At 44.1% G+C, this 57,671-nt stretch carries 60 protein-coding genes and 1 pseudogene (1 of these 61 running past the window's edge); 13 read left to right on the top strand and 48 right to left on the bottom strand.

The window, feature by feature from the left end; all coding sequences use genetic code 11:
- A partial coding sequence (locus N667_RS0112995) for a helix-turn-helix domain-containing protein (RefSeq protein ID WP_027409976.1) occupies positions 1-224 on the bottom strand: 224 nt, incomplete at its 3' end.
- A gap of 52 nt (positions 225-276) precedes the next feature.
- Positions 277-549: a hypothetical protein gene (locus tag N667_RS0113000; protein ID WP_027409977.1), complete on the bottom strand. Its 273-nt coding sequence runs from the start codon at positions 547-549 to the stop codon at positions 277-279.
- A 397-nt stretch (positions 550-946) separates the two neighbouring features.
- On the opposite strand from N667_RS0113000, the gene N667_RS0113010 reads away from it, so the two are divergent.
- The gene (locus N667_RS0113010; RefSeq protein ID WP_035098954.1) at positions 947-1,240 is read left to right on the top strand and encodes a hypothetical protein; all 294 of its coding nucleotides are present in this window, start codon (positions 947-949) and stop codon (positions 1,238-1,240) included.
- A gap of 40 nt (positions 1,241-1,280) precedes the next feature.
- Here N667_RS0113010 and N667_RS0113015 read toward each other — a convergent pair whose 3' ends face one another.
- The 3 genes from N667_RS0113015 to N667_RS0113025 form a co-directional block, all read right to left on the bottom strand.
- Positions 1,281-1,763: a hypothetical protein gene (locus tag N667_RS0113015; RefSeq protein ID WP_027409980.1), complete on the bottom strand. Its 483-nt coding sequence runs from the start codon at positions 1,761-1,763 to the stop codon at positions 1,281-1,283.
- 17 nt (positions 1,764-1,780) lie between these two features.
- Entirely contained in the window at positions 1,781-2,812 is a 1,032-nt protein-coding gene (locus tag N667_RS0113020) for a DUF3231 family protein (RefSeq protein ID WP_051530054.1), read from the bottom strand.
- Between the two features lie 334 nt (positions 2,813-3,146).
- A complete protein-coding gene (locus N667_RS0113025) occupies positions 3,147-3,425 on the bottom strand; it encodes a hypothetical protein (RefSeq protein WP_027409982.1) in 279 nt (92 codons plus the stop codon).
- 254 nt (positions 3,426-3,679) lie between these two features.
- Here N667_RS0113025 and N667_RS0113030 point away from each other — a divergent pair, with 254 nt between their 5' ends.
- A complete protein-coding gene (locus tag N667_RS0113030) occupies positions 3,680-3,949 on the top strand; it encodes a hypothetical protein (protein WP_027409983.1) in 270 nt (89 codons plus the stop codon).
- Positions 3,950-4,127: 178 nt separating this feature from the next.
- Here N667_RS0113030 and N667_RS0113035 read toward each other — a convergent pair whose 3' ends face one another.
- From N667_RS0113035 to N667_RS0113080, 9 genes are all read right to left on the bottom strand, one after another.
- On the bottom strand, positions 4,128-4,583 hold the full coding sequence (locus N667_RS0113035; protein WP_027409984.1) for a GNAT family N-acetyltransferase: 456 nt from the start codon (positions 4,581-4,583) through the stop codon (positions 4,128-4,130).
- A 95-nt stretch (positions 4,584-4,678) separates the two neighbouring features.
- Positions 4,679-5,584, bottom strand: a complete 906-nt coding sequence (locus tag N667_RS0113040) for a pseudouridine-5'-phosphate glycosidase (protein ID WP_027409985.1) — start codon at positions 5,582-5,584, stop codon at positions 4,679-4,681.
- Positions 5,585-5,601: 17 nt separating this feature from the next.
- Entirely contained in the window at positions 5,602-6,690 is a 1,089-nt protein-coding gene (locus tag N667_RS0113045) for a carbohydrate kinase (protein WP_027409986.1), read from the bottom strand.
- Positions 6,691-7,073: 383 nt separating this feature from the next.
- Positions 7,074-9,455, bottom strand: a complete 2,382-nt coding sequence (locus N667_RS0113050) for an immune inhibitor A domain-containing protein (protein ID WP_027409987.1) — start codon at positions 9,453-9,455, stop codon at positions 7,074-7,076.
- A 544-nt stretch (positions 9,456-9,999) separates the two neighbouring features.
- A complete protein-coding gene (locus N667_RS0113055) occupies positions 10,000-10,380 on the bottom strand; it encodes a DMT family transporter (RefSeq protein WP_027409988.1) in 381 nt (126 codons plus the stop codon).
- A 201-nt stretch (positions 10,381-10,581) separates the two neighbouring features.
- The gene (locus tag N667_RS0113065; protein ID WP_027409989.1) at positions 10,582-11,514 is read right to left on the bottom strand and encodes a TauD/TfdA dioxygenase family protein; all 933 of its coding nucleotides are present in this window, start codon (positions 11,512-11,514) and stop codon (positions 10,582-10,584) included.
- Between the two features lie 48 nt (positions 11,515-11,562).
- Positions 11,563-12,393 (bottom strand): ABC transporter ATP-binding protein, encoded by an 831-nt coding sequence (locus N667_RS0113070; RefSeq protein WP_027409990.1) that lies wholly within the window; start codon positions 12,391-12,393, stop codon positions 11,563-11,565.
- Positions 12,394-12,415: 22 nt separating this feature from the next.
- Positions 12,416-13,471: an aliphatic sulfonate ABC transporter substrate-binding protein gene (locus N667_RS0113075; RefSeq protein WP_027409991.1), complete on the bottom strand. Its 1,056-nt coding sequence runs from the start codon at positions 13,469-13,471 to the stop codon at positions 12,416-12,418.
- Positions 13,472-13,732: 261 nt separating this feature from the next.
- Entirely contained in the window at positions 13,733-14,527 is a 795-nt protein-coding gene (locus N667_RS0113080; protein WP_027409992.1) for an ABC transporter permease, read from the bottom strand.
- 382 nt (positions 14,528-14,909) lie between these two features.
- Here N667_RS0113080 and N667_RS0113085 point away from each other — a divergent pair, with 382 nt between their 5' ends.
- Together N667_RS0113085 and N667_RS0113090 are read left to right on the top strand one after the other, a co-directional pair.
- Entirely contained in the window at positions 14,910-15,809 is a 900-nt protein-coding gene (locus N667_RS0113085) for an SDR family oxidoreductase (protein ID WP_027409993.1), read from the top strand.
- A 307-nt stretch (positions 15,810-16,116) separates the two neighbouring features.
- Complete coding sequence (locus N667_RS0113090; protein WP_027409994.1) at positions 16,117-16,944, top strand: aldo/keto reductase; 828 nt, start codon at positions 16,117-16,119, stop codon at positions 16,942-16,944.
- A 275-nt stretch (positions 16,945-17,219) separates the two neighbouring features.
- Here N667_RS0113090 and N667_RS0113095 read toward each other — a convergent pair whose 3' ends face one another.
- From N667_RS0113095 to N667_RS0113195, 20 genes are all read right to left on the bottom strand, one after another.
- Positions 17,220-17,663 carry a carboxymuconolactone decarboxylase family protein gene (locus tag N667_RS0113095; protein ID WP_027409995.1) on the bottom strand — a complete coding sequence of 148 codons (444 nt, stop codon included), beginning with the start codon at positions 17,661-17,663 and terminating at the stop codon, positions 17,220-17,222.
- 325 nt (positions 17,664-17,988) lie between these two features.
- On the bottom strand, positions 17,989-19,770 hold the full coding sequence (locus N667_RS0113100) for an adenine deaminase C-terminal domain-containing protein (protein ID WP_027409996.1): 1,782 nt from the start codon (positions 19,768-19,770) through the stop codon (positions 17,989-17,991).
- A 95-nt stretch (positions 19,771-19,865) separates the two neighbouring features.
- On the bottom strand, positions 19,866-20,315 hold the full coding sequence (locus N667_RS0113105) for an acyl-CoA thioesterase (protein ID WP_027409997.1): 450 nt from the start codon (positions 20,313-20,315) through the stop codon (positions 19,866-19,868).
- 33 nt (positions 20,316-20,348) lie between these two features.
- Positions 20,349-21,926 carry a benzoate-CoA ligase family protein gene (locus N667_RS0113110; RefSeq protein WP_027409998.1) on the bottom strand — a complete coding sequence of 526 codons (1,578 nt, stop codon included), beginning with the start codon at positions 21,924-21,926 and terminating at the stop codon, positions 20,349-20,351.
- A 129-nt stretch (positions 21,927-22,055) separates the two neighbouring features.
- Positions 22,056-22,850, bottom strand: a complete 795-nt coding sequence (locus tag N667_RS0113115; protein WP_027409999.1) for an enoyl-CoA hydratase/isomerase family protein — start codon at positions 22,848-22,850, stop codon at positions 22,056-22,058.
- Positions 22,851-23,010: 160 nt separating this feature from the next.
- Positions 23,011-23,655, bottom strand: a complete 645-nt coding sequence (locus tag N667_RS0113120) for a Phenylacetic acid catabolic protein (protein ID WP_027410000.1) — start codon at positions 23,653-23,655, stop codon at positions 23,011-23,013.
- A complete protein-coding gene (locus tag N667_RS0113125; protein ID WP_027410001.1) occupies positions 23,652-23,885 on the bottom strand; it encodes a hypothetical protein in 234 nt (77 codons plus the stop codon). Before N667_RS0113125 ends, N667_RS0113120 begins: the two co-directional genes overlap by 4 nt.
- Positions 23,885-24,208 (bottom strand): metal-sulfur cluster assembly factor, encoded by a 324-nt coding sequence (locus N667_RS0113130; protein ID WP_409978190.1) that lies wholly within the window; start codon positions 24,206-24,208, stop codon positions 23,885-23,887. The genes N667_RS0113125 and N667_RS0113130 overlap by 1 nt, the downstream gene beginning before the upstream one ends.
- Positions 24,208-25,143 carry a Phenylacetic acid catabolic protein gene (locus tag N667_RS0113135; RefSeq protein ID WP_027410003.1) on the bottom strand — a complete coding sequence of 312 codons (936 nt, stop codon included), beginning with the start codon at positions 25,141-25,143 and terminating at the stop codon, positions 24,208-24,210. The genes N667_RS0113130 and N667_RS0113135 overlap by 1 nt, the downstream gene beginning before the upstream one ends.
- Before the next feature lie 467 nt (positions 25,144-25,610).
- Positions 25,611-26,714 (bottom strand): IS200/IS605 family element RNA-guided endonuclease TnpB, encoded by a 1,104-nt coding sequence (gene tnpB, locus N667_RS0113140; RefSeq protein WP_027410004.1) that lies wholly within the window; start codon positions 26,712-26,714, stop codon positions 25,611-25,613.
- Positions 26,715-26,972: 258 nt separating this feature from the next.
- On the bottom strand, positions 26,973-27,995 hold the full coding sequence (locus tag N667_RS0113145) for an MBL fold metallo-hydrolase (protein WP_027410005.1): 1,023 nt from the start codon (positions 27,993-27,995) through the stop codon (positions 26,973-26,975).
- A 90-nt stretch (positions 27,996-28,085) separates the two neighbouring features.
- Complete coding sequence (locus N667_RS0113150) at positions 28,086-28,961, bottom strand: PaaX family transcriptional regulator C-terminal domain-containing protein (RefSeq protein WP_027410006.1); 876 nt, start codon at positions 28,959-28,961, stop codon at positions 28,086-28,088.
- A gap of 716 nt (positions 28,962-29,677) precedes the next feature.
- Positions 29,678-30,346, bottom strand: coding sequence for an SOS response-associated peptidase (locus N667_RS0113155; protein ID WP_027410007.1), 669 nt, complete (start codon positions 30,344-30,346; stop codon positions 29,678-29,680).
- 292 nt (positions 30,347-30,638) lie between these two features.
- Positions 30,639-31,427: an ABC transporter permease gene (locus N667_RS0113160; RefSeq protein ID WP_027410008.1), complete on the bottom strand. Its 789-nt coding sequence runs from the start codon at positions 31,425-31,427 to the stop codon at positions 30,639-30,641.
- A 2-nt stretch (positions 31,428-31,429) separates the two neighbouring features.
- Complete coding sequence (locus N667_RS0113165) at positions 31,430-32,203, bottom strand: ABC transporter permease (protein WP_027410009.1); 774 nt, start codon at positions 32,201-32,203, stop codon at positions 31,430-31,432.
- Complete coding sequence (locus N667_RS0113170; protein WP_027410010.1) at positions 32,193-33,173, bottom strand: ATP-binding cassette domain-containing protein; 981 nt, start codon at positions 33,171-33,173, stop codon at positions 32,193-32,195. Before N667_RS0113170 ends, N667_RS0113165 begins: the two co-directional genes overlap by 11 nt.
- Before the next feature lie 325 nt (positions 33,174-33,498).
- The gene (locus N667_RS0113180) at positions 33,499-34,641 is read right to left on the bottom strand and encodes a glycosyltransferase family 4 protein (RefSeq protein WP_027410011.1); all 1,143 of its coding nucleotides are present in this window, start codon (positions 34,639-34,641) and stop codon (positions 33,499-33,501) included.
- A gap of 20 nt (positions 34,642-34,661) precedes the next feature.
- Positions 34,662-35,183: a phosphatase PAP2 family protein gene (locus tag N667_RS0113185; RefSeq protein ID WP_027410012.1), complete on the bottom strand. Its 522-nt coding sequence runs from the start codon at positions 35,181-35,183 to the stop codon at positions 34,662-34,664.
- Between the two features lie 177 nt (positions 35,184-35,360).
- Positions 35,361-35,522, bottom strand: a complete 162-nt coding sequence (locus N667_RS19840; protein WP_156936130.1) for a hypothetical protein — start codon at positions 35,520-35,522, stop codon at positions 35,361-35,363.
- 211 nt (positions 35,523-35,733) lie between these two features.
- Positions 35,734-36,276: a hypothetical protein gene (locus N667_RS0113195; protein ID WP_232223975.1), complete on the bottom strand. Its 543-nt coding sequence runs from the start codon at positions 36,274-36,276 to the stop codon at positions 35,734-35,736.
- Between the two features lie 86 nt (positions 36,277-36,362).
- Between N667_RS0113195 and N667_RS0113200 the strand changes: the two genes are divergently transcribed.
- On the top strand, positions 36,363-36,953 hold the full coding sequence (locus tag N667_RS0113200; RefSeq protein ID WP_027410014.1) for a TetR/AcrR family transcriptional regulator: 591 nt from the start codon (positions 36,363-36,365) through the stop codon (positions 36,951-36,953).
- Positions 36,954-37,173: 220 nt separating this feature from the next.
- Here N667_RS0113200 and N667_RS18745 read toward each other — a convergent pair whose 3' ends face one another.
- From N667_RS18745 to N667_RS19845, 4 genes and pseudogenes are all read right to left on the bottom strand, one after another.
- Positions 37,174-37,632 carry a VanZ family protein gene (locus N667_RS18745; RefSeq protein WP_232223976.1) on the bottom strand — a complete coding sequence of 153 codons (459 nt, stop codon included), beginning with the start codon at positions 37,630-37,632 and terminating at the stop codon, positions 37,174-37,176.
- A gap of 315 nt (positions 37,633-37,947) precedes the next feature.
- Positions 37,948-38,334 (bottom strand): hypothetical protein, encoded by a 387-nt coding sequence (locus tag N667_RS0113215; protein ID WP_027410015.1) that lies wholly within the window; start codon positions 38,332-38,334, stop codon positions 37,948-37,950.
- A gap of 286 nt (positions 38,335-38,620) precedes the next feature.
- Complete coding sequence (locus N667_RS20415) at positions 38,621-38,929, bottom strand: hypothetical protein (RefSeq protein ID WP_409978191.1); 309 nt, start codon at positions 38,927-38,929, stop codon at positions 38,621-38,623.
- 38 nt (positions 38,930-38,967) lie between these two features.
- Positions 38,968-39,159, bottom strand: a pseudogene (locus tag N667_RS19845) (type II toxin-antitoxin system death-on-curing family toxin); the annotation flags it as partial.
- A 152-nt stretch (positions 39,160-39,311) separates the two neighbouring features.
- Between N667_RS19845 and mntA the strand changes: the two are divergent.
- The 3 genes from mntA to N667_RS18750 all read left to right on the top strand — a co-directional run bounded on the left by mntA (position 39,312) and on the right by N667_RS18750 (position 41,067).
- The gene (gene mntA, locus N667_RS0113220; RefSeq protein ID WP_027410016.1) at positions 39,312-39,719 is read left to right on the top strand and encodes a type VII toxin-antitoxin system MntA family adenylyltransferase antitoxin; all 408 of its coding nucleotides are present in this window, start codon (positions 39,312-39,314) and stop codon (positions 39,717-39,719) included.
- Positions 39,709-40,116 carry a type VII toxin-antitoxin system HepT family RNase toxin gene (gene hepT / locus N667_RS0113225; RefSeq protein WP_027410017.1) on the top strand — a complete coding sequence of 136 codons (408 nt, stop codon included), beginning with the start codon at positions 39,709-39,711 and terminating at the stop codon, positions 40,114-40,116. The genes mntA and hepT overlap by 11 nt, the downstream gene beginning before the upstream one ends.
- A gap of 246 nt (positions 40,117-40,362) precedes the next feature.
- Positions 40,363-41,067, top strand: coding sequence for a 2-phosphosulfolactate phosphatase (locus N667_RS18750; RefSeq protein ID WP_232223978.1), 705 nt, complete (start codon positions 40,363-40,365; stop codon positions 41,065-41,067).
- A gap of 108 nt (positions 41,068-41,175) precedes the next feature.
- Here the strand turns inward: N667_RS18750 and N667_RS0113235 are convergent, their stop codons facing one another.
- The 3 genes from N667_RS0113235 to N667_RS0113245 are packed head-to-tail and all read right to left on the bottom strand — an operon-like array spanning position 41,176 to position 42,439.
- Positions 41,176-41,469 carry a nucleotidyltransferase domain-containing protein gene (locus N667_RS0113235; RefSeq protein WP_027410018.1) on the bottom strand — a complete coding sequence of 98 codons (294 nt, stop codon included), beginning with the start codon at positions 41,467-41,469 and terminating at the stop codon, positions 41,176-41,178.
- Complete coding sequence (locus N667_RS0113240; protein WP_027410019.1) at positions 41,450-41,905, bottom strand: HI0074 family nucleotidyltransferase substrate-binding subunit; 456 nt, start codon at positions 41,903-41,905, stop codon at positions 41,450-41,452. Before N667_RS0113240 ends, N667_RS0113235 begins: the two co-directional genes overlap by 20 nt.
- Positions 41,906-41,926: 21 nt before the next feature.
- Complete coding sequence (locus N667_RS0113245) at positions 41,927-42,439, bottom strand: hypothetical protein (protein ID WP_027410020.1); 513 nt, start codon at positions 42,437-42,439, stop codon at positions 41,927-41,929.
- Positions 42,440-43,194: 755 nt separating this feature from the next.
- Between N667_RS0113245 and yhfH the strand changes: the two genes are divergently transcribed.
- Positions 43,195-43,323: a protein YhfH gene (gene yhfH, locus N667_RS19530; RefSeq protein ID WP_084279206.1), complete on the top strand. Its 129-nt coding sequence runs from the start codon at positions 43,195-43,197 to the stop codon at positions 43,321-43,323.
- A gap of 67 nt (positions 43,324-43,390) precedes the next feature.
- Positions 43,391-43,522 carry a hypothetical protein gene (locus N667_RS20350; RefSeq protein WP_269528358.1) on the top strand — a complete coding sequence of 44 codons (132 nt, stop codon included), beginning with the start codon at positions 43,391-43,393 and terminating at the stop codon, positions 43,520-43,522.
- Positions 43,523-43,746: 224 nt separating this feature from the next.
- On the opposite strand, the gene N667_RS20230 is transcribed toward N667_RS20350, so the two are convergent.
- Together N667_RS20230 and N667_RS0113265 are read right to left on the bottom strand one after the other, a co-directional pair.
- A complete protein-coding gene (locus tag N667_RS20230) occupies positions 43,747-43,896 on the bottom strand; it encodes a hypothetical protein (protein WP_156936131.1) in 150 nt (49 codons plus the stop codon).
- Between the two features lie 104 nt (positions 43,897-44,000).
- Positions 44,001-44,735 (bottom strand): YqcI/YcgG family protein, encoded by a 735-nt coding sequence (locus tag N667_RS0113265; protein WP_027410021.1) that lies wholly within the window; start codon positions 44,733-44,735, stop codon positions 44,001-44,003.
- Positions 44,736-45,167: 432 nt separating this feature from the next.
- Between N667_RS0113265 and N667_RS0113270 the strand changes: the two genes are divergently transcribed.
- Positions 45,168-46,814, top strand: coding sequence for an alkaline phosphatase (locus tag N667_RS0113270; RefSeq protein ID WP_027410022.1), 1,647 nt, complete (start codon positions 45,168-45,170; stop codon positions 46,812-46,814).
- A gap of 103 nt (positions 46,815-46,917) precedes the next feature.
- On the opposite strand, the gene N667_RS0113275 is transcribed toward N667_RS0113270, so the two are convergent.
- The 3 genes from N667_RS0113275 to N667_RS0113285 all read right to left on the bottom strand — a co-directional run bounded on the left by N667_RS0113275 (position 46,918) and on the right by N667_RS0113285 (position 51,567).
- On the bottom strand, positions 46,918-48,252 hold the full coding sequence (locus N667_RS0113275) for an APC family permease (protein WP_027410023.1): 1,335 nt from the start codon (positions 48,250-48,252) through the stop codon (positions 46,918-46,920).
- Positions 48,253-48,777: 525 nt separating this feature from the next.
- The gene (locus N667_RS0113280) at positions 48,778-50,193 is read right to left on the bottom strand and encodes a sodium:solute symporter (RefSeq protein ID WP_027410024.1); all 1,416 of its coding nucleotides are present in this window, start codon (positions 50,191-50,193) and stop codon (positions 48,778-48,780) included.
- 30 nt (positions 50,194-50,223) lie between these two features.
- Positions 50,224-51,567, bottom strand: a complete 1,344-nt coding sequence (locus N667_RS0113285) for an aspartate aminotransferase family protein (RefSeq protein WP_027410025.1) — start codon at positions 51,565-51,567, stop codon at positions 50,224-50,226.
- Between the two features lie 477 nt (positions 51,568-52,044).
- Here N667_RS0113285 and N667_RS0113290 point away from each other — a divergent pair, with 477 nt between their 5' ends.
- On the top strand, positions 52,045-53,433 hold the full coding sequence (locus N667_RS0113290) for a sigma-54 interaction domain-containing protein (protein WP_027410026.1): 1,389 nt from the start codon (positions 52,045-52,047) through the stop codon (positions 53,431-53,433).
- Positions 53,434-53,555: 122 nt separating this feature from the next.
- The gene (gene speB, locus N667_RS0113295; protein WP_027410027.1) at positions 53,556-54,527 is read left to right on the top strand and encodes an agmatinase; all 972 of its coding nucleotides are present in this window, start codon (positions 53,556-53,558) and stop codon (positions 54,525-54,527) included.
- A gap of 140 nt (positions 54,528-54,667) precedes the next feature.
- Here the strand turns inward: speB and N667_RS0113300 are convergent, their stop codons facing one another.
- Both N667_RS0113300 and N667_RS0113305 read right to left on the bottom strand, forming a co-directional pair.
- Positions 54,668-56,596 (bottom strand): 3'-5' exonuclease, encoded by a 1,929-nt coding sequence (locus tag N667_RS0113300; RefSeq protein ID WP_027410028.1) that lies wholly within the window; start codon positions 56,594-56,596, stop codon positions 54,668-54,670.
- A 433-nt stretch (positions 56,597-57,029) separates the two neighbouring features.
- Positions 57,030-57,671 carry the 3' end of an AAA domain-containing protein gene (locus tag N667_RS0113305; RefSeq protein WP_027410029.1) on the bottom strand. It continues 3,135 nt past the right edge of the window, so only the last 642 of its 3,777 coding nucleotides appear in the window; its start codon lies beyond the right edge, outside the window; it ends in the stop codon at positions 57,030-57,032.

Raw genomic sequence — 57,671 nt, forward strand, 5'->3', positions numbered from 1 at the left:
GTGCTGTCCACCTCTTTTAACCAGACCCATTCTTTTTTTAGTTGAGTGAGTTGGGAGGAACAAGTGTGGTACGACCATCCTTTGCCGGTTTCCTTGTACGTTTGATTCCACTGAGCTAAGAAATGATTGAATACCAATCGGCAGCAACCAAATGTTTTCGCCATGAGTATTTGTTGTTCTTTGTTCGGGTAGAGGCGGAATTTGTAGGATTTGTGAATCCTCATGAGGTTCACCTCCCTTTATGGTATACCTATTATACCATGACTGCATTGATCTTTATATCATTTTAGAGCCTTGTCCGAAGGCGATTCCTCTCCCACCTACTCCCGTTCGTTCCTTGAGGTGGGAGTCTTCTCGCCTAAAATGATAAAACACAAGCACCAATTCGCCGTCCTTTTGCACTGTGCCCATATAAAATGGCTTCCGCTCCGGTTTGAGCTGGAGAATAATTCCTAGCGGCAAATTGTTTTCGCCTTCCCACCTTTCAAGAAACGGCACAACATCGTGCTTAAAACGCGAAACGTTGTCATAACGCTTTAATTCAATCATTCCCCTCCCCCTCTTCCATTGAATTTTGTATAATTATACCATAAGAATAAAAGAATGGGATTGCTAATAAAAATTAATCTTCTAATCAAGCAAAGAAGCAAACTATGAGTCTCAATATTTCCGAAGCGATACCAAAACAGGTTGGCACGATCAAAAATACGTATCGGCCACTACAGCAAGGGCGTGCATCGGATGTCGCCGTCGTAAGCAATCATAAAAAAAAGATAATGATTTTGAAAAACTTCCAATTTCCTAATATTATTTATAACTCCGATTGTTACATGAACCTCCCACCTACACGCCGTTTAGAGGCGGGAGACTTCTCGGTGCATATGTTAAAAGAGAGAAACATATACAACGTCAGCCTTTTGCTTATTTTTTATAAGGAGGGAGTAGTTTGGCTGTATTTGTGATTGTGTTATTTTCAACCGTTGTTATATATTCGCTCATCGAATGGGCAGCGAACCGAAAATGGACGCTGCTATGTACCGTTTTTGGCTATGAACGTTATTTCATGATCATTTCGCGTTTAAAAGAAGAAGGCATCAAATACAAAACGAACACCCCTGTTGGAGCGGCCCGCAGCCGCGATGCACAGATCATGTTAAAAGATTATACACAATACGATATTTACGTTCGCAAAGGGCAAGAAGACAAAGCCGCACACGCGCTAGGAAGAAGCGCTATCTGACGAAAACACTGCACATTACCAATAAAAAAACGGTCGCTATCTAACACTCGTGCCGCCTATGCCTCCCGCATTTGTTAATCGAAGCTTTAATGATGCAACCGATCGCACCCCCTAGCGCAGCGCCAAGCATTGGCAGCCAAACGGGACCTAACAACACGCCAAATGGCTTAAATGTTGAAGAATAAATGATGCCGACCGTGCCAAAATAACCGGCGCACACAAATGGGAGAAAGGAAAGAGATTTTTCCTTCTCCCCCGCTTCTTTGTACGCGTCCCATGCCGCCAAAAAATACAAGCAAGGACAAAACATGAACCAATTATAGTCGATCACTTGAACCGCATTCGCTGTATCGCCTAGAAGACTTGATGCAATCGCTGCATTAAAATTTGCTTGTGCATTTAAAGCAAATTGCCCTAAAATAAACACGGCCCCTTTGAAATATTTTCCATCCAACCATTGTCCGGCTCCCGGCATGATGATACTCCATAAAACGATTTCAACTTTGCGAGCCCGATTCTCCATTCTGCGTCCCTTCCCAATTATCGTCTTGTTGCGAGCGCCTCTCTGTCCTCCGCAAGCGGCGGCTGTTCAAGCCACTCATTTTCAATCATCATTTTGAATCCGTCAGACATGTATTGTGTCATTTCCGCCATAAACCTTGCGTAATGCACGACTAAGTCCGCGCGCTGGCAGCTGCCGACCGCCGTCCCAAAAAGCGCTATTGTCGTCGAACCAAACAGCGCCTTATGGTACATCATTAAGCGGTCCGAAAAAGGCGGGATCGTTGAATTTGTAATTTCTGTTTCTTCTGATTTTGGTTGCGGCAGATGATTTTGCGACAAGATCGATTCGAGCACCTCGATTTGTTTGGCATAAATTTCTGCGCCGCGCCATAAAAATTTTCCTACTTCCTTCGACTTTGACACTTGAGCAAACGCCATCGTAAATGCTTTACTTAGTTGCATTTTTTTCAAATCCCAAAACACATGACTGATTTCGATGCAGCTTAACGGCCGTTCGCCGCCAAGAATCCCCTTCATAAAACGTTTCGTCTGAATGACTTCTGTTGTTTCTGAAGGATAAATGTATGGCGGTTTTGACACAATTCCTTTTTCCAACAGTAAAGGCACCGTCAAATTGAACAAGTCCATTGTTTCCGTTTGGCATCGCGTGAAATACTCCCTTACGTCTTGACGAATGCTTGTCGCCAACGCCCCAGCGTACGACGTCAAGCCATTGACCGCCATTAAATACGTATACGTTAAACAAATTTCATCGGAAAACAACCGCGGTGCGTTCACGTTCACATCATCGTCAGTAAAGCCTTGTGGTGTCGGGAATTTTTCCTCTTGAAAATATTTTTTCAAGATGACAATATGATTTTCCGCCAACCGCAACGCAAACTCCAAAACCGGACGAACTTCTTGTTTTTTAACAATATTAAGCATGTATTTATAAACGCAAACGGCCATTGTGTCGCTCTGGTACTGTGACCAAAGCGCTGCAATTTCAGGGGCTGTGAGCCTAATTTGATGCGGTTTAGGCTTATCGTTGACAATATGTTGCACCATGCATCGTACTCCTCCTTGTAGCTGATGTTCGCCGTATACTATATTATGCTCAAAACCATCTAGTCCATAAGAATGAACATATATGTATTTTTTTACATCTATTGGTTCTCGAACTGACTTTTGAAATGGAGCGATATGGATCGATTAGAAGCAAATAAGAAGAGATTGGCGAAGTATAGAACCAGCGGTAATCCATTCGAGGAAAACTACAGACGAAAAAGTAAGGAGAGAAGAAAACGGGAGATTGGCCCAACTACCTCTTCTCCCCCTTTTTACTACTTCCCTGTCCTTTGAAAAATTTATACCCAATTTTCACATAAAATTTTAGCTATGGCTAACGGTGATCGGCATACGACTCGATTGCTTGATCGAGCGCCCGGTACGCTTCGGCAAAAGCGTTTGTCGCTGATTCATCTCCAGCTTGCGCCAATTCGTCTTGAGCGTTTCGCGCGTGCATCACGGCACGAATCACGTCTTCAATCATTTGCCTCTTGTCCCCTGCGTCCTGCTTTGCTCGCTCCAGTTCGCGAAGACAGTGATCCAAGTCATGCTGGTTCGGATTATCAAATGATTGTTCTAATACGTCTTTGACATGCTGTAGCACTTGTTTCATTTATTTTCCCCCTTTCCTGTTTCCAGTCGATAGTGTGAACCGGCTGCGATTTTTTATACAAAAATAAATGGCATTGAAACTTCGTAGCGGACGATTCGTAATATGAAGGTGCCCTGCCTTTTAAGAAGTAAGATTACTTACGGACATGCTAACGTTACGATAGTGTGGGGAAAAACAGAACATTATAAGGCTTTTTCCTCAATGAAGCTAATTTTTGTTGAAAATCTGTGCACAACAAGGAGAGGAGAAACAAGATGGAATGGCTGCTGGAAGCATTGTTTGAGACGCTTGACATATGGATATGGTTGGCCTTCGATCTGAATGCCCCGAAGCGAAGATTCAAGCGGCTGCGAAACGAGCATTGGTTTGCCGGCTATTATCCTCAAAACAATGAAACGCTCAAAAATATATTGCGCAATCCAGACATTCGTACACATCTGATAGATCGAAGAGATTTTAAAAAATTGTTGAGCGATCAGGAAACTCAAGAACGATTTAAAAGTGCGATCGCCAAATACTTGTGACGCGTTTACGAGAAAAATCCCTATGGTTGCACTATTTTTCATAAAATAAAAACAGCAGGCATTGGAGAACATAACTCCCGTGCCTGCTTTCAATTTAAGACCCCTTCACCAAAAACCAAATAAGCGATTAAATTCATAGAAGCTCGAACGCCCCGAACTTTGCCGCTTTATAATCTCTTTATTCGTTTCGTTTTGTCCGTTCCCAATAAATCATTCCGTCTTTTGTATGTGTCCGCTTCATTCCTACCTTTTCGAGCACGTGAATAGACGCCGCATTGCTTTCTAAGCACTCCGCGACTACTTTTTCGACTTGCGGCGAACGAAACGCCCAATCAAGCAACGCCCGTACAGCTTCGGTCGCAAAACCATGGCCGCGGGCTGTCGGCGCAATGCCGTAGCCAATTTCGACCGTCTTCTCGACATTAGGCTTTCCTTTAAAACCCAAATCGCCGATAGCTTCGTTGCTCTCCTTTTCAATCGCCAGCCAAACGCCCCAGCCGTATACAGAAAAGTCTTGTTCTAGCTGCTGCAAATAGGCAATAATGTGCGGTCCCATCTCGTAACTCTCGAGATATGCGCGATATGTGTCCTGATCGCAAGGAATTAAGATCAGACGCTCCGTTTCGATTTGCAACGCCCTCTCCCCCTTAAGCGCCTGCCGCTGGATCAGACAAACCGATTTATGAACGCGTAACTCCGCACTGTTCAGCGACGGCAAGCGCCAATATATTAATGCAACTTCGCCGCGATTTTTGCCGCCAATACCGCGTTGTTTTTCACTAAGGCGATATTTGCTTCAAGGCTTTTGCCGCCCGTTAATGTTTTCACTTTATCAAGCAAAAATGGCGTCACCGCTTTTCCTGTGATCCGCTTTTCTTCCGCCTCTTTCAAGGCCGCTTCAATCATCGAGTTAATATATGACTCCTCTAACTCTTTTTCTTGCGGAACTGGATTGGCGATCACGAGCCCGCCGTTGAGACCAAGCCCCCATTTCGTTTGAATAAATGCGGCGATGTCTTCCGGCGTATCGAGGCGGTAGTCGACTTTAAACGGGCTTGTGCGCGAATAAAAAGCCGGCAGCGTTTCCGTGCCGTAGCCGATCACCGGCACACCGTGCGTTTCTAAATATTCAAGCGTCAAACCTAAGTCTAAAATCGATTTCGCCCCGGCGCAGACGACCGCGACATTTGTTTGCGCCAATTCTTGCAAGTCGGCCGAAATGTCCATCGTTTGCTCCGCGCCGCGGTGCACGCCGCCGATGCCGCCGGTCGCAAACACTTGAATGCCGGCCATATGGGCACAAATCATCGTCGCCGCCACCGTTGTCGCTCCGTGCTTTTTCATCGCGACGATGTACGGCAAATCGCGGCGGCTCACTTTTTCGATTTCTTTGCTCGTTCCTAAAAACTCTAATTCCTCGTCATTTAAACCAATTTTAATTTTTCCATCTAAAATGGCGATCGTTGCCGGGACGGCGCCGTTTTCACGAATGAGCTCTTCCACTTCTTTTGCCGTCTGTACGTTTTGCGGATACGGCATGCCGTGGGAAATAATCGTTGACTCTAAAGCGACAATCGGACGCTTCTCCTTTATCGCTTTCGCTACCTCTTCCGAAAATACAAGCACATCTTTCATATTCATGTTGAATCCTCCTAGCAAAAATATTGTTGGTGCGTTTCGTTTAACACATGTTCATTCAGTCTCGAACAAACCGTTTCTTTCGTCTGCAACGCGATAATCGAAGCGCTCATGCCAAGCTCGCACGCATCTACGAATGATTTTCCTTGATTGATTCCGTATAAAAACCCGGAAACGAACGCATCACCCGCTCCGGTCACATCGACGACGTCAATGTTCGGCGCAGGAATCATTCCTTGCTCGCCCCGTTGCGTTTTGTACATGATCCCTTGCGCCCCGCGCGTGATAATGACATGCTCCACGCCAAGAGAAAGAATGTGGTCACTTGCCGCTTCCGCGTTCCCGTCTTTGCTTTTAGCAAGCGCCAATGCCTCATTTTCATTGGCAATGAGCCATGTCACGCCGCGAAGATCGTTAGGGAGTTTCTTTACTTTCGGCGCGGACACTGGCGCGATGCAAAGCGGAACATTCTCTTCCCGGCAACGCTCAATGACGAGCCTTAACACCGCGCTTGGAAAATTCGTATCAAGCAGCACGGCGGAAGCAGATGAAAGATGCGGCCATCGCTTTTGCACGAAATCGGAAGTCACGTGATCGTAAATCGCCATATCGGCGAGCGCCACTACCATTTCCCCTCGATCGTCCAACACCGCTGTATAAGTACCCGTGTTGGCCTGCTCCATCTTTACCGCTTGGCTCGTATCGACGTACGCGCTCGTCGCCGATAAAAGCCACGCTCCTTCTTGGTCGTCGCCGGCAACGGTCACAAGCGATACCGACTGGCCCAGCCTGCCTAAATTCTCGGCGATGTTGCGCGCCACTCCGCCGCACGTCTGCGTCATTGTAACCGGGTTCGATGTGCCAAGCTGAATCGCCGACAGCAACTGCGCTTTCCGGTCGACATTCGCCCCGCCGATGCACACGATGCGCGACGCCTCCGGCAGCACATACGCCCTGCCGATAATTTTTCCTTGCTTCGTCAGCGACGAGATGTAGCCCGCGACCGCTGACCGCGACAGCCCGAGCCGCTCGGCCAGCTCGTTTTGCGTAATAAATGGATTTTGGCGAACTAATGTTAAAATCAGTTGTTCTTTTTCATTCACTCGAATGCACCTCAGTTTCGTCACACGGAAACATTTGTTTAAATCATAAACAAGTGTTTATAAATTGTCAAACATGATTTCTAAAACCCATGTTCATAAAAAACCGAGAAAAGCAAATAAAGCGTAAAGGTATTCACCATGCCTACACGAACGTGCCATTCAGCAAAGACCGCAGAAATGCTTCGCTCATAAAAATCGTGTTGGATCACAACCATAGAACATTTGCACACGTTGAAAAAGTGAAAATACTACAAAACACCTCTCAAATACGGACCCGTTTTTATGACCTATTTCCCCCTTTTTTGTTCCTTGCAACTTGCCTAGAAAACTTTCTCGCACGAAAAAATTCCGCCTCCAAAATGGAAGGCGGAACTTCATTTGTTTTATTTATAAATTTCAATCAAGCCGACGGATTTGTCTTTCGCTTGCGCTTTTACTTTCACTTTTAAGCCGTAGTGCGGCACTTTCCGTCCAGCATCCGGCATGAACGGATTTTCGAAAGAGCTGCTGTCATCAAATAACGATGCGGCTTTTTGGCTTGGAGCGTGCAGTTTTTCCGTTGGATAATTAATATCTAAAACAGATGTTGGATTTAAGCCGAAAGCAGCATCGGCGATATGGTAGCGAGTGCTCGCCTCCGCCCCGGTATTCCACACTAAGTCTCTGCCAAGATGAGAATCGACAACGCCTAAGTAGCCTTCTCCCGGGTGGATGCCGGTCCAGTTGTCAGTGAAGCTGTCGTCCACATACCAAACGACTAAACCACCGTCGTAGCTCATGAGCGAATTGCCGCGCTTAATGTGGGCTAATCCTGTATCGACTCCTTGATGATTGCGCCATTCAAGCAGATAGTAGTGGTCTGTTAGTTTGTTTCCATCCATTCTTGTAAATCCGTTGAACGTAAACGGAGATGCCGCATTTTCGGCCCCATCGTCAAGCAGCGTCTCGCCATCGGCTGTCACTTTAAGGTTATCGACAAAAAATCCGTTGTACGAAGTGCCCCAGTCGGTCGCGTAACGAAGACGGAGCTTGATTTTTTTGCCCGCATACGCCGATAAATCAAACGTCTGCGCCTGCCAGCCGTTCGAGTTGCCAGTAAAACCTGGCATCGAATCGATAATGGTTGGATAGCCTTCAGATACCACGTCGGAGCGGGTATGGTCGTTTCCTAACGATTTCCATGTTTGTCCGCCATCAGCCGACACTTGAACGAACGCGAAATCCCACTGCTCTTCAATATCGTACCAAGCATCAAATGTTAAAGTAGCCGACGTTTTTCCGGTTAAATCGAGGTCTACAACCATGCTGTTGTCCATTTCGTCTCCTTGGCCGCCCCAATATTCATAGCTGCCTTTCGCCGGCGTGTTAATTGGTGTTTTCTTTTGCGGCAAGTTGATGCGAATCGCTTGGTTGTTTTGTCCAAGCGGCGAGTTCGCTTGGTCAAGCAAAAATTGTTGTCCGTCAGCTGTAATGTCTTCCCAATTGATGACCGTCGGATTGGTCCATTTGCCGCCTAACGTCGATTGGAAATACTGCTTCGCCCAAGGAGAAAATCCTGTCGGTTCCGCACCTGGAATTTTTCCGGCCCACGAGCCGCTCGCCATGATCGACCAATAACCGATCGCTTCTCCCGCACCGCTGTACAGCGTATCGTACTCATCCGGCAATCCTAAATCGTGGCCGTATTCATGAGCAAACACGCCTGTCGCTCCGTCTTCCGGCATCATCGTATAATCATAAAACCCTGGTTTTCCTTTTCCGAGGCCATCCGGATCATAATATTTCGCCGAACGGTGCGACCAAATGGCGTTATCGCCTAGGGAACCTCCCCCTGCTTCCTGTCCCATGCCGGCATGGATAATTTGCAAGTGATCCACTAGTCCGTCCGGCTCCCAATAGTTGCCGTCACCGTCTAAATCATGCGGATCTTCTTTGTCATACTCCTCTAACGGAATCCCTGCCGCAAGCGCCGCTTTGTAAGCGTCTACAACGAGCTGTTTCGCACCGCCCGGATTGACGTTATCATGCCCCCCGTCCGGCCGGTCCGCTCCATAATAGGCAGCCGTTCCCGGCACTTGCAGCCAGCCGTACACATTTCCTTCAATCGTATACGTGCCGCCTGATTGCTCTTCGTAATATTGCTTTTGCGATACGAGCTCCTCGCCGTTCGGGCCTTTGAATTCGCCTTTATTGCCAAAAATCATCGCGCGGAAATGTTCCGTATTGTAATCTGGATAATAGTTGTCTGTCTCATTTGGTTTAATGCTGTTATGTTTTACATCGGAGAACTCGACTAAAAGCGTCAATAGTTTTCCTTTTTTCGCCACCCCCGGGGAACTGCCTTCCACCACCGGATCCGGTCTTAGCTGCCCGTACTTGTTGCCCTTTCCTTTTGTTAAGCCATTGCTGAATTCTTTCAATTTCTTCTGCTTTTTCGCTTCAGCCGCTTTTGCTTTTCCTGCCAACGGGTCCGCATCGGCGGTCTTTTGTTGTTTTCCTTTAAACTCTAAATAACTGCGCAGCGCTTTTTGCTTTTCAGCCGCGGTTGCATTCGCTGGGATAACCCCGCGTTTGATGAGGGAATCTAGCAATTTTTCGTCGTTGACAATCGCCAAATCTAGCGAACTATGAGAATACGAAAAATGGCTTGGATTTTTATGCAGCAATTCTTGCGCTGAAATGTTGGCGTAGCCGCCTGGAAAACTAGCAAACAACGTACCGGCAAAAAACGCGGTAGAAAGACTTGTTTTCAACAGCTTTTTCAATAAAATTCCCCCTTAGGAATATAATGTAACGATTCTATAATAATTTAAAAGATTTGGAAAAATCAATTATAATTATATGATTTTTCTAAAAATTATTTAATTTTGGTAAAATAGACCTAACACGTAGCTCTATATAGTTATAGGAAATTCGCGAAACAAGCATCCGCAAAACATGGAACGATGTAACGAATCTCTCCCACCTAAACTCCGTTTAGAAGTGAGAGACTTCTCAGTGGATATGTTATATTGAAAACTAGTTATAAGCAAAATTTACTATGCAACTAGAATTTTTTCTGGTAACGAAGCACACTTTAGTTATAGTATTAAAAGACTTTGTGAAAGAACTGAGGCGACGTGGAACATTGCCCGTTACAATAAAGAAGAGTAAAAAATATGGAGAAGCATGCGTGGCTAAGCTTCTCCATTTAGTATGCAAAACTGCTGTAAAAGAATTTTATAACTATGACTTCCTGATCCATCATTTACAACTAAAACATTGTAAATAAGCGTTTTGATTTACCCTATAAAATTAATTTGCCGTCTGTTACTGCCTAGCGTTCTCCGCCTTGCCTATTTGCGAATATAGTGAAGATAGTTGTTCTTTCTCGGGCTCTTTGCTTATATTCAACATAATTACCCCAACAATAATCATTAGTATCGCCATTATCTTGAACACGGAAAAGTGCTCTTTAAAGTATACAATTCCTATGGTTGCAATCATAGCGGTGCCTAACCCAGACCATATAGAGTAGGCAATGCTTACATCAATTTTTCGAAGCGCTAACGTGACTAAGGTGAGACTTGTTCCGTAAAAAACAAACAATAAAATCGAAGGAATAAATTTCGTAAATCCCTCTGACAATTTCATACAGGTGGTGCCTAACACTTCCGAAACAATCCCTAACAAAAGAAACAACCAACTCATTAATTCTCCTCCTATGGTTATGAATATAACTGTCCGAATACAGAAATGATCTCAATCCGTTTTGCAAATACACGTAGATTTGTAGCATACATATCTTGCACAAAATAAATGGAACCCCCTTCGGTTCCATTTATCACCCAAACTAATGAACCTCCCCCATCTACATTTCATTTAGAGGTGGGAGACTTCTCGGTGAATGTGTTAAAATGGCTCATCCCCAACGATCGCCACCCGTTCAGCCTTGCGAGGATAAGGGTAATAATCAGAAACAGCATAATGTTGCGTAGCCCGGTTATCCCAGAAGGCTACCGAATCCTTCTCCCATTGAAAACGGACTTGATATTCTGGAATATGCGCTTGTCGAAACAAATACTGAAGCAGCCTCTCACTCTCCTCCGGCTCGAGCCCAACAATTCTAGTGGTAAAGGCAGGATTCACAAACAATGTTTTTCTCCCTGTTTCCGGGTGAGTTCGGACAACTGGATGCTCAACAGGCGGGAATTCCTCTTGTTTGGCCGCTAATTCTTCAGGATCCATTAAGTGACTAAAAGAAGGGGTAAAATCATGAATAGCAGTGAGATGATCTATCCGTTCCTTAATCTCGTCAGGCAAGTTGTCATATGCAGCCCCCATGTCAGCCCATAGAGTATCACCACCAATTGGAGGCGTTTCAATCAACCTTAGTACAGCCGCTTTCGCAGGATTGATTCGAAAAGTTACGTCGGAATGCCAAATATTTTCGTAACCACCTTGCTTATCATTTCTAGAAAAGCGCACCACTTCTTTTGATTGACCTTTTTCAACTGGATAAAATGGATGAACCTCTAATTCTCCCCATAACCGGGCAAATGCTCGTTGCTGCTCGCTAGTGATTTTTTGGTTGCGGAAGAAAAGCACTTTCCATTCTAGCAGTGCGCGGTTTAATTCCGCTTGCAGTTCGGGAGTAATCGGTTCTCTCAAATCAACTCCAATGATCTCGGCACCTATAATCGGACTTAAAGGTTTGACTTCAAAAAGCAAATAAGGCTTTTCCTCGACACCTTCAGGCAAGCGTCTTAAAACACGTGGTCCTACGTAATCTTCACGATTTTCAAATTTTAGCGGTCGAAAGTAATTCGTATTCACTTTAGACATGGACATACCCCTTTCATATATACTAGTTAAAATGCAAATAAGACTAGCTTAATTAGCTGTTTTAAAATCGCTTCGTATGGCTGAAATTAAGTGATGACGCAGTTCATTAAATTCTTTTAAATATTTGATCTCTCGTACTGATTGAGCGCGGTGTAATAACGGATTAGGCAAATCTACTATAATTCTCCCAGGACAAGAGTTCATCACTAAAATTCTGCTCCCTAACAATAGGGCTTCTTCTACATCGTGGGTAATAAAAAAGATACACTTCTTTGTTTTTTTCCAAATTTCTAGAAGATGAATTTGCATGTTTTCTCGAGTTAGAGCGTCTAATGCGCTAAATGGTTCATCCATTAAAATCACTTGCGGATCAGTTGCTAATGTCCTAGCCATAGCTGCCCTTTGTTTCATCCCCCCCGAGAGTTGGTAAGGCAGCATTTTAGCAGAAGACTCCAGGCCTACAAGATTTAAATAATGAGAAACAAGTTGCTTTCTCTCACGTTTGGATATAGATTGCATTTTTAAGCCAAATTCAATATTTTTTTCAATAGTTAGCCATGGAAAAAGATTATGATGTTGAAATACTACTCCCACGCTAGGATTAGGGCCGGTATGTGGCTTATTGTTAATTATTACTTCCCCTGCGGCCGGTTTCTGAAAACCTGCTAATATATTTAGTAAAGAAGATTTGCCGCATCCTGATGGCCCTAACAGACAAACAAAATCATTCTCATCTAATTGCAGATTTATACCATCCAATATAGGAAGCCCGTGATCTCCGTTTGAATAATATAGGCTAATATTTTTTAACTCTATGAACGCAGTGTTGCGATTTTTTAAAGTCTCTGACTTTGTTTTGACAGAAGTAGTCGCATACATACATCATCCCTCCCATTCATGTTCATTTGTAAAGTTCGCTTAGTAGAGCCTGTTGATAAACGGCTAAGCTAGGAGAAGATGATATATTTTTCTGTTTAGCCATAAAGTCTCCAGTATCTTTTAATATTTTGGCTAGCTTTCCCGCCTTCTCTTGTTCTCCAAAAAAACCTTTCTGCTGAGAAGCATCCAACCATGTAATCTGTTGCATTGCTTTTAAAGCTTTTTCAGGAGATAGTCCTAATTCTTTTGAAAGCACTTCGGAAGCTTCTTTCGGTTTATTGCGATAATAATGCACAGCCTGATCCAAAACAGAGACGTAACCTTTAACAATTTCAGGGTATTTTCTCGCAAAATCTTGACTTACAATTCCAAACTCCCCGGTTACTGTTCCTTTCTTGAACAAATCGCTTGATGTGACAATCACGCGCCCTCCTTCATTGATTAATTTTGTTTGCGTAGGCTGCCAAATATAAGCGCCGTCTATATCATTTCGTTTCCATGCTGCATAGATGTCGGAAGGCTGCATATCAAGAAGGGTGATTTGATCTTTTTCAGGATTGATTTTGGCTGCTCTTAACGCTCCTAGCAAACTATAATGGGAAGTCGAGCTAAATGTAGTGGCAATTTTCTTACCTTTTAAATCGCTCAACGATGTAATGCCAGAATCTTTTTTTACGACTAACGCTTCGCTTTCGCCGATGACGTCATGAAGATAATATATTTTATACGGCAATTTATTTGCGATGCCAACTGCTCCAGGAGGAGTGCCGATAAGGCCAAAGTCAATGCTTCCACTGGCCATGGCGCTGTTCACATCCCGGCCTGAATCAAATTGAATCCAACGAATTTTAATATGAGGATATTTTTTTTCTAGCAACTTTAACCCTTTTGCCAAAAGTTCTCCATTCGGCGAAACTTGGTACCCTAACCTAATTTCTTTAGGTTCACTGCTGGAATGAACAGAGAATTCGCTGCTTTTTACAGCAGATGTTTCTTGGTTCGCGCAACCAGCTGCAACAATGCATACTTTGATCAGCAAAATAGTTAATAACGTATGTACTTTGTTTTTTAACCTCATCCTTTTCTCCCCTTTACATAGATTTAACAACTATTTGTTCTTAAACATAATCCGCCGAGAAGCCTCCCACCCCTAAGCGAAGTGGAGGTGGAGGAGATTCATTCTCTGTAAATACAATAAAATCAATATATATAAATTTTTGGCAAAAATTATAAAAGAACTGACCCCTCTTTAAACAATGCCTTTGGATTTCTGTTATTCTCATGTGTTCTCCTATGTCACAAGTTGTTTCTACAGGATGCTTACAACTAGCAGCTCTAATTAATCTTGTTTTCCGACCCAAGAAAATTGAAGACGCTGATACAAGCGAATGATACCATCGAACAAAATAGCGATTCCTCCCATTAAAATAATTCCTACAAACACAACGTCGCTTCTCAAATATTTACTTGCATCCAATACGATCCAGCCAATACCTGAAGTAGCCGCTACCATTTCAGCAGCAACCAATGTAGCATACGTAACACCAATCGCTGTACGTAGTCCTGTTATGATGTCTGGTAAACAAGATGGGAAAATTATGTACAACAATATTTTCAGTTTTGTGGCCCCTAAAGATCGTGCGGCATTGAGACGGTTTTGTGGGACACGTTGCACACTGGAGACAGTTGAAATAAACAAAGGGGCAAAAGCGCTTAAAAATAAAAGTGCAACCTTGGATTTGTCATCAATTCCTAACCACAAAACAAGCAAAGCATAATAGGCTAATGGAGGGAGCGGTCTGTAAAATTCAATAATGGGGTCAAAAATCGCAAGTATATATTTGGAGATTCCACAAAGTATCCCCAACGGTACAGCTGTAAGAAGTGCTAAAAATAACGCCAAAAACAACCGATATAAGCTATTTATTAGATGAGTATGCAATGGGACTCCTTTATACCCGTTCTTGATTAGCTCTAAAAATGCATTCCAGACAGATTGGGGCGTTGGCAGAAAAATAGGATCAATCCACTTTAAATTGGTACTTACTGTCCAAATCGCCAATATCAAAGCAATAGTAATTGCCGAAACCCCTCTAACAGGCGCCTGTTTGTTGCGAATGAATGTTGTAAACATGTGTCCTCCCCCGTTTCTTTGAATTTTAGTTGACAACGTTTTTGAGAATAAAATTAATATTATAAATTCCTATCGGATTACTTGGTTATATGGTAGCAAATGGGTTTTATATTGTCAATAAATTTTTCCTCTTTAATCCATCTATTAAGTTTCACATGTTGACTGGGGGTTGACCTTTTGCACATGAGCATTTGCAAAGGTTGTCCAATAGTGATTAACTCTTCTGTTCCACGTACCATTTACATCAACAAACATCTGGCGGACAATGATAGTTGTCCGCCAGACTAACTGTTTTTAACACGAGATACCAATTCTATCATGAACCTTTTCACAAATGGGTGAATACGGTATGTGGTGATGAATACGAAGGAGGAAAGCGAAAGTGATTCCGATGTATCCGTATTACAGCTATGAGACGGTATGTAAACAAGTGCCGGTTGCGTTTCCGCCCCAGCATCAACCGAAACAACCTGGCTTGGAATTTTTAATGACCCCAAGGCCCATTTTTGATAATCCGAATTACAAGGGGAGCGGCAAATTACAAAATAAAGTGGCGATTATTACAGGGGGAGACAGCGGCATTGGCCGAGCGGTCGCTGTCGCTTTTGCCAAGGAAGGAGCCGATGTAGCGATCGTCTACTTAGACGAGCATGAAGATGCCAAGACAACAAAAGAATATGTTGAAAAATATGGACGGCGTTGCTTGCTGCTGCCTGGCGATTTGCGGGAAGAGACATTTTGCCGCCAGCTTGTGCAAAAGACGATCGATTTCTTTGGCGAACTGCATGTTCTTGTGCTAAATCAAGCCGTGCAATATCCGCAAAAAAGCATTCTCCACATTTCAAAAGAGCAGCTAGAAGACACCTTTCGGACGAATGTTTTTCCGCTTTTTTTCATCGTTCAAGCGGCCTTGCCTTATTTGAAACCGGGCAGTGCCATTATCAGCACCGCTTCTGTAACCGCATATAAAGGAGAACCGTCTTTAGTCGATTATTCTTCAACGAAGGGGGCGATTGTATCGTTCACCCGCTCGTTAGCATTGCAACTGGTAAACAAAGGGATTCGCGTCAACGCTGTAGCGCCAGGCCCGATTTGGACGCCGCTCATTGTTTCCACGTTTCCGGCTGAAAGGGTGAAAACGTTCGGCACTGATACGCCGATGCGCCGGGCCGGACAGCCGTATGAACTGGCGCCGACATATGTGTATTTGGCTTCCGATGATTCATCGTACGTAACAGGGCAGGTGCTTCACGTCAACGGCGGCACCATTACTGAATCATAACTATTTTATAGTAGAACGCATTTCTGGCCGTCTCTCCCCATTGCTTCATGTCACCATGAATCAGCTCTATTGATCGCTTTTCGATTCAATTATTTAGCAGTGAAACGCTTGTCTGTCGCTCCTGCTCATATCGCTAACCTCCTCTCCATCTGTTTTTACAGTCTGATTTCACAAGCAGATTCATTCAATTTCAAAGAAAAATGAACCGGTCTCTATCTAAACGAACAGCAACACGTGCATATGTTTTGCTTTTTTGCATTGAAATACGGATAATCAAATTATGCAAAATTTGGAGAGGAGGATCTTAATGGACAGTATTAAAGCGTGTACTACGTTATCCAACGGCGTGACTATGCCTTGGCTCGGGCTTGGGGTTTACAAAGTGCAAAACGGCGAGGAAGTGATCAATGCGGTGCGAACCGCTCTTGAAATCGGCTACCGCCATATTGACACGGCCGCGTTTTATGAAAACGAAGAAGGTGTGGGTCAAGCGGTAAGAGAATCGGGAATACCGCGCGAGCAGTTGTTTATTACGACAAAAGTATGGAATTCCGATCAAGGGTATGAAACGACGCTAAAGGCGTTTGAAACAAGCTTGAAAAAATTAGGACTTGAATACGTTGACCTATATTTAGTGCATTGGCCGGTCAAAGGAAAATATAAAGAAACGTATAAAGCGCTTGAAAAAATTTATAAAGATGGACGGGCGCGCGCGATTGGCGTGAGCAATTTCCATATTCACCACTTAGAGGATTTGCTTGCGGAATGTGAAATCAAACCGATGGTCAATCAAGTCGAGTACCATCCGCGCCTGACGCAAAAAGAACTGCACGCCTTTTGCAAGCAACACGGCATTCAATTAGAAGCGTGGTCGCCGCTGATGCGCGGTGCGCTGCTTGAAGAGCCGACGCTTATTGACATTGGACGCAAATATGGCAAAACCCCAGCCCAAGTCATTCTTCGTTGGGACTTGCAAAATGAGGTCGTTACGATTCCGAAATCCATTACGCCTGAACGAATTAAAGAAAATGCCGATATTTTTGATTTTGAACTGACAGCGGAGGAAATGGAGCGCATCGATTCATTAAACCTAAACAAACGAAGCGGGGCGGACCCGGACAATTTTAATTTTTGAATGCGTCTAGATCAAGGCTCAATCACTCTTCTAAAATAGAAAATGGAACTTTGGGTGATGTTAGATTTTAACAAATCAACAGAAATCCAAATGGCACGTACTAGAGTGACTGCAAAATGAGCACAAACGGCTAACACGATGACAAAACATCGGCATCCCTTTCGTTCTAAATAGAACCTAAGAGGATGCCGATGTTTTGTTTCGTCTAACGTTTTCTATCGCGTTCTTCTTTAGTAAACGTAAAGCCAAATGGCAAATCTATGCTTTCTAGAAGCCTACACACATCTTGGGAACATGCCGGTGGAAATCGCGATCCGATTCCACGCATTAATTGTGTTGATGGCCATAATTAATGTCACAAATTCTTTTTCATCAAAATGGGCGCGAACGCGCTCGTACAATTCTTGCGGAACTCCCTGCTCAGATATGCGCGTGACCGCCTCCGTCAACTCTAGCGCTGCACGTTCCTTTTCGGTATAGAACGGAGCTTCCCGCCAAGCGCTAAGCAAGTAAAGCCGCTCTTCTGTTTCCCCCATCGCCCTTGCATCTCGCGTATGCATATCAAGGCAAAATGCGCAGCCATTGATTTGCGATGCTCGAATTTTAATCAACTCATATAACTTCGGATCCAACCCGCTCGCCTTAATAAACCCTTCGAGCTTCAGCATCGCTTGAAACGCCTCCGGATTGGCAGTTCGATAATTGAACCTGACTTCCATCCAATCTCCTCCTAGCTGTAAAATATTCCTTTCGACTATAAGACAAAATAGGGCGCTGATGTGTGACACATTATCATAGAAATCAGCATATCCAATTATCGACACTCTTTTTCGTCTATCTCTCGCACGAACGGCGTAACTATAACACTTATTTTTTTAGGAGAGTTTGCTAGCATGAGCCATTCCCCTTATCGGAAAAACAAGAAGAGAGCCGCGACAAGGGAATCGGCTCTCTGATCACAATACGTTAGAAACTCTACCGAGATTGAACGGATGTAAGACCCATTTCCCGCTCAGTAATTAGACCGGCCCACTTATATCAATGTTAACGTTGTAAAGTACATCCATATAGACGCTCCGCTGGAAGGACAATATGATTCCGCTTTACGTCGTACAGACCGCGCGGGATGAGACGAAGGCCCGGCAGAAAATCGCACGTTAAAAAGAGCAAAGTGTATAAAATATCGTGGAACGGAAAGCCGCGTTCCCGAAGCGCGCTAAGCAATTGATCGTGATAATGGACCGATGTGGCAAACGAACGGTCCGTTACCATCATTCCCGTAAGCGGAAGAGGGATTTCAACGACCGTTTCGTTGTTATCGACAACCACGATGCCGCCGCCCATCTCATGTACTCTTTTGGCTGCAACGGCCATCGCTTCCGGTTTCCTGCCAACAACAAGCAATTCCGTCGTCGTATTGTACGTCGACGCCATGCCGTCCACATTGACCGCAAACCGCTCTAATATTCCTTTTGCCACCCACTGTCCGTTGCGAGCGATAAGGGAAGCATAAAGCAATCCTTCGCTGTTAGAAATATCAGCATACCCGCTGGCCGATGGAAGAATGACATCTTTTTGTTCCGTAATTACATTGCTTTTAAAATGAACAACAGGAATAGAGCGGTCAGGCGCTGGATGCGGAAAGCGGTACAACCGTTCATCATCCAACCGTTCTTTTGGAAACAAAAACGGCCTCTTCGAGACATATCGATCCCATTTAATTGTTGGTAACGGCGCAAGCAGTTGGCCATGGCGGGCAACTATTTTTCCTTTCGATATCACGACAGCCGGTTTGAACGAGACAAGATCTGGAAGCAGCACGACATCAGCTAATTTTCCCGGCGCAATGCCGCCGATTTCACCATCAAGGCGCAAATATGTAGCGGCATTAATAGTCGCCATTTGTAAAGCGGTCATCGGCGGCACCCCAAGCTCTACTGCTTTCCGAATTAATCCATCGACAAACCCTTCTTTTTCAATAAAGCTAGGATGGGCGCCGTCTGTAGTCATTGTAATCCGCTGCGTACTCACCCGTCCTTCAGTGATAAGACGAATGACTTCCGGAAAATCAGGGCGCAGCGAACTGTTGCGCAGCGTCGTCCACATCCCGAGTCTAAGACGATCAAGCGCTTCTTTCGCGGTAATCGCCTCATGGCAAGCATCGACGCCGCTTGCCGCGATACTGTTGAGCTTGTCGTAAGAACAACCCGCTGTATGTCCATCGATTACTTTCCCCATTTTTTTTGCCGTTTCAATCATCTTGATTAAAAACGGATCTCCTTCATACAACAACGGCCATCTTGTCACTTCAGCCGTTCCAATGACTTCATCCATGGCGAGCAGTTCTTCGATGTCCTTTTCATTAAACCAATCGCGCTCTCCCGGAAAATCAGCTTGTGAAACGAGACGGATAAGCCAAAAGAAATTGCCAGGCAGCTTTCGTAAATCATGAACTAACCGCTTAAACCCATCAACTCCGAAATGCAAATAAAAAAACAAGTTGTCATTTACCGTCGTCGTCGTGCCTAAAGGCAACACTTTCTCCGTCATGCTGACAGGATTATATAAAACCCAAGGGTGGGCATGCGGCTCAATAAATCCTGGAGAAACATACATCTCGCTCGCATCAATAATGATCGTCTCATCATTGACTGCTACATCTTTCTCTCCGACATACGCGATCGCATCTTGGTAAATCGCTACATTTTGCCGTAAAAACTCACCGGAATAAACATTAACAACCATTCCGCCTTTGATAAATATATCGGCTGGGCGACGTCCTTGAGCCACCTCAATGAGCTCCGTTCGTTTCGCTTTTCGAATCAACTTTCTCTCCCCCATTTTTTAGTGTCTCTACTATTTTACAGTGAAAAAAAGCCAAGATGCTACAACCATTCTTGGCTTTAGAAGAATAGTAGAAATTATGCGTGAAGCCACGGATTCGTTTGCGCACATTCTCCCATTCCTTCTTCCTCAAGCAACTCCCTTACGTCATCCGGAATCGGAACTGCAAATATGCGGCCCTCGCTTTCTTTTACCCATCCTCGAACTTCGAACCCGTAGCCGGTCCTCGTCTCCCCCCGAAACACCTCGTGCCTCAGTTTGATCGTTTTCTGTTTGATTTCCTCGACAACTGTTTTAATTGTAATAATATCATCGTAATACAATGGACGTTCGAACGTGCAGTCGGCATGAAGAAGTGGGAGAATGATATTTTGTTCTTTCATTAGTTTCAAAGGAGGCAGCCCAATACTGCGGAAAAACTGATGTCCGGCGATGTCAAACCATTTAAAGTAGTTGGGGTAATAGACGATGCCTGCTGTATCTGTATCGCCAAAATTAACACGAAGCTGAAACTCGTTTCTTTTCATCGCTGATCGCCCCTTCCGCTGTTCGCTTTGAGTTTATCGACGTTTCAATAACTCTCGTAATTTAAAACGTTGAATTTTCCCGGTGGCAGTTTTCGGAAGCTGGTCAATAAATTCAATGATGCGCGGACATTTATAGTGGGCTAGATGCTGCTTCGCAAATTGTTTCAGCTCCTCTTCCTTTTCTTTCGACCGTTCTATTCCGTCTTTGAGCACGACAAACGCTTTAGGTATCGTAAGATTTTGATCGTTTTCCACACCGACCACCGCGACCTCCAAAACATCATCGTGCTGTAACAGACAATTTTCTATTTCGATCGGGGATACCCATATCCCTCCGACTTTCAACATGTCATCAGTACGGCCGCAATACCAATAATAACCTTCTTCGTCACGGTAATATTTGTCGCCGATATATAGCCAGTCTCCGACAAATTTTTTCTTGTTTTGTTCATGGAGATTCCAATATCCGTGTGCGATGGAATCACCGCGAATGACTAAATCGCCGACTTCATTCGGCGGCAATTCCATCCCTTGGGAGTCGATAATTTTGACTTCATAACCCGGGACGACTTTTCCTGAACTTCCTTCTTTAATATCGTCAATCCGGTTGGAAATAAAAATATGAAGCGCTTCTGTAGAGCCGATCCCGTCTAAAATATCGACGTTGAACAATTCCTTCCACTTCCGATAAAACGAAGGAGGAAGCGCCTCACCCGCGGAAACGCAGACGCGCAGTGAGCTAAGATCGAAACGTTTCCCGGATTTTTGGACATAATCAATCATCGCTCCATACAATGTCGGAACCCCAAAAAAGATGGTTGGCTTGTACGTTTCGATCGCTTCAAACATCATCTCCGGCGAAGGACGGTCCTTCACAAGAATCGTCGAAGCGCCAACACCTAGTGGAAAATACATCCCCCCGCCAAGACCATAGGCAAAATACAATTTCGAGGCAGAAAGGCAACGGTCATTTTCTGTGATCTTTAGCACTTGCTTTCCATACGTATTCAATGCAAATTCCATATCATGCTGTAAGTGAATAATTCCTTTTGGCTCCCCTGTGCTGCCCGAACTAAACAGCCAAAAAGCGGCGTCATCTTTATTGGTTGGAGCCGCCGTTAATTCTTTGCTGGCACGGTCAAGCAAACGGTGAAAATTGAACACGTCACCAGACATTGTGTTAGCGTTTTCATAAATGACAATAATGTGCTCCAAAAATAAAAATCGGTCTTTGACATGTTGGATTTGCCGCCAAAGATCTTCATGGATGACTAGCCCTTTGGCGCGGCTATTATTCAAAAAATATTCATAGTCAGACGGCTGCATCATCGTATTCACCGGAATGGGAACAACGCCAATCTTAATCGCTCCAAAAAAGGTGTAAATGAATTCCGGTGTATCATGGCACACCATAACGATGCGGTCCTCTAACCTATAACCGAGCTCCCGCATCATATGGCCAGCTTGATTCACTTTCTCTTGCAGTTGTTGATAACAGATTTGCTCATCTCGATAATAAATAGCCGTTTTTTCCCCTAAGCCGTTACGGATGTGATCATCAATAAATAGTCCCGCCGCGTTATAAAGCAAGCCCAATCCGCGTAATTCCATGGTTCACCATCCCACTTTTATAAACTAAAATTGAACCTCAAACGGACCGATGCGCGAACGCCCGATGCAGAAAACCCCCGGAAACGGAGGAATGATCCATTTCCAGGGCTTTCGTTAACGAAAATATGCTTAAATCCCGTTCCAGTTTGGTTTTCTTTTTTCTAAAAAGGCGCTTAATCCTTCTTTTGCGTCTTCTGAACGGAATAACAAGTTTTGCAATTCTCCTTCATAGCGAATCGCCACGTTCAACGGCATTTCTTTTCCGTTCATAATCGACAGCTTAATGTTGGAGACGGCATATGTCGCACTGTTGACGATTTTACGCGCATATTCCCGCGTCCGCTCTCTCGTCTCTGCTTGCGGAAACACTTTGTTCACCAGCCCAATTTCTAGCGCTTCTTGCGGCGTAATCGTTTCTCCCGTAATGTTCATGTCAAGTGCGCGCGAATAGCCGATCAACCGCGCAAGGCGCTGCGTTCCCCCGGTTCCGGCTAACACTCCAAGCGTCACTTCCGGCAACCCGATTTTCCCGGCTTCATCTCCCATGAATCGAAGATCGCATGCCAACGCCATCTCTAGGCCGCCTCCTACCGTATGTCCTTCTAAACAAGCGATGTACACTTGAGGAGAACGCGCGATTTTATCTAGCGTCTCGTTACAGAACAAGCAAAACTGCGTTTTAAACCGCGGATCGGCCGCCCGCAAAAAGTTAATGTCCGCCCCGGCTGAGAAAAATTTCGGCATATCGCTCATCAGGATAACGACTTTAATATCCGGATCAAATCGAATGTCGTCAATCGCCGCATTTAGTTCTTGGTAAAACGCCAAATCGTAGGAGTTGGATTTGTTAATGTGTAAATGAATTTCCGCAATCCCTTCGTTTTTGACCACCGTTAAGTTTTTCTTTTTTGTTTCTACCGCCATTTTAAATTCTCCTCTCCTATTATTTTTAATTTATATGGAATGCTTGCCTCTATTGAAGCTATCTTCAAATCACTCAAACTACTAATAGCACGTTTCCCGCTACGTCACTAAGCGCGATTTTCTCTCTCCTTCTCACCTCCTAAAAGACTTTCCTTTCCCGCTACTTCACCTGTACGAGTGATTGTGCGGCGATTTCTTTTAGTTGTTCTTTAAATCGGGCCGTTAGTTTTACATGTGCTGGAAAATATCCGCTAGCTTGCAACTCCGCTTTTTGTTCCACTTTTTCTAGCCACGTGTATACTTCACTGACCATACGATTTAGCGCTTGCTCGAAACGGCGCGGAATCGCTCCTTGTTCATTCCGAAGCTCATAAGCCCAGCTTTTCGCGTAGATTAAATGGTCTTGCTGTTCCCGCATAAGCTTTTGGATTCGCGAAACGACGGCCGGGTGATTAGACTCAAGCAAAGATTGCAAAACGATGTCTATCGCTACATTCGTTGTATACAAGGCCGCGATCAGTGTAATCCAATTGTTTACGCCGATAACTTCTGTAAACGCTTTCCCCGTCTGCCCGTAAATTTCCGCTTTTTTCCCTTGGAGACCACGCAAATCAAAGCACCAATTATACAACAGTCTCGCATGTCCTAGCTCGCCTTGGGCCATCGCAATCGAAGCTAGCGTCGCTTCCAAGTTCGGTCCGCTCACCCCGACTTCGACTAGACGATCGCCAAGGACGTATTTATTATCCGCGATCGTCTCCAGCAGTTCGATCAATGCATGTACTCCCGGCTGTTTTTCGTTCATCGCACTCTCTCCCCTTTTTGCGCAAATAGCCCGTGAGGCTTTTTCACCCATACGAACTGACTGCGGTCGACGACAATCATTTCGGACCAATCTTCTTCATCGTACGTAAAAGAAGCGTACACTTTGGCCAACTTCTCGTTTTCCGCCTCAACCGTGCCAATATGGATTAGCTCGCCTCCTCGTTTAATCCGAGCGAAAATGTCAAATGTTTTTCTTTGTTTGGCCGCCATTACTTCGAACTCACTCCCCAATATTTCAATTTTTCCCGCGCCTCGGGACTTAATCGATCGACTGTCCACGGCGGGTCCCACACGACGTGGATATGAACCGCTCGGACTTCTTCTTCTTGCAGAAGCCGGTTTTGAATGTCTTGTTCGATCCATTCCATACAAGCACAGGAAACAGCGGTGTATGTCATCGTAATATGAAGTTCATCACCATTTTTTTCAATGTTGTAAATCAACCCCATATCGACAACGCTGATTGGAAATTCCGGATCCATTACTTCCTTCAGCGCTTCCCAATACTTTTGTGTATCGACGCCTTGTTTCATCACACCGCATCCTTTCGCAATTGCTCCAGCTCTTTGGCGCCTTTTTGGATTCGTTCAACGAACTGTTTATTTTGCGGCCCCCTCTGTTTAAACCGTTTAATAACGTTATCCCACGTATCCGGCTGGTCAAATAGCCATTTTTTATTGACCGGATCGAACTTACACGGGAATGGAACATCCAGCACGTATTTTTGTTGTTCTTCATCATAATGGGCAGGCACTTTCACCCCGATTGATTCGCAGAACGGAACAGCAGTCGACAGCCATTTCTGGCGCAGTTCGTCATTCGTCCGTCCTTTTAGGCGATACTCAAGTTGCGCCGATCGGCTTTTCAAGCGATCTTCTACCCCGAAAAATTCAAGCGCCATTAAAAACATCCAATCAACAGCTTTTTGCACCTCTTCGCGCAGTTGTGGATCTTGCATGGCCGTTCTCATAATAATTTCGCCGTTTCGAAGGTGGAACAATTCTTCCTTATCGACTTTCACTAACGCGCGCTTCCAAGGGCCGTATGAAGTATGTTCAAAAGCGTCACCGAGAAGCGTGTAGCCCGCCCGGTCAAAAAACGCATTGAACACCCCTAGTTCAATCCAGTTCGACAGTTCAAAATCGAACGCATACGGATTTTTCCAACGGTGCGGTTCGCGCTTATACAGCAGCTCATCGACGTCTTGGCCTAAGTCTTTTAACAGGCGGTAAGCGATATGCGCATGACCGATTTCGTCTTGCATAATCGCTAATGCGGTAATTTTGCTATTTAATGTGGGCGCCTGATCGTACACCGTCAACAAAGGTGGAATGCTTAACAACTCCGTGTCCCCTACAATCGTTAACGTCTGTTTGAGGGCGTTTAAATACTCTTCATTCATATCTTCGAGCCCTTCAACAATAAAACCATTTTGGATCTTTTCTTTTAAGAGCGCAGCCTGATCCATCTCTCCACCTTCCTTATTACGTTTTTTATTTTATCGTATGTTTAACATAATATTAATTCACTGTACGTTTTATTGTCAACAGAAAAATCTGAAAAATATAAAAATTATACTCTATTATGATAAACCTTTGATATTAGTCAAATATGCGTGAATCAAATCAATCTCGGCTATCAAAATATATGACTCCTATCCACCTTTTTATTACGATCGATAATAAAAACATATAACGTTTATTTTTCGATCACGTTATTAATATAAAAAGAGTGTTCTCGTTTCCGTCGAGATTATAAAAGAAAATAAAAAACCGGCTGCATGATGTATAGCCGGTTTTTGCTCTGTTATTTTGCTCAACCCTTTTGAACTACTCCCACTTTCATTTTGTTTCAAAGCGGGAGATTCCTACGAACACCAAAGCCTCCTTCGGTTCTCTTAGTAGGCGATCCCCGTCGTCCCAACGGTTCCGTTGTCTAACACGACAACAAGCGCAGTCCTTCTTTTAGAATATTGATACTCGCGTTCTGATCCCGATCGTGATGGGTTCCACAAGATGGGCATCTCCATTCACGAAGGCTCAGATGTTTCACGTCTTTGTGTTGGTAGCCACAGCACGAACAGAGTTGGGAAGAAGCAAAGGTCCTCGATACGATCACCACTTGTTTCCCGTACCATTTCGCTTTGTACTCTAACATGGTGCGAAACTGTGACCAAGACACTTCATGAATCGCTTTGGCTAACTTATGATTTTTCATCATATTGCTTACTTGCAAATCTTCCATCCCTACAACATCGTGGTTTTTGATGATGTAAGTGGAGATTTTATGCAAGTAATCGGTTCTCGCATTTTTGATTTGTTCGTGAATGCGAGCCACTTTGATGCGTTGTCGATGCCAATTTGAAGAACCTTTGATCCGTCTGGATAAGATGCGCTGGGCCCGAATGAGCTTTTGTTCCATGTGGCGCAGCCATTTCGGGTTTTCAAATCGTTCGCCGGTTGAAAGAATCGCCAACTCTTTCAATCCTAAGTCGATGCCCACCGCCGAACCGGTTTTGGGAAGAGGATTCACGTCCGTTTCTACTAAAAGAGAGACGAAGTATGTTCCACTCGGATTCCGGCGAACGGTCGCACTTAAAATCCGACCTTCCACTTCCCTTGATTTGGCAAAACGAACGAACCCTAGTTTGGGGAGTTTGATGTAGTTTCCTTCGATCGCAATATTTCTGTTTGTTTGTTTCGTGGTATACGATTGAACCTTGTTTTTCTTACTCTTGAAGCGCGGTGGATCGTTTTGCTTCTTAAAAAAGCGAGAATAAGCATCCGCGAGGTGTTTCAGGGAAGATTGAAGAGCTGTGCTGTCCACCTCTTTTAACCAGACGAATTGTTTCTTTAGTTGAGTGAGTCGGGAGGAACAAGTGTGGTACGACCATCCTTTGCCGGTTTCCTTATAGGTGCGATCCCATTTTTCTAGAAAATAGTTATACACAAATCGGCAACAACCAAACGTCTTTTTGATGAGCTCTTCTTGTTCTTGGTTGGGATAGATACGAAATTTGTAGGATTTGTGAATCCTCATGACGTTCCCCTACCTTGATGTGGTAATATACATATTATACCATAACTGAATCTATCTTTATATCATTTTGGATGCGAGAACCTGGAACAACAAACGGTGGTCTGACGATTTCCTCCACCTCTTTTAAACCGGGTAGACGCATACAAAGAAAAAAAAGCTTGGCACTCGTACACAAACGATGTTTCACTTATGGCAAGTGACACTCGAACAGTCGAACCATCGAGATGGCCAATAAGCCGTCCCTTGTCCGAAGGCGATTCATCTCCCACCTACTCCCTTTCGTTCCTTGAGGTGGGAGTCTTCTCGCCTAAAGTGATAAACGATGACTCCCTCACGTTCTTCTTTTACCAATTCATCAAGTGATGCTAAATAGTCTAAATGCGCCAATGTTTCAGCGATCGCAAACCTCCACTGGTGCGGCGTCAACGGCTTATGGACAAACACGGCATACGCCACTTCGTAAGCCGTCTTTCCATCGCTCGCTAAAGATTTCATGTAATCCAATCGTTTTTCGTGATGCTTGATAATTTCATCAATCCGCTCGCGAAGATGGCCAATCACTGTGCCGTGAGCCGGAAGCGCGATCGCCACATCAAGATGCCGAACTTTATGTAGAGAAGAAAAATATTGTTGCAGCGGATTCGGATGACTTCCAGGCCATACGCTAATATTTGGCGTAATACGTTCTAATACGTGATCCGACACAAGCAAACATTTTAGCTCAGGCTGATAAAAATTAATCAACCCATCACTATGGCCTGGAACCGCTATCACTTTCCACCGTCTTTGTCCTAAAATTACTTCATCGTTCTCAAGAATCGTTAAAGAAGGAAGCGGCATCACGTGTTTGGACAGCTTTTGCATACTTTCTTCAATTTGCTTTGCTAACTCATCCGGGACACCGTGCTGCCTGAAGACGACTCCTACTTGATTCGCCTGGTCGCTCCGCTTTTTCCAGACGCGCTCCGCCATCGCATAATCCTCCCGGCTCATCCATACTTTGGCACCGGTTTGCTGTTGCATCCACCCAGCTAAACCGAAATGGTCTGGATGAAAATGCGTTACATAAATTGAATGGATATGCTGACGGTTCACTCCAAGCTTTCGAAACACTTCTTCCCACGCATCAACCGCATCCGGGTAATGAAAACCTGCATCGACTAAGCTCCAACCATCGGTTTCGCGAAATAAATAACAATAAACATATTTCATCGGAAACGGCACAGGGACAGGGATGCGAAATATATTGTCCCCTACTGCTTCAATATTGACCATATACATCCCACCATTTCATTAGTCGCGTTCCTCGCAGATAAAAAAGAAACATATCCGAATCATATTCACTGTCCAATTCAGGAAAAAGAGATTGTACTAAATCATCCCTATAAACGGATTAATCGCTTTATCGCGATTGAATACACGTTCACGGTCCGGTGCGGGCTCAAACAATGTTTCAAAATAGCGAATGGCCGGCACTGCCAAAAGCTGGTGCACATTGAAGAACAACTCGCGCGCTTTCGTGCCGCTCCAATGGTCCGGCAATAAATCATTTGGAAAGCTCGGGTCAATAAAGAAAAAGCTCCGATAGGCATGCACTAATTTTGTTCGTTCAATAAAGCACTCCCGATCGGATAACTCGTTATTCCACGCCCGCTTTTGGAACTCTTCGTATATTCGCTGATACGTTTCGATAAACTGGTCGTATTCTTTGGCGATTTGCGCAAAATCCCATCCGCGTTCAATTAGTTGTTCATGGCTATGCGACACGATCGAGTTAGACGTAAACAAGATGACATATGGCTCTAAATGATAGTCTTTAATCAATTCCATCACTTGCGGTTCAACCGGGTTGGGACTTGCCCACGTTCCGTGAGAAATGAGACCAAATCCCATTAAACTTAATTCTTTCCGAATTTGATTGCGCAGTTCCCTTTTTTCTTCTGGAACAGAATATGTTAGAATGCGCCAATGGCCGTCCCATTTATAGTTTTTTAACGAATAGACGCGGGTAAAGCCATCCATCATCGTCCGCATTCCTTTTGGCGTCAGCGAGTAATAGCTATTGTTGCCGATTTTCCTCACTTCAAAAAACTCTTGCTGCACCATCCGCAGCGCCGCTCCGCGAATGGAGGATTCAGAAATGCCGAAGTGGGACATCATCTGAATTAAACTGCCAATCCACACTTCGTTTCCGTAATGCTGAATGTACTCGCCAAATAACGTAAACATAAGTGCCCTTGGTTTCATCGCTGTTCACACCTGTCTTTTTTTGAATTTTTATCCTTTATTATGTATTATGACGAATGCCTCCCCTCCTTTTCAAGATGATTAAGCGTTCATATTGCTTTCCCTTCATCTCTTGTCCCCGCTATGTTTGATTCGCTCCGCCAGCGCACCCATTCAAAAACACTTTTACACTGCTTACAGTAGTATTGCGACACAAGCTGCGCCGTTCCAAACAGAGACATTTTCGCTACATTAGCCGAACCGCAAAACGAACAGCATACACGCTCTCGTGAACACATTGTCAAAACACCTCTTATATTATGTTTTTAAAAATTTCGTTTGTTAAACATGATATTATTAAATTATTAGAATATTGTCAATTATGAATCTAAATATCTAATATTTCTAATAACCCTTGGCTATATTCATGATTGAATATCCCATTTTTTCTTCATTTTTGAGGGGGCATTATTCATATAAAAACTAACGATCGTTTAAATTTCATAAAAATAAAACGGCGCCAGCGATTGACCCCGTTTTGGCTTACGTCTTCGTTTTTAGCTAAATTCCAGCTGCCAGTCCGCTGAAATGTTTTATTCCTCGCAGCAAAGATGAAACTAGGCGGCTGTAGAAATATCATCTTTGAGAAATTTAGTCTCAACCGTTCGTACGTGGATAAAGGTCTGCCGATTCGTCCTCTTTTATCCCCCCTTTACATGATTATAGTTCTTTTCGTCCTACTTGCTGTTGAGCGGCTCAATGCATGCGCTCACATCGTTTTTCGGCGAATTGACAATCGTAGACACTTCATACATATTCATCTCCGAAGCAGAATACGGCCGCAGCAACGACTTCACATAATCGGTATCCTCAAGCTCCGGATCAAGCCATGCCTCCTGCTCATCCGGCGGCAAAATAACCGGCATCCGGTCATGGATTTGGCCGACCAGTTCGTTGGCCGCTGTTGTAATAATCGTACACGTATATAGCGGCTTTTCTTGCTTGTCCCATTTTTCCCACAGCCCCGCAAACGCAAATGGCTCCCCGTTTCTTAGCGTAAAACGGTACGGAATTTTTTTCGTTTCGATCTTTTTCCATTCATAAAAGCCATCCGCTAAAATCAAACAGCGGCGCCGCTTCAACGCCTGGCGGAAGCTCGCTTTTTCATCGACCGTCTCCGCTCTAGCATTAATCATCTTCCAGCCGATTTTCGGATCGCTTGCCCAAGACGGCACAAGACCCCATTTCATCATTTTTCCAATTCGCTCTCCATTCTCCTCGACAACCGTCAAAACCGCCTGACTTGGCGCAATGTTAAAACGGGGTGGAATCGGTTCAGACAAAACAAAATGAAACAACGCTTGCAGCTGCCTCACATCAGCAGTCAACGAAAAGCGTCCACACATCAGGAAATCCCCCTCTATAATTGTGTATATATGTAAAAAGTATAACACCAGGATGAATCAGTATGCGTAAAATCTATTAGTTTTCTCCATTGATAAAACTTAGCTACTATTTCCTATGTTTTAGCATGGCTAAAGTTCGTTAGCGGTTTCTTCAAAAAGCAAGTGCTTTTTTATCAGTTGGTGATACATTTTCTAAATGAAAATAGACCAATCTCAAGAAGGAACGCGAACCCTCAGTCGTTGAACTGCTAGGTATAAAGCTCAAAAAATAAAAGGAGGGGGTTTTCCCTCCTCAGCTGCTCGCACTTGTATACGACCGCAGCGCAAAACGCCAGAAACGCCGCGCCAGCCATAAAAAGACAACAGCCAAACATCCGACAATCAACGCGGTCGATATATTCCATTTTCCTAACAGCGACAGAGCCGGCATGTTTGTGATCACCGCCGCAGGCAGCACATATGTCAGCACAACGCGCACCCAGCCGCGGTACATGCCGATCGGAAACCGCGCTGTTTCAAAAAATGAATCAAAAATAAAAGATAAATCATCAATGCGGATGACCCAAAACGAGGTTGTCATCAACATCATCCAAAGCGAATAAATCAACACAAGCGCCGCCGCCATCGTAATGAAAAAAACAACGATATCGACAAACGACGGAAAGTAACGCTTTTCCGCCAATCCATAAACGACAAGGCCCAAACCGAGGGCCACGTCGATCAAACGCCAAAATACTAAATGGCGGAAGCTGACATAAAACATGCTGTCGACAGGCTTTGTTAAAATATAGTCCAGCGTGCCGCGGCGAACATGTTCAAGCAGACGCGGCATATTCGGGCGCAAAGCGAAGTCGATCAACCCTTTCAATGTATTAAAGACGCCAAGCAGCACGAGCACATCGGCATAGGACCATCCCCCTAACCGGTCCGTCTGGTAAAAAAAGATGTTCATCGTCAAAATCGCGATCCCGATGCCAAAAAAGCTGGAGATGAGGTTGCCGAGAAACTCGCTGCGGTATTCCAATTCTTCTACTAAGCACGCCCGGAAAAACTCGCGGAACATTCGCCAGTATTTGCCCATCTTCAACCACCTACCGCCTGATTTTTCTTTAATCCCGCTTTCCATACGAATTGAAGCACAATGATGAATACCGCCGCCCAAATCAATGCGATCACAAAACCTTTCATGATACCGTCGCCATTGGCGGCTTTATTTATAATATCAATCGGAAATCCGATCATATAGCGAAACGGCAAAAAGATGCTCCATTGCTGCAAAAACGGCGGCAGCATCTCAAGCGGTGCAATTCTCCCTGATAAAAATAAAGAAATGACTTCAAGCACGCCATAAATCGCCGCAACTTTTGTCACCCAAAAGCCGAGCAGCCCGCAAGTATAGCTGAGCAAAAAACGAAGCGCCGCCCCAAGAAGCACCGCCGCCAAAAACAAAAGAAGCTGTCCACCTGATATATCAAAGCGCAGCGCCGGTGCAAACAGCGCCGCCACCGCCCATATCGGCACCAATATGACGAGAAATAATAGTTTATAAACAACGTTTTCAGCAATCGCCCAATGGATCGGATGCAGCTGGCGTATGATGTAGTTCGAAAACGTTCCTTCGCGAATTTCCCGATCAAGCTCCCAAACATCCCAAGCGCTCGTCATCCGCTCAACAAAAATAACCGCCATAAAATAAAAGAAGAACGCATCGCTTTGCGACGGATCAATGTTCATCCAGACCGCCATCGTAATAAGGGGCTGGGTGATCGCTCCCGTCATCCACACAATCGTGGCGAGACGATACGCGAGCATTTCTATGTACTTCATACGCAAAAGAGCGACATATTTACGAACCATGCGGCACCTCCTCCTGAAACGCTCTTGTGATCACTTCCTCCATCGGCGGATCTTGAATGTTAATATCATGGACGCGAAAATGCTGTAAAAAATGCGCGGATACTTCGGCCACTTTCTCCCGCATTACCCGCAACACGACATTGCCGTCTTCGATTTCCGCCACCTCTCCGTAATCCTCCCAGCGCACATTCGGCACCTCGGCAAATTGCACTTCAAGCCGTTTATACGGAGCCAGCTTTTCCGTCAGCACTGCCAGCTCTCCATCATAAATGAGCTGGCCGTAGTTGATGATCATAATGCGGTCGCATAGCGCCGTCACATCTCCCATATAATGCGATGTGAGTAAAATGGTTGTTTGATGCTCGCGGTTATAGTCGGCAATAAAACGCCGGACTTTTTCTTGCGTATGGACATCAAGCCCAATCGTCGGCTCGTCTAAAAACAAAATCGCCGGCCGATGCAATAATGCCGCTGCGAGCTCACAGCGCATCCGCTGTCCTAACGACAAGCTTCTTGTTGGCTTTGTCAATAGCGGCTCTAGCTCCAATAGCTCCACAAGCTCATCAAGCGTCCGCCGAAATGCGCGGTCATCGATGTCATAAATCGCCTTATTCACTAAAAAGGTTTCCATCGGCGGAATATCCCAAATGAGCTGGCTTTTTTGTCCCATCACCAAACTCATCATCTTTTTAAACTCGGCCCTTTGTTCAAACGGAACATATTCCCCGACTTTGATCTCCCCCGACGTCGGGTGCAATAGTCCCGCCAACATTTTCATCGTTGTCGTTTTTCCCGCTCCATTCGGACCTAAAAACCCGACAATTTCCCCTTTTTCAATGGTAAAAGAAACGTCCTTTACTGCCTCGACCACACGGTATTCCCGTTTCCATAAATGGCGGACCGCATCAAGCCAACCCGCCTTTCGAACATGAACCCGGAACGATTTATGTAAATGTTTCACCTCAATCATTACTTCCGCCCTCCAACTCGCTCTCGTTTCTCATTTTTACTTTGACTTACGATCCCAAACAAAAAACAGGCTTCCTCATTCCCGAAGCCTGGCATTGCCTTTTCCGTAAAAATGATAACCTTTTCTTCTAGTTGATATTTTACAAAAACCATATTTTTATGCAAGCACTCCGTTTTAAAAGAGCGGTGTTTTCTTCTCCGCCTCCTGCTCGACAAACTCTAAGTAGGAATGGAAGTTGTAAGATTTTATGCGTATCTTTGCGCAATATCGATAGTCGCCAAAGCTCGCTGCGAATGCCCGTACACTCGATTTATGCCTCGGGCGATTAAGCATGAAGCGAGTGTGAATCACAGTGTAACACTTTTTCATATTCACTAAGCAATTCTTCCAAAATCGTATCCCAATTTTGCGTTAACGCATAAGCGCGGCCCGCTGCTCCCATTTGTTTTCTTTGGGCGTCGTTCGCAAGCAAGCGTACAATAGCTTCAACAAATCCATCAACATCTCCCGGCTCACACAAACAGCCGAATATTCCATGTTGCACAATGTTTTTTACCCCGCCGCTATCGGCGCCAATAACCGGTGTTCCGCTCGCCAGCGACTCCAGCACGACATTGCCGAACGTTTCCGTTGGTGACGGGAAGACGAACAGATCCGCCGCAGCGTACACTTTCGCTAATTCCGTACCGTGCAGATAACCAGCAAACGTCATACGATCGGGGGCGTTTTGTTGCAATGATTCCTTTAACGGACCGTCTCCAACAATGAGCCAGTGCACTTGATTTCGCAACGGCTCAGGCAGCTTTGCAGCGATTTGCGGCAAAAGATGAACGTCTTTTTCCGCCGCTATCCTTCCGACATAAACGAGCAAATATGTTTCATGAATGTTATATCGATTCCGCACTTCCTCTTTATCATAATCAGGATGAAACAACGAGCCATCCACCCCGCGCGGCCACATGTGCAAATTAGTAAAGCCGCGCCGCTTTAATCGTTCCATCGTATCGTGGGAAGGGACGAAAATTTTTTGCAGCGGCCTATAAAACCAATGCATATAGCGCCATAACAGTTTAGAGAAAAGCCGCAAGTCATAGTACCGTAAATAATGATCGAAATCGGTATGATACGAACCGACTACAGGAATTTGCATTTTTTTCGCATAATGCAGGCCGCACAGTCCGATATTGAATGGAGTAGCAATATGGATAAGATGAGGTTGAAAGGCTTGCAATTCCGCTTTCATTTGCATCATGTTCGGAAACGCCACACGGCATTCCGGGTACAAAAAGAAACGAAAGCTCGTAAAGCGGTGAATATGGAAGTCAAGTGAATGGTTATTAGGAATCTCGGGGACAAAAATTTTATATTCGATCTCTTTCTTTTCAAAAAAATCGGCCAGGCGCTTTAATGTCCGTGCCACTCCGTTAACCTCAGGCACAAACGTATCGGTAAAAAGCGCAATTCTCATATAGACCCTCCCTGACACTTTTATAATAAGAAAAACGATACAATGCCCGCTGCCGTACCAAGCAATCCCCCGGCAAGAACGTCGGAAGGATAATGAAGCCCTAGATAAATTCTAGAAATCGCAACGCTGAAAGCAAGCGGTAAAAGGCAAAACGATAAAATGGGCACTGCTAAAACGAACGGGATCACGACGGAAAAGACTGCGGTTGTATGGCCGGATGGAAACGAATGGTCTTGCAACGGATCATATACTTTTGTTTCTGCTAAAACTACATACGGTCGTTTTCGCGGATACAGCCGCTTCATTACAGCGACCGGAACATGGCTCGCCGCCAAGGCGCAGGCGCTAGCGATCGCCGTCATGCGCCACTCCTGAGGGAAGAAAAACAGCGCCGTTAGCACCGCCGCAATCGAAAATGTCGCACCGCCTACATGCGTAATATGGCGAAAATAGAAATTGAGCCACTTGCAATCAAAGTAGCGGTTAACGACTCGAAACATTCGGCATTCTAAAGCGTAGGCTTGATGAAAAAACTTTGTCATCACGCGTCAAACTCCTTTTTCAAAGGATTGTTACACCTCCAGACTAAAACAACAATGTTGAGGAAATGCGAACGGATTGTAAAATTTTTGCTGAATTTACGCAAATATGTTCCCCCATTTGTCGCCGCCCTCTTATAACAAAAAGGCGGCTAAAAATAAGCCGCCTCTTCTATCCCTCTATTGATTGCTTCCCGATTGTTCCGTATTTTGTCCTGTATTTTGCTCTGTTTGATTCGTTCCTTGGTCCTTTTTCTCCTCCGCGTTGTTGCACGCTCCCATCAGCATGATCGTCAACAAAGATACACCCACTTTTAGCAACAAACCATGCTTTGCTTTCATGACCTCTTCCCCCTTATCATTTACTGTGACCAATATGTATTGGTCTAATCAGCATTATAAGGGTTTTCATTCCAATAATGTTCAAATTTACAATAAATATACAGAGAAATAACAAAACTTAAAACTAGATTTACTCAAGATTTTCTTTTTTTACATTTCGAAAATATAAGAAACTCTTATAGATGTAGCGCAACTTCGTGATAAACTTTTATTATCTAGTTTGTGGTGCCTTGCGCGGCCATATCGTATAGCTGAAACTCCAAAGAAAATCGCCGCATAAAATAAGGGACCAAAAGAGCGTAACTTTGATTAGTTCCTTCGCTTTCATAAAATCGCCGACTAGCCAAATCATCAACAAGATGATCGCATTGCCGATCGCCCATGCGAACCAATGGCGATACCATCCTTGTCTCTCGTATTTGGCATGCGCTTTGCCGAATCGAGGCACATTCGCAGCAGGGCGTGAAATCTTCATAACCCGCCGGACAAATTGATCATCTGCCCATTGAATGGCTCGACGCCCATACACAATAGAAATACCGATATAAACAGCTGCCAAAGCGTGAGTTAGTTGTGCCGTTTCCCCTCGCGATAAATCCATGATCGCGATAATAAGCAAAACGACGTCGGCCAAAATCGTGCAAAAAAAGAGCCATGCACTCGTCTTCTTCCACTTTAACACGTATCTCGTAAACAATCCTGAAACAACGAACACCCAAAATAATAGTTCACAAATGACGATAAACCATCCCACTATCGATCCCCTCTTTTTTAATACAACTGTGTTAAAAACAATTTAACACAGTTGTGCTAAAAAATCAATGGTGATATAATATGTCCATGCCTAAAATAGTTGATCATGAAAAACAACGGAAAAGGATCGCTGAAGCAACTTGGAGAGTCATTATGCGGGATGGGCTGGAAAAAGCCACGGTCCGCCATATTGCTAAAGAAGCGGGAATTTCTGCCGGTTCATTGCGCCATTATTTTTCTTCCCAGTCTGAACTTTTAGCGTTTTCGATGCAGCTTGTCTCAGAACGGGTAAAAGAACGGATCGAAGCCATTCGGTTTTCCGGCCCGCCGCTTGACGGAATCAAACGCTTTCTTCTCGAACTTTTGCCTTTAACCGATGAAACAAGAAAAGAAATGGAGGTGTGGCTTGCTTTTACGCAAAAAGCGCTCTGGGATAAGGACCTTGATCCTCTAAGCGAACGCATGTACAACGAACTGCGCTCCGCCATCCAGCGCATGATCGAAACGTTGATCCAACTCGGTATCACAAAACCAGATTTACCAGTTGATTTGGAAACGGAACGCCTTTATGCCCTAATTGATGGCTTAGCCATGCATGGCATTATGCAGCCAGAGCAGCTATCCCCAGAGCAAATCGAAGCTATCGTCGATTACCATTTGCGTTCGCTTTGTCAATAAAAACAAAAGGGATGTCCTAGTTTTTTCGGGACATCCCTTCGTCCAATTTTAAAAGGGGCTTTTCTTCGTTCCAAATCGTTCGTTTTAACATATATTTCATACCTTCCTCTTCCAAGACAAGAAGTTCCTCTCAAAAGTGTAGGAATAACACCGACATTAAAAGAACATGTCCGTTTAATGCACGATACAAAGCGTATCGAATTCAAGAACGACAACGGTTTCATCGCCCGTTTATATGTGCATGAAAGTTCGACTCGTTTTTGTATACGCGCAAGCTCGCCCATTTCCCTGGGGCATATCCTAAAACGCCGCCAAATGTGTTTAGCAAAATATCATCGATATCGAAATTCCCCAACACAAATAATTGTTGAACAGTCTCGTAGGAAAGGCTTAAAAACATCGTAGCCAAAAGAACGGTTAGCCATGAAGGACACTTTTTCAAGCATAGCGGAAGGAAAAAGCCAAAAGGGATGAAACCAACGACGTTTCCTGCCACATTCTCCACCTTGATATCTAAATTCACATCCGCAAAAAACAGATAAAATGCAATCGTTTTGAAAGGCACGAAGTTGCTCGAATGCCAGTACGTTTCCCGGTTGCTAAGATGAAAATCGCTGATCGCTACGCCTTTAAACAACACCATTTTTGTTAATATAAGCAAATATGCAATGAATGACAAAATACAAACGCACCTAAAAAACTTCAACGTCAAATCCTCCACCATATTTTAGTCCATCATACCATTTTTGCTAATGGCACGTAACCTGTTTTCCTGTTTTGTAATCAAATTGAAAAGGACAAAGTCGATTCAAAACAATTGAGGATGCTCACTCGCTTACTATGGCCTTGTTTCTAAAACGTAGTAACGATCGAGTGTACGTGAAGCAAAGCAACATGTGGAATCGGCCGATGCGGTCGAATGGAATTACTCTGGAGAGAACGAGGCGCGGCGGCATTAGAACAGCAACAAGAGGTATTGCGCCGAGGATGTTTATCAAATAAAAACACCATAAACAATCCCTAAAATCGCAAGGGCGAAACGCTTATAGTATCCGATCTTCAGTTGTTTGCGAGCCATCCAATCTTTTAAAAAATAATGAATACTCTCAATAGCTCCGGTTATAGCCAAGCTTGGAAAAAAGATATGCCCCAGGGCTTCCAAGTGGGTGCCTTTAATGATGATCGGGCATGCTATAGAGGTAAAAGTTACGGGGAGAAGCTTGAAAAAATCAGCATCCAACTCTCGTAAAACATGTTGAATCGTAACACTCTCTTGTTCAATGACGCTGGTAAATCGAAGCGAGTTTTTAAGCTGAACGAGCCCCGCCGCAAGCACTAGAAAACTACATAATAACTCGATGATTACAGTAATACCATTCATAATTGCTCCCCCAAGCCCGAACGTTTCGGCTATTCATCGTTACATCAATATTTGAAACAGCGAAAATCATTGGGAAGTTTCAGGTTCTAATCCTTAAGATAACAACGCAGCAACCCCAGAAATGAAGTTGCTTCACACATCAATGTTTCAGTTCCTCATAGGTACGATAAAAACTTACCAAAAATTCGTAGTTGATCGCTTTATAGCGAGTTTCAATTCCTCATAGGTACGATAAAAACCAGGGATGCATTACGCCAGCGGACACAGGAAATTTAGTTTCAATTCCTCATAGGTACGATAAAAACTCTGGAATCGTTAGGAACTTCTTCTCTTCCTTCGCTTGTTTCAATTCCTCATAGGTACGATAAAAACCAAAAAAGCACTGATAAATGAGCATTTTGCTTATTTGGAGCAATTCGTCGATTTTATTATATCGAAACCCATATTTTAGCGCAATGCCTTGCCGGGCGGCGGTTTCGTAAAAAGGCAATATGTCGTCGATCCCTGGGAGTTTTTGCACGATTGGCGATCGACGACTGTACTTGGTCGCCATTTGTTGCTGATGATGAAATTTCAAATAGTTGCTGTTATCCATCTACCTACTACAACAACGAGGGTATTTTTCCGACACCGCTAGCCACGCAATGTCGTATATTCTTTAATTATTTCCACCATTTCCTTAAACGAATAACGATGGTTGACAATATCGACTACAAATTCAATGGGGGCCTTCGTCAGCATATTCAAATCATACCCGTTGTATTTTATAAATTGCATAAAAGCGACAAAAGCCGTTCTTTTATTTGCATTGTAGAAACCATGGTGTTTAGCTAACGATTCTCACAACGCTACCGCTTTTTCGTACCCAAAACAAAGAAAACAGCAAAGTTTACAATCGTGTTAGCGTTTGAAGCACGGAATTAAAAATAATATAATAATAAATAATTGCCGAAAGGGCGGAAACAGGAGGGACGGCGATGACGAAACAAATGGAACGGATCATAGTCGAAATGCTAACTGAAGCAGTCTCCCCTTATGTCATTTATTTGTTTGGTTCAGCGGTGACCGGGCACGTTCATCAAGAAAGCGATATCGATATTGCTTTTCTCAGCGACGAACGATCATTGGACCATTATGAACGATTTATGGTCGCACAACAACTGGCGGAACAGCTGCGGCGGGATGTCGATCTCATCGATTTGAAGCAAGCGAGCACCGTGCTTCAAGCGCAAGTCATAACAAGCGGCAAAGCCATCTATTGTGCGGATGAACGGAAAAAAGCGGAGTACGAATGGCGGGCGTTGAAAATGTATGCGAAATTAAACGAGGAGCGTGCGGAAATTTTGCGAAACATTGCTGAAAGCGGGTCGGTTTATGAAAAATGATGTTATCTTAAATAAAGTTAGTATTATTGAACGATGCATCAAACGCATTCACGAAGAATATGAAAATAATCCAAAACATCTTGAGAATTATACAAAGCAAGATTCGATCGTCCTCAATCTCCAACGGGCGTGTGAAGCGAGCATTGATCTTGCGATGCACATCGTCGCTCAAAAAAAGCTCGGCCTTCCACAAACGAGCCGAGACGCTTTTTCCCTATTAGAACAACATGGCATCATCCCTCCCTCTCTGTCGCAAAAAATGAAAGCAATGGTCGGATTCCGCAATATTGCCGTCCACGATTATCAAGAGTTGAACTTGATGATTTTGCAAAAAATACTCGATCACCACTTAACAGACTTTACCGAGTTTACAAAAACCATTCTTCTTAGCGAATGACGAAAGCAGGCGGTGCCAATGCGTGCCGCCCTTATTATGACAGAAATCGGACGCATAACGCCTCCTCTACTTCAATTCTTTTTTCGATTCACCCGATCCTATTTGCCTTTTACTTCTTTTTCACCGCAGAAACGCATTTCATATCCATATGTTTCTATAAAAACAAAATTATAGTATAGTAAACTCAAAAACTATGGAGGCCTGTATGATGTTTTTCGACCAATCACCGTTTGAAGTTAAAGTCGAGTGGGGGCAGCGGAGCGAGGCGACATTGTCATCATCGTCGACGTCCTTAGCTTTTCCTCGACTGTCGTGACCGCCGTCGACTATGGCGCAGAGATTTATCCATATCCCCCGCCGATCAACGAGCATACAAAAGCATTTGCGGAATCAATCGGCGCCCAGATCGTATGGGGACGAGCGGAAGCCATCAAATACGGCGGGCACTCGTTGTCGCCACTCTCCTTTACGGAAGCCGATCGCGGACAAAAATTTGTCATGTGCTCGCTCAACGGTGCCGCATGCACGTGGATTGCGGCGAAAGTTCCAGCCCTTCTCATCGGTGGTCCACTTAACGCCTCCGCGGTCGCCGAAAAAGCGAATGCGTTGCGGGCAGCACTCGGCGCGAACATCACGGTCGTTCCGTGCGGGGAAACATGGCCAGACGCTTTAGAAAACGAAAACAAACTGCGGCCCAGCATTGAAGACTACCTCGGGGCGGGGATGATTGTTTCAAAGCTTATCGGAAGCAAATCGCCGGAAGCGCAAGTGTGCGTCGGTGCCTATCAATCTATAAAACATCAATGGCGCGATTTGATTTGGGACTCGATAAGCGGACGCGAATTGCGCAAGCGCGGATACGAACAAGACGTCCTCCACTGCGCGCAAATAGACGTCACGACAGCGGTGCCGATTCTTGAAGGAAATCGGTTTGTGAATGCGAATAGGTGAGCGCTAGGCATGTGAACGGTTGGAAGCGGCTCGCCGACACCGATGCCATTGGCGGTAAAAAGAGAATGGGCAGTCGGTGATAATCCGTCTGCCCGCTCAACACATCCCTCATTTTTCATAAATCACCATTCCATCGCGTTCGATTTGCCGCTCGATTTCTTGGTTCAACGAATCGCAAAATAGCACATCACATGAATATATGCCAACAATGTCGTCAATATCACTGATCACTTTCCACTTTTGCTTTCCCGTATAATCAATGCACAAATCGATATCGGAATTACGGCGCGCCGTATTTTTTGCGCGCGAGCCAAATAAAATGACTTTTTGAATCTCTTTCTCGCTTTGAAAATACGCGATCAGGCGCTCAAAGACATTTTTGTTAATTCCATGTGTCACGATCGATCACTTCTTCTTTAATATTTTGCAACAATGCTTCGATTTGCTGAACGTATTGATCAACAATTTTTTGTTTGATCTGTTCATAATCCTCTTCATTATATACATGAGCCATTGCATTGCGCGAACTTAATATATCGTTCCATATATCGATATTTTCAATCCAGCCTTCTTTGAAAGCTTGCCGATAGCACGCTCTTGGGCTGTGCAATTCCAACCCGGACGCCTTGAAAATCTTCGACAGCAGCTTCCAAAGCTGATCTTCGAGAATTTCATATTTTTTTACGATTGAATCTCGATATACTTCTTTCATTAATTCATCTTCCGCTGCCACTTGTTGAGAAGCGGAAATGACGTTCTTTAAATGCAGCAATAAGCGAAACGCATATTGGTATGATAGAACAATCGATTCTTTATATTTGTCAAATAAGTCGCTCATCAAGGGCCTCCTTTTATAGCATTATATTTCTTTATTTGCTATCATGCGTAGATATTCATACTCTTTGTCAAATGCTTCGTGCAGCCTTCCTTGTTCATATTGGGTTAAATAGTTCAACATTTGTTCAATTGTTGCAATTCTCATCGTTATAAACAGGTAGTCAGAAGCGTCAGGGTCATTTAATACGCTTTTGTACTTTTCAAGTTCCAAAAAACGCTCCATCACTTCTTTAAATCCTCTAATAGACCTCTCCTCTTTGTAAAGAAAATCACGCTCAAATTCGGTGTCCTGCAATTCCTGCTTATATTTACGAATCTGCTTGTCCCGTATTTTTTCAGCAAAATCAGCTTTTCTCTGAAGCGGTCCAAACCGAAATTTATTTCTCCACGCTAAAAACGTGCTTTTAGGCACACCTAGCTCGTTAGCTCCTTCAGTGGGAACTACATCTCTTACTACGCAAAGTTCATACATAATCTCTTTTAACGGCCTACCGTATTTTTTCTCTATGATTTCTTGATATTCTTTATTTGTCATCATTCAACCCCCATCCTTTTAAAGCAAAAATTGCTTTTCCCATTCAATCTGTTTGCTTTCAGTATATCTCATTTTGCTTAACAACGCGATTTTTCACAAAAATCACCATCAAGAATATAGTCCATCGATATTGTCACTGCGGGGAAATGAAAAGAGAAGTTTAATATCAATAGGAAATATTGCTACTATTCGTATCATCATTCAACACGACAGCAAAAACATTGAACAGAAAAAATCACAGACACATCTTTATAACTTGATAATAAGCATTAAGATTAGACGCACCTGTGCATGAATCAATACTATGAAAAACGAACGCACCTTAATCATTGAGTTTTATAAAAGCGTCAATATAACCATTCAAAGTCTATGAACCTCCCCCACCTACACTTCGCTTAGAGGTGGGAGACTTCTCGGTGGATTATGTTAAACCAATTCCCTTAATGAACAATTATTACTAATTTTCCCTTGTCCGTTTTCCGTACTTTTCAATCCTTTTTCATCATCATTTGATCACTTTCCAGTTTTCGTATTTCCTTTCTGAAAGTTGAGTTTGCGAAAACGCCATTCCGATTCAATGCTGGATGTTCCATATGTTTCGCTCGGTACGTAATATTGTAACCATTATGTAGCGGCAATCTAGGTACCTTTTCAAATAAAATTCAAAAATAATTGTATAACAGATATTGATTTTTATATTCTGTTATAATACAATACAATTAACAACACATTCACTATATTAGGAGGTTATAAACATGCTATCTTTAGAGTTTTATCGCAACTTGCCGCCGAAGCAGTGCCGGGAATGCGGCGAAGAAATTGTGGAGCAGCATGAATCCTATTTATACGAGTGCGAAAAATGCATAGGACGCCATGAAGAATAATGAACGCGATCTTACAAGTCAATTCCTACTAGACGAGCAACAGGCGATGTAACAGGAGGCGAATGTAATGGAAATGTACGCACAAGCTTATCAACGATACGTAGAAAAATGTGAAGAATTCGGAATCAAAGCGATTGACCCAATCGAATTTATCCGCAACTTAACGCCAGAGCAAGTCGAAAATATGTTGAATACCTGAAATGGAGCGGAAACATGGATACGGTCCTTTCTGTAGATTTATAAAATCCCCTGTTCAATTGTGTGCACAGAGTTGAACAGGGGATTTTTGTAGTAATAATTGTTTGGTTGGTTCTATCTATGTAATTTTTTACAGCGGCATTGAAGCTAAAATATCCTCACCGTTTCAATCGATAGGTGCGCTCTGGCCGCCCGACCGAACCGTACGTAATGTCCGCCGCCACTTCAGAAACGGACGTCGTTCGGCTTGCCCGATCCGATCAACTTCCCTCTCTCTTCTGCCGTCATTCCGTGCGGATACAACTTTATGACTGCCAGTATTTTCTCGATGGATTCCTTCTCCCTAGGAAAAGCAGCTTGTTTACATCGGATCAATTCATCTACATCCTTTTGTTCGATGAGTTCTTTCCCGCAAAAAACGCCCGTTGTTAATTAGCACGGGCGTTAATGGTTTTACTATATGCACTCGAAACATGACGTCACTGTTTGCCGCGTAAATGGGCGTGGAACGGACATTTGGATAAGCTCGTTTGGTCATCACGCAAAAAATATTGCAACCACTCATAATTTTCATCGTGTCCGTAGCTGTTTAAATGGGGATGGGCCGGAATCGAATCGTAACGCTCCAATCTTTTGCGAATTTCCGCTTGAACTTTCGCAGCGGATGGAGAGGCGCGAAATTGCTGCAATACCCATCTTGGGGTAATGGCGAGCATGCAGTACGGGAAGGAGCGGCTTTTTCGCTTCGCGTGCGCTGGGGTAGCACAAAAGACAAAATACGGTTCACCGTGAAAACAAAATTCCCATAGCGGATGATGAGGGTCTTGCGGAATATGGGAAGGCCAGGCTGATTCATCGAATTGATGCAGCCGATTCAGCACATCCCAAAAAAGCTGCTCAAATTGTTCTACTGTTAGCGAACGAAAATCGTCCGATGAAGTTTCAAAAAAAATGATGAGCGATGTGTATTTCCCAAACTGCCGCGAGTTTTTCGTAAATTCTGTCATGAGCGCCGCTAACTCTTCAATGGCACTTGCTTCTCTTGGATTTCCGACAAATCCATATCGGAAATGGTTTAAATAAAATCCTTGCGTCGCTGGAACGCACGGAAATGGTTCGTTTTTATCGCGCATTTTTGCTTCAAACATTTCCAACGCTTCTCGCTGCCATAGGGGCAACGCATCTCGATCGACTTCGTCTCGCTGCGTGAGCATGATGGTCACCGTCCTCCGCTTTTCTCCTACATCCATCGTATGCGAAGCAGGACTCCATAGGTGAATGTCCCCTTCCATTTGAAGTCCACTCTTCTGGTCGCAAATGGAACAGGCTTTCACAACAATCGGGAGTATCGGTTATGATGAAGCGCGTTCATGCTATCGAGCGCTCCTGCTATGCAAGCCGACAGCCACAAAAGCATTGCTAGGAAGGCTGCGCTATCTGACGGCGTGCCGTCCCGCAAAAAACAGCAAGCAAGCGTTGATTGCCAAGGCCCCAACACTCCCGTTTCCAGAAAGACACCCCCCTTCTTTCTTCTATCTCAACAATCACCCTTTTTATTCCTTTTTAATAAAACATTTACAATCTATTGATGTTCTATTAATGAAAGTTTCCTATAATAGCAGTGAATCTTATACAAGGGGGAGAGCATGGTGAATGTGCTAAGCCAAAAGATGGTGAGCATCACACTTGTCGGTTCGCTCGTCGCGGGATCGTTTGCTGCGGCGGCACGCGGCGAGGAAAAAAAGCAAGAAAAGGCACCTATCAAAAACGTAATCATGATGGTAATGGACGGAACAAGCGCCGGAGCGACCACGCTGGCAAGATGGTACAAAGGCGCGCCGCTTGCGTTGGATGAAATGGCGAGCGGAGCGGTGCGGACATATTCCGCTGAATCGGCGATCACAGACTCCGCTCCAGCGGCAACCGCGATGGCAACAGGCTTCAAATCAAACGACAAGTATATCGGCATTCTCCCAAGCGTCGTCAATTCCCCAGGTATAGCGCCAGTTGCCAAAGAAAATGCGAAAAAACCGGTTGCAACGGTGCTTGAAGGAGCAGAACTGCAAGGAAAGGCGACCGGCATCATTGCCACTTCAGCCATTCAGCACGCCACGCCGGCTGGCTTTTCCTCCCATGTCGAGCATCGCAACTTTTTCCCTGACATCGCTGAGCAACAAGTGTACCAAGACATCGAAGTCGTGTTAGGCGGCGGCAAAGAGGCGCTGCTTCCTGGAGACGGAAAAAATAACCGGAAAGATAACGAAAACTTGCTGGATACGCTCGCCCACAAAGGATATGACATCGTTGAAACACGCGACGAACTGCTTCGCTCGAAAGCGGACAAAATTTGGGGCGTCTTTGCGAACGATGCGATGGCCCAAGACATGAACCGGCCATACACGCGCCCGGACGAGCCGGCGCTGGCGGAGATGACAAATAAAGCGATTAAAACGCTGTCCAAAGACAAAGACGGATTTTTCCTGTTCGTAGAGGGAAGTCAGGTCGACTGGGCGGCCCACGCGAACGATCCGGTTGGCATCATTAGCGAAGTGCTCGCCTTCGACGCAGCAGTGAAAGAAGCGGTGTCATTTGCGAAAAAACGCCGCGACACGCTCGTCATTGCCGTCACCGACCATGGCAACAGCGGCATTACGATCGGCAACCGCAACACCGACCAGACATATCCGGACACCCCGGTCTCCGCATATATCGAACCGTTGAAAAAAGCGAAAATGACGTTGGACGGCGCGTTAAGCCAGCTCAAAAGCGATAAATCAAACCTTGAGGAAGTCGCCCGTTTGTATGGCTTGGACGCGCTAACGCCGGACGAGAAGAAAAAATTGAACGAGTCGGCCGACCTGCGCAAAACGCTCCCTGAATTGCTTGCGGCGCGCGCCAACCTTGGCTTTACAACAGGCGGCCATACGGGCGAAGATGTCTTCCTTTATACGTACGGTCCGAACCGCCCCGTCGGCACATTTGAAAACACCGACCTCGCCCGCATCATGGCGAACGCGATGGGCTTCGACTTAAAGACTGTTACCGCCCGCCTTTTTGCCGACGCGAAAAAACAATTTGAAGCGATCGGAGCGACTGTCGCCATTGACAAGAGCGACGCAAACAACCTCGTCCTGACGGTCGCGAAAGGAAAGAAAACAGCCAAGCTCCCAGCCAACAAAAACATCATGACCATCGGCAACAAAACGTACGAGCTCGAAGGATTGAACGTCTACACGGCCGAACGCTTCTGGGTTCCGAAGCAAGCCGTTTCCATCTTCCAACAAGCGAAATAAAGAGAAAAAGGTTCAGACTCGGCGTCTGAACCTTTTTTCAACACTTTGAAACTGCATTTATTTCACACAAGAAATAAATGCGGTTTGAAGAACGTAACCCTTTTTAACTTGCTTTTACATTTGAAGTGCTGTCATTTTTTCCTTTCAGCTTCCAATATATAGGCAACCCGATTAACGTGATGCCGATCGAGAAAATGGTGTCCGCAGGAGAGTGCATGAGCGTGCTGATAATAATGTATGCCGTACCTCCGATAGCGACGATCGGCGTAATCGGATATAACGGAACTTTATACAAATGCGATTCATTTTTATCTCTTTTGCGAAGCAAGAACACCGCATTAAAAGACAGTCCGTAAAATAAGAGAACCGCGAAAATCGCCATGTCTGTCAACCTGTCAGGATTCCAGAAAACCATCATGATGATCGCGATGGCAGCTTGCACAATCGTAGCGCCTACAGGAGTATTAAACTTCGGATGAATGCTAGAAAGGAATTTGGCTCCTGGAAGAATCCCTTTTGCCGCCATGGCGTAAGGAATTCGCGGGAACGTGAGAATTTTCCCGTTTAAGCATCCAAAGATTGAAATTAAAATACCGATCGCCAAAATTTTGCCGCCGATTTCGCCAAACAGCAACGTCGCCGCTGTCGACGCCGCATTTGGTCCCAACTCCACGATTTTTTGAGCAGGAAGCACATGCAGCATGGCGATATTGACCGACAAATAAGCAATGATAACAATTAAAAGTCCGGAAATAATAGCTCTTGGAAGATGTTTTGCAGGGTTTTTCATTTCTCCCGCCATAAATCCGACATTCATCCAACCATCATACGCCCAAAGCGTTGCTAAAATGGCGGCACCCATGCTTAAATTTTCCGTACTGCCGCTTTGTACATTAAAAACGGTGGCATCGCCTTTAAAAATCCCAAACACGGCAATCAGTATAATCGGAATCAATTTTCCGACTGTCGACGCCGTTTGAATAAATCCGCCAAACTGTGTGCCTAATAAATTCAAACCGGCAAGCAAAATCGTCGTTATAATTCCGATGAGAAGGCTTGCGCTTTGCGGAAAATGAAAAAAGTCAGCCATTAATGTCCCGAAATATAAGGCAAGAGCGCCGATAACAGCTGGCCCATAGATGATCGTTTGCACCCAGCCGCACAAAAACCCCCATGTTTTCCCATAAACGTCTTCAATGTAAGCATACAATCCGCCTGTTTTAGGAATTCTCACACTGACTTCAGCAATCGTTAGTCCGCTTGCCAGCGTAATAATGCCGCCGATAATCCAAGCCAAAAGCGCCATATTGGAATTACCGGTCGCAGACAGAACGATCCCCGGCTTCATAAAGATTCCGGAACCGATCACAGTTCCAATCACCAAAGACGTAGCGACAAAAAAACCGATGTTGCGTTTTAAAGTCATTTCCTTTTCCATTCTCCTGTCCCCCCTTGTGTGTACAAATGTTTTTCTTGGTTGTAAGGATTATATCATATAAAATTTGCAAAATAATTTTTCGGAATTATTTTATTATTAGTTTCTTAGCATTCTTCATTATTTTTCCATTGTTAATCCTTCTATAATAAATATTTATTAAAAATACAAAAAATTAATACTATATAAAAATTTTATTATTTATTATATTTAGAAAATTACTTCTATTGCGTTTATAGCTCTGAACTTTAAATAAAAAAGAAGCCCTTTTGGGGACTTCTTGTTTCACAAATATAAACGTTGTTCATCTTTTAGATAAAAATCGAACACTTCTTCAGAAAATGCTGCAGGGCGGTTTCTCTTTTTTCGCCATGCAGCGAACAAGATGCTTCATCTATGAACACGCGCAAAAATGGTTCAATTCCATGCGTTCACTTCAGCAAAAGCAGCGCAAGATCGTTCGCACAATTCAACGATAAAACAGATGACGTGGAGCCATGAGCGTTTTTCCGCTTGCAGCGTTATAGTTCACAGAACCCCTTCTTGATCTTCTACTAGCTCGTTTCCTTTTCTGAGGCGTAAAGACGGATATAAGGAGAAAACAATGATCGAAACGACACTAACTGCAATCCCGTACATAATCGGATTCGTGGAACTCAAGCCTTCCACCGCCAAGCCAGCAAGCACGACTAACGAACTGATTACAATCGAATAGAAACCGGCTTTTGCGGTTGCCTTTTTCCAGAAGAAACCGAGAACGACAGGCACAAAAATCGCCCCCGACAAAATCGCATAAGCCACATCCAACGCGACAAGGACATCTTGAATCCAGACGGCAAACACGATCGCAATAACCCCAATCGCTAAAGTAATCATTCGCGACAGAAAAACAAACTTTTGCTCGCTCATGTCTTTTAGCCAGTACTGCTTTAAAATATCATGTGACAAAAGCGTGGAAGAAGCAAGCAGCGTTCCGGAAGCAGTCGACATTAACGCCGAACATACACTAGCTAAAATGAGTCCTAACAAACCGTGCGGCAGAACGGTCAACGACATTTTAGCAAATACACTTTGCGGATCACTAATAGTCGGAAAAACAATGACTGCACACATGCCAATAACGCTTAACGTCAAAGCATAGGCAACGCTATATAAACCAGCGTATACGGCACCGCTTCTTGCAATTTTACGCGTGCGCGCCGTAAACACCCGCTGCCAAATATCCTGTGACACCACCATTCCTAAAGTATATAGCAAAAAATACTGAAAAATATTGGCCCACCCGATTGATGTCAAATCGAAATGCGCCGCAGGCAACTGTTCAGAAAGCGCTTTCCAACCACCGACATGTGACAGGCTCATCGGCAGCATCACGAAAAAGATGCCGACGGTCATGATGAGAAATTGAATAATGTCCGTCATCGTCACGCTCCACATTCCTCCGAGAATCGTATAAAATAATACGATTCCTCCTCCAACTAGCATCGAAGCCGTCATATTCCAGCCTAAAACCGCATGAATAATCGTACCCATTCCTATTACTTGCGTCACGGAAACCATCATCGTGTAAATGGCCGCAACAAGCGCGCTAATCAAACGTGTTTCCTTATTGTAGCGGCGTCCGAGCAATTCACCAATCGTAGTTACATTGGCCCCGTAAATTTGATTCGTAAAAAACAAACCGAGCACAGTGATCCCCAAGCCAATCATAAATACGAACCATATGCCGGAAAGTCCGAACTGATACCCTAGTTTAGCCGTCCCAATCGTCGAAGCCCCTCCAAGAATGACCGCAGACAGGCAACCAAGATAGATAAACAACCCGAGATTTCTTCCGGCAAGCGCGTAATCCTCTACCGTTTTTGCCTTTTTCGCTCCTAAAACTCCTACAATAATTAACAAAAGAAAGTAAAATAAAATAATTCCGGTATCAAGCACGCTCATAAAAATCCCTCCATTCTTTTATTTAAAGTCCTATTTTGACTTCCCATTCATGATTGGATGTGCGTTAATTTCTATTTCGTATTCGGTCAATGCTTCATCTAGCATGTTTAAACCCTCATCAATCTGCTCTTTCGTCACAGTGAGCGGCGGAATCATCCGAATGACTTCCCCTTTGTTTCCGCATAGATAAAAAAGAACTCCTTTTTGCAGGCAGCGGTTCAAAATATTCATGACTCCGACTCCGTTCGGCTCACCAGTAAGCGGATGAACAATCTCAATGCCGATCATCAGCCCAATGGAACGCACATCCCCAATAGCTGGATGTTTCGCCTTAAGCGCTTCTAGCTTCTCGCGAGCGTACTCTCCTGCTTCCCTGCAATTTTCCAATAATCTTTCCTCTCTGAATACTTCCAATGTAGCGAGGGCAGCGGCACATGCGATTGGATTTCCGCCAAATGTCGTGCCATGGCTCCCTAGCGGCCATTTTTGCATCAATTCTTTTGAAGCGACCGTCGCACTTAACGGAAGGCCAGAAGCAATTCCTTTGGCGATCGCCATAATATCAGGCGTAACACCAAATGTTTGTGCAGCAAACCACTCGCCCGTGCGGCCAAATCCCGTCTGCACCTCATCGAAAATGAGTAAAATGCCGTGGCGGTCACAAATTTCCCGTATTTTGCGCAGCCACCCTTTCGGCGGTACAATATACCCCCCTTCTCCAAGCACCGGTTCTAAAATCATGCATGCCACTTCTTCCGGAGTCACTTGGTGGGCAAATAAAGAAGCCGCATCTTTTTCAAGCTTATTAGCAAAATACACATCCGCATCTTCCCCGTCTGGACATTCTTTTGGATTGGCATACGGCAATTGGTACGTCAATCCGTTGGGCTGCAAATATTTTCGGTACTTGCTTTTAGACGTCGTCACACTTAGCGCCCCTAAAGACCGACCGTGAAAGCATCCTGTAAATGAGACAACATACGGTCTTTTCGTCACATGTTTCGCCAATTTAATAGCTCCTTCAATCGCTTCCGTGCCGCTGTTGGCAAAAAAGAAGCAGTTCAAACCTTCAGGCATAATCTGCGCTAATTCCTCAGCTAAACGAAGAATCGATTCATACATGATCACCCCGCTTGGCCCATGCATAAGGCGGTCAGCAGCCTCTTTAATTGCCTGTACTACTTTCGGATGGCGATGGCCTGTATTGGCAACAGCAATTCCAGCGGTAAAATCAAGGTATTTTTTTCCGTCTAATCCGTAGTAATAGCACCCTTTCTCCTTTACTACCGGCAAGTTAGGATGGTCTTTTGCCATCGTCGGCGCGAGTAAATCCGGCATTTTATGAAAAAGATGCATCCAGTTGTTCTTCTCCATGTATATTCCCCCCTTAAAAAACGATTGGTTGATAAAAAATTAAAATGCAACTATTGTGCCAATATTCATTTTTCTCGCTTTGGCAAAGAATGGTCGTTATAGTTGCGACGGATAGCCGCTAAAAAGGAAGACTTTCAAAGTTGCCGTCAGCCGCTTCCTAGACTGAGCGATTTGCAGCAGTAGTTGGTTGCCCGACCGCCAAAAATAACGGTTCATTCAATAAAATGATTTGAGTATGTTAATACGCTAAATAAAATTCGAAAGTTTGTTTGATTCATTTTTGAATTAAACCACTTTATTTTGAACCGAACCACGTCAAACACATCACTCCTCAAGATAACTAATACCCCTGCCCCTTCCCCCTCTTGATTCAAAAAGGCATGCTAAAAACTTTTTGCACAAATAAAGAGGATTTTCTCGTTCCTTAAATAAATTCATTAGTAATTTAAGTTCTGATAGAAAGCTAGGAGGGAGTTCATGCAAAGTGTAGTGGATGTTTTGGAGCTAGAGCTTTGTGCCATATTAAAATCTTCTAGCGACAATATTGTCATCACGGACGGAAACGGCGTTGTGCTCCGCGCCAGCCCCAACTGCCTTTACATTTACGGAAAAGAAGTTTCTTATCTGATCGGAAAGACGGTCTATCAATTAGAAAAAGAACATATATTTTCCCCTTCTGTGACCGCTAGAGTGTTAAAGGAGAAAAAAGAAGTTCAAATTATGCAGCAAACGGCAACGGGACGTGTCGTAATGGCGACAGGGGTCCCGGTGTTTGATAAAGAACATCACATCGTTCGCGTCATTAGTTTTTCTCATGATTTGACCGAGTTGGAACGCCTGAAAGAAGACTATGAGAAACTAAGAAGGCAGATGGAACATTACCAAATCGAAATGGAAGAACTGAAACCGGAAAATATCATTATTCAAAGCAAAGCGATGCACCGCATTTGGAAGCTAGTGTACCGCGTCGCGCAATCGGATGCAACCGTTCTTTTTCTTGGGGAATCTGGTGTAGGAAAAAATGTATTTGCCCGCGCCCTCCACCAAAACAGCTCAAGACGAAACGAACCGTTTATCGAAGTAAACTGCAGCGCCATCCCTGAATCGTTATTTGAATCTGAAATGTTCGGCTATGAAAAAGGCTCATTTACTGGCGCGCAAAAAACTGGAAAGCCCGGACTGATTGAATTGGCGGATAAGGGAACGCTTTTTTTAGATGAAATCGGCGAACTCCCCCTTTCCATGCAAGCAAAGCTTTTAAAAGTTTTACAGGAGAAAAAAGTGACGCGCGTTGGGGGGATTAAAGAAAGAATCGTTGATTTTCGCCTGATTGCCTCGACCAATCAAAACTTAGAGGAGATGGTGAGAAAAGGGCTGTTCCGGCAAGATTTATTTTACCGTTTGCACGTGATTCCGATTTATGTGCCTTCCTTGCGTGAAAGAAAAGAAGATATTTTCATGTTAGCCCAATATTTTTTAGAAAAGTTCAATCAAAAATACCATACGGATAAATATTTTCACCCATCCATTGTCGACCATCTTGTTCAGTACGACTGGCCCGGCAATGTACGAGAATTGGAAAATATGATGGAACGATTGGTCATTACCTCTGAAACAAAAGCGATTTATCCGGAGTATCTCCCTTTTTCGATTCAGAAACACCCCGAATCGCCGCGAGCGAATCAATCGCTACACAAAGAACCAATGACGTTAAAAGAAGCCGTCGAACAGGTAGAACGAGAGTGGCTGCTGCGGGCCGCCGAACAATGCAAAACGACATACGAAATGGCGGAGTATCTTGGAATGAGCCAGCCCACCGTAGTTCGAAAGCTAAAAAAATACCGGATTGATTCAAAAGTGGATTAAAATCCATTTTTGAATCAATTTTTTTGATTTGCTTTACAAGAACATCCATTTCTTCTTTTTTGGCACACTTTTTGCATTTTATAACGAGCAAATACTTCGTTCCCTGATAAGGAGGTTGTTCGATGTACCAGCCAAAAGATTCATCCCAATCCCCCCGCTTTTGCGGAGTTCGGACATTTATGCGTTTAGAACATATGAAAACAACGGACGATGTCGATTTCGTCGTATTAGGTGTGCCGTTTGACACGGCCGCCTCCAACCGAACGGGACAACGATACGGCCCGCAGCACATTCGCAACTTTTCCGTATTGCTCCGTCCTTACAATCCGGATATGAATATCAATATCTTTGAGTATTGTTCCGGCGTCGATTACGGAGATATTGACGTCATCCCGGGAAACGCGCTGCGAACATACGACCATATCGTCAAAGAACTGCGGCCCGTGCTGCAAAACAATATCGTTCCGATTATTATGGGCGGCGATCATTCGATTACGCTAGGAAACTTGCGGGCGTTTTACGAGCGGTTTGGACCGGTAGCGCTAGTTCATTTCGACTCTCACGGAGACACATGGGATCATTATTACGGCGAGAAATATATGCACGGGACGCCATTCCGGCGCGCGGTCGAGGAAGGATTGCTAGATGTGGATCACTCGATTCAAATCGGCATGCGCGGACCGCTTTACAGCGCCGATGATATCGAAGATGCAAGAAAACTTGGCTTTGAAGTCATTACCATGAAGGAAGTTCGCAAAATCGGATTTTCTGAAGTTGTGAGACGCATTCACAATCGTGTCGGCGAAAAACCGGTTTTCGTTTCTTACGATATTGACTTTGTCGATCCGGCATTTGCCCCTGGCACCGGAACGCCAGAAGTAGGCGGACCAACAAGCTATGAAGCGCTAGAATACGTAAGGGGGCTTGATGGGCTCAATATCGTCGGATTTGACTTAGTTGAAGTATTGCCTTCTTACGACTACGGGGAAATCACCGCTGTATTAGCCTCTGCCATTATGTATGAGATGATTACGCTCGTTGCCTTAAAGAAAAAGCGGGCGATGCAAGAAAATTTGTCTGCCGCAAGACAATAAGGGGGACTGTTTTGCTTATTGAATATCTTAGGTTGCGAGGTTCTTAGAAACAGGTGGTTTTGCTCCCATACCAATAATAGATTTATAAAAATGAAATCTCCCACCTTTTGGGAGATTTCTCGATCAATAATTATGAACAGTCATAGCACATCCTTTTTTTCTTGTACGCTTAACTTACTCTCTTCCCTTTCACGCAAAATAGCGTCAAAATACTGCGTAAACTCCGATTCCCCTGAATACGACAAACATAAATATTCCTTTGCCCTTGTCATCCCGATATATAACAAGGAAACTTCGCGCTCTTTGTCTTCTTCTAACGGAAACGGCATCGAATCTACGTTTACGATGAAAACAGCTTGGTAGTCGAGACCTTTACTGCTGTCGATCGTGCTAATTTTGACTTTGCCGTCCTCTTTTTCAAACGACCTTTTGGAATCGTCGTTTTCAGTGATCCAGTAAAATGGAAGCTGTTCCTTTTCCAACGCCCTCTTAATAATATCGATAACCGACAATTGATGCGTCCGTTTCACCCGGTACAAAATGAGCACTTCATGCAACGGCACTTTTTTTGTTTCGTGCAGCTTCTTAATTTGCTTTGCGACCAAGCGCATTTCTTCCGCAAAACTGGAAGCTTTTATAATAGCAGGAAGCGGCCCTTTTCTTTTCGTGCTTTGCGGAGCGATGATTTCCCCTTCCAGCTCGCGGCTTACCACTTTATTTTTGAACATGGATTTCGCTTGGTAAAAATCCCAAGCGAACTTGACAATTTGCGCGGTGTTCCGGTAGTTGATCGACAATATTTTCGAGCGGCCTTGAAAGTTAAGACCAGTGTCCTGAAGGTAAGAACGCTTTCTTTTATAAATCGTTTGCGCGCGATCCTCCACAATCAACAATGACTGTGTCTCTTCGTTGATGAGCAAGCTCACCAGCTTCAGCCAATCCGCTTCAAAATCTTGCCCCTCATCGATCAGCACCGCGTCATAAGTCGGCAAGATTGCTTCTTTCTTTTCTAACTTTTCAATGATGGAAGAAATATCTTGTTCTCGAATCTTCAACTCGTGTTTAAGCCAGCTATGGAAATTGCGGACTAAAATATTTTCGTTTGTTTTTTGTTTTAGCCCGCTGCTGTTCGTAAAATCAAAATCAAACAGGTCTTCCGGCTCATTGATCATATGCGTAATCATTTGTTGGATCGCATTTGCCAACGAAATATTGTAACAGAGCACAAGAATTTTCCAATCTGGGTGTTCTTTCGCGAGAATCTTAGCCCGACTCGCGAGAATCAGCGTTTTTCCGCTTCCCGCGACACCGCGGATGAGCCTATTTTTGTCCCCAATTTGCTTCGCCAAATTTTCTTGATGCAAATCCATCGTTTTAATGTCATGCAAGGAAAGCAATAATTGGTCTTGATACGGGACAGGCGGTTTGAATTCCGCGCTAATCCGAACTTCAGGAAACAGATGGTAGCGAATCGCATTGATTTCTTCCATATTCAACGGCTCTCTCAAACGGAACGGAACAACGAACATGTTCAGAATTTTTTCTATTAAAATTTCTTCCGAGAACTCTTCTTTGTCCGGATCGATTTCATCCCTTGTCAAACATAAATGTGGCTCGATGACGGAATACAGTCCTTCCTTCACAAAATCTCGTGAATACATTCTCGTAAAAACGACGCCGTATCCGTATGGAAATTTTAAAGAAAACTTATATTTGCCGTCCGTTTGGATTAAGTTGATGTCTTTTTTCAGCACATCCACAATGTGGAACATGTTGTCCCTCGCTTGTTTAAGAGGGCTTTTGACCACAGCTTGCCCACCTGTTTGGGAAACGATGTGCCATTCGTCATGGTTGACTTGCAATAAGGTGCTTTTCGTATAATCTTTTACTTCTAAAACGACCAAGCCAAGATCCGGACCGATGATGACAAAATCGGGCCTTTTCCCCTGTATTTCCGGTTCATAATAAACAATATAATCATCCGGCAAATATGTTTTCAATGTCCGGAATACTAACCGTTCGCCGGTGGTCGCAGAAGACCGAATCGTTTCAGGTACTGTTACTGCCATAATCCCCGCTCCAACAACGTTTATTTTAGTCTATTATACTACATTTTTTGTCATAAATTGAAAGATTTTTAGGGAATTGGACTTGTGTTGAGTACAAAACTCTCCTTTTAACCTTTGGACCTATGATCTTTGTGTCGCATGATCTTTTCCTTTATCGGGTTTATACAAACCGTTTATAAACATTCCTTTCTCTATTCTCTTCTATATACGTTCTCATAAAATAAAGTTGCAGGGAAAATTTTAGGATTGAAATGAATGGTTGTAGCCTATTTTGCCCCCCTATTTAACAGTAATTATTCCTAGTTTTTATAACAAAAACTCCTTTTATTGAATAATCATAAATCCTCTCTAATGATCCCAATTACAAAAATTCCTGTTCTTCGTAAATCTTATTATTTTCATAAAAAAGGCGTACCACAAACGGTACACCCCTTTATGAAGAGCTATGCTGCAATTGTTTTTTCAGATTTTCTTCTTTTATGATCTGTTTAATCATATGGTCGATCCGCTCGATCTCATTAGTAGAATTTTTCCACCAATTTCGGCTCCAAATTCTTGTAATTTTCCACCCTTTAGATTCCAAGAACCGCTGTCTGTACACATCTCTTTCTTTCGCCGAAGCGGAACTATGATACATTGCACCATCACATTCGATTCCTAAAATATATTTCTGTGGGTTGTTAGGGTGAACAACGGCTAAGTCAATTCGATATCCTGACATACCTACTTGAGTATCTACTTTATACCCTATTTCTGTTAATTGATTATACACTTGTTCTTCAAAAGGAGAATCAAACATTAAATTTGTATTTTGTTTCTTTGTGTTTTTATTTTCGTTTAATTCTGTTAAGATCCTTTCGATTTCTTCCCTATTCACCAAAGAAACAGCCTTTGCATATTCGAGATAACTTTTCAACAACTTAGGACCGTCGTGCTTTGAGCCCGAAACATTTAATTCGTTAGGTTCAATACTTGATACGACATGGATTTGTTCTTTAGCACGTGTAATGGCAACGTTAAGACGATTTTCTCCCCCTTGTTGGCCAAGAGTTCCAAATCGATTATACACTCTTCC

The organism is Anoxybacillus tepidamans PS2 (assembly GCF_000620165.1).
Taxonomy (GTDB): domain Bacteria; phylum Bacillota; class Bacilli; order Bacillales; family Anoxybacillaceae; genus Anoxybacteroides; species Anoxybacteroides tepidamans_A.

Coding starts and splice junctions, on each gene's coding strand:
- N667_RS0113000 (WP_027409977.1), bottom strand. CDS start 549: ATGATTGAATTAAAGCGTTATGACAACGTTTCGCGTTTTAAGCACGAT.
- N667_RS0113015 (WP_027409980.1), bottom strand. CDS start 1,763: ATGGAGAATCGGGCTCGCAAAGTTGAAATCGTTTTATGGAGTATCATC.
- N667_RS0113020 (WP_051530054.1), bottom strand. CDS start 2,812: ATGGTGCAACATATTGTCAACGATAAGCCTAAACCGCATCAAATTAGG.
- N667_RS0113025 (WP_027409982.1), bottom strand. CDS start 3,425: ATGAAACAAGTGCTACAGCATGTCAAAGACGTATTAGAACAATCATTT.
- N667_RS0113030 (WP_027409983.1), top strand. CDS start 3,680: ATGGAATGGCTGCTGGAAGCATTGTTTGAGACGCTTGACATATGGATA.
- N667_RS0113040 (WP_027409985.1), bottom strand. CDS start 5,584: ATGAAAGATGTGCTTGTATTTTCGGAAGAGGTAGCGAAAGCGATAAAG.
- N667_RS0113055 (WP_027409988.1), bottom strand. CDS start 10,380: ATGAGTTGGTTGTTTCTTTTGTTAGGGATTGTTTCGGAAGTGTTAGGC.
- N667_RS0113065 (WP_027409989.1), bottom strand. CDS start 11,514: ATGTCTAAAGTGAATACGAATTACTTTCGACCGCTAAAATTTGAAAAT.
- N667_RS0113070 (WP_027409990.1), bottom strand. CDS start 12,393: ATGTATGCGACTACTTCTGTCAAAACAAAGTCAGAGACTTTAAAAAAT.
- N667_RS0113075 (WP_027409991.1), bottom strand. CDS start 13,471: ATGAGGTTAAAAAACAAAGTACATACGTTATTAACTATTTTGCTGATC.
- N667_RS0113080 (WP_027409992.1), bottom strand. CDS start 14,527: ATGTTTACAACATTCATTCGCAACAAACAGGCGCCTGTTAGAGGGGTT.
- N667_RS0113090 (WP_027409994.1), top strand. CDS start 16,117: ATGGACAGTATTAAAGCGTGTACTACGTTATCCAACGGCGTGACTATG.
- N667_RS0113095 (WP_027409995.1), bottom strand. CDS start 17,663: ATGGAAGTCAGGTTCAATTATCGAACTGCCAATCCGGAGGCGTTTCAA.
- N667_RS0113105 (WP_027409997.1), bottom strand. CDS start 20,315: ATGAAAAGAAACGAGTTTCAGCTTCGTGTTAATTTTGGCGATACAGAT.
- N667_RS0113110 (WP_027409998.1), bottom strand. CDS start 21,926: ATGGAATTACGCGGATTGGGCTTGCTTTATAACGCGGCGGGACTATTT.
- N667_RS0113115 (WP_027409999.1), bottom strand. CDS start 22,850: ATGGCGGTAGAAACAAAAAAGAAAAACTTAACGGTGGTCAAAAACGAA.
- N667_RS0113120 (WP_027410000.1), bottom strand. CDS start 23,655: ATGAACGAAAAACAGCCGGGAGTACATGCATTGATCGAACTGCTGGAG.
- N667_RS0113125 (WP_027410001.1), bottom strand. CDS start 23,885: ATGGCGGCCAAACAAAGAAAAACATTTGACATTTTCGCTCGGATTAAA.
- N667_RS0113130 (WP_409978190.1), bottom strand. CDS start 24,208: ATGAAACAAGGCGTCGATACACAAAAGTATTGGGAAGCGCTGAAGGAA.
- N667_RS0113135 (WP_027410003.1), bottom strand. CDS start 25,143: ATGGATCAGGCTGCGCTCTTAAAAGAAAAGATCCAAAATGGTTTTATT.
- tnpB (WP_027410004.1), bottom strand. CDS start 26,714: ATGAGGATTCACAAATCCTACAAATTTCGTATCTATCCCAACCAAGAA.
- N667_RS0113145 (WP_027410005.1), bottom strand. CDS start 27,995: ATGTATATGGTCAATATTGAAGCAGTAGGGGACAATATATTTCGCATC.
- N667_RS0113150 (WP_027410006.1), bottom strand. CDS start 28,961: ATGAAACCAAGGGCACTTATGTTTACGTTATTTGGCGAGTACATTCAG.
- N667_RS0113155 (WP_027410007.1), bottom strand. CDS start 30,346: ATGTGTGGACGCTTTTCGTTGACTGCTGATGTGAGGCAGCTGCAAGCG.
- N667_RS0113160 (WP_027410008.1), bottom strand. CDS start 31,427: ATGGGCAAATACTGGCGAATGTTCCGCGAGTTTTTCCGGGCGTGCTTA.
- N667_RS0113165 (WP_027410009.1), bottom strand. CDS start 32,203: ATGGTTCGTAAATATGTCGCTCTTTTGCGTATGAAGTACATAGAAATG.
- N667_RS0113170 (WP_027410010.1), bottom strand. CDS start 33,173: ATGATTGAGGTGAAACATTTACATAAATCGTTCCGGGTTCATGTTCGA.
- N667_RS0113180 (WP_027410011.1), bottom strand. CDS start 34,641: ATGAGAATTGCGCTTTTTACCGATACGTTTGTGCCTGAGGTTAACGGA.
- N667_RS0113185 (WP_027410012.1), bottom strand. CDS start 35,183: ATGACAAAGTTTTTTCATCAAGCCTACGCTTTAGAATGCCGAATGTTT.
- N667_RS19840 (WP_156936130.1), bottom strand. CDS start 35,522: ATGAAAGCAAAGCATGGTTTGTTGCTAAAAGTGGGTGTATCTTTGTTG.
- N667_RS0113200 (WP_027410014.1), top strand. CDS start 36,363: ATGCCTAAAATAGTTGATCATGAAAAACAACGGAAAAGGATCGCTGAA.
- N667_RS0113215 (WP_027410015.1), bottom strand. CDS start 38,334: ATGAATGGTATTACTGTAATCATCGAGTTATTATGTAGTTTTCTAGTG.
- N667_RS20415 (WP_409978191.1), bottom strand. CDS start 38,929: ATGGATAACAGCAACTATTTGAAATTTCATCATCAGCAACAAATGGCG.
- mntA (WP_027410016.1), top strand. CDS start 39,312: ATGACGAAACAAATGGAACGGATCATAGTCGAAATGCTAACTGAAGCA.
- hepT (WP_027410017.1), top strand. CDS start 39,709: ATGAAAAATGATGTTATCTTAAATAAAGTTAGTATTATTGAACGATGC.
- N667_RS0113240 (WP_027410019.1), bottom strand. CDS start 41,905: ATGAGCGACTTATTTGACAAATATAAAGAATCGATTGTTCTATCATAC.
- N667_RS0113245 (WP_027410020.1), bottom strand. CDS start 42,439: ATGACAAATAAAGAATATCAAGAAATCATAGAGAAAAAATACGGTAGG.
- yhfH (WP_084279206.1), top strand. CDS start 43,195: ATGCTATCTTTAGAGTTTTATCGCAACTTGCCGCCGAAGCAGTGCCGG.
- N667_RS20350 (WP_269528358.1), top strand. CDS start 43,391: ATGGAAATGTACGCACAAGCTTATCAACGATACGTAGAAAAATGTGAA.
- N667_RS0113265 (WP_027410021.1), bottom strand. CDS start 44,735: ATGCTCACGCAGCGAGACGAAGTCGATCGAGATGCGTTGCCCCTATGG.
- N667_RS0113270 (WP_027410022.1), top strand. CDS start 45,168: ATGGTGAATGTGCTAAGCCAAAAGATGGTGAGCATCACACTTGTCGGT.
- N667_RS0113275 (WP_027410023.1), bottom strand. CDS start 48,252: ATGGAAAAGGAAATGACTTTAAAACGCAACATCGGTTTTTTTGTCGCT.
- N667_RS0113280 (WP_027410024.1), bottom strand. CDS start 50,193: ATGAGCGTGCTTGATACCGGAATTATTTTATTTTACTTTCTTTTGTTA.
- N667_RS0113285 (WP_027410025.1), bottom strand. CDS start 51,567: ATGGAGAAGAACAACTGGATGCATCTTTTTCATAAAATGCCGGATTTA.
- N667_RS0113290 (WP_027410026.1), top strand. CDS start 52,045: ATGCAAAGTGTAGTGGATGTTTTGGAGCTAGAGCTTTGTGCCATATTA.
- speB (WP_027410027.1), top strand. CDS start 53,556: ATGTACCAGCCAAAAGATTCATCCCAATCCCCCCGCTTTTGCGGAGTT.
- N667_RS0113300 (WP_027410028.1), bottom strand. CDS start 56,596: ATGGCAGTAACAGTACCTGAAACGATTCGGTCTTCTGCGACCACCGGC.